General features: G+C 71.3%; 67 protein-coding genes and 1 riboswitch (2 of these 68 only partly in view). Of the genes, 10 read left to right on the top strand and 57 right to left on the bottom strand.

What is annotated here, in order from left to right; all coding sequences use genetic code 11:
* Positions 1–344: the 3' portion of a nitrite reductase small subunit NirD gene (gene nirD / locus FB455_RS16905; protein WP_013288584.1), read on the top strand. It extends 4 nt beyond the left edge of the window; only the last 344 of its 348 coding nucleotides appear in the window; its start codon lies off the left edge, out of view; its stop codon occupies positions 342–344.
* A complete protein-coding gene (locus tag FB455_RS16900) occupies positions 344–1,432 on the top strand; it encodes a uroporphyrinogen-III synthase (RefSeq protein WP_013288585.1) in 1,089 nt (362 codons plus the stop codon). Before nirD ends, FB455_RS16900 begins: the two co-directional genes overlap by 1 nt.
* A gap of 11 nt (positions 1,433–1,443) precedes the next feature.
* On the opposite strand, the gene FB455_RS16895 is transcribed toward FB455_RS16900, so the two are convergent.
* The 4 genes from FB455_RS16895 to FB455_RS16880 all read right to left on the bottom strand — a co-directional run bounded on the left by FB455_RS16895 (position 1,444) and on the right by FB455_RS16880 (position 5,927).
* Positions 1,444–2,061, bottom strand: coding sequence for a GTP-binding protein (locus FB455_RS16895; RefSeq protein WP_013288586.1), 618 nt, complete (start codon positions 2,059–2,061; stop codon positions 1,444–1,446).
* Positions 2,042–2,404, bottom strand: a complete 363-nt coding sequence (locus FB455_RS16890) for a DUF742 domain-containing protein (protein WP_013288587.1) — start codon at positions 2,402–2,404, stop codon at positions 2,042–2,044. The genes FB455_RS16895 and FB455_RS16890 overlap by 20 nt, the downstream gene beginning before the upstream one ends.
* Before the next feature lie 62 nt (positions 2,405–2,466).
* Complete coding sequence (locus FB455_RS16885; RefSeq protein ID WP_013288588.1) at positions 2,467–2,874, bottom strand: roadblock/LC7 domain-containing protein; 408 nt, start codon at positions 2,872–2,874, stop codon at positions 2,467–2,469.
* A complete protein-coding gene (locus FB455_RS16880) occupies positions 2,871–5,927 on the bottom strand; it encodes a nitrate- and nitrite sensing domain-containing protein (protein WP_145754005.1) in 3,057 nt (1,018 codons plus the stop codon). Before FB455_RS16880 ends, FB455_RS16885 begins: the two co-directional genes overlap by 4 nt.
* Before the next feature lie 447 nt (positions 5,928–6,374).
* Between FB455_RS16880 and FB455_RS16875 the strand changes: the two genes are divergently transcribed.
* Positions 6,375–7,556: an ABC transporter substrate-binding protein gene (locus tag FB455_RS16875; protein ID WP_145754003.1), complete on the top strand. Its 1,182-nt coding sequence runs from the start codon at positions 6,375–6,377 to the stop codon at positions 7,554–7,556.
* Positions 7,557–7,716: 160 nt separating this feature from the next.
* Here the strand turns inward: FB455_RS16875 and FB455_RS16870 are convergent, their stop codons facing one another.
* Together FB455_RS16870 and FB455_RS16865 are read right to left on the bottom strand one after the other, a co-directional pair.
* Positions 7,717–8,487 carry an ABC transporter permease gene (locus tag FB455_RS16870; RefSeq protein ID WP_244879790.1) on the bottom strand — a complete coding sequence of 257 codons (771 nt, stop codon included), beginning with the start codon at positions 8,485–8,487 and terminating at the stop codon, positions 7,717–7,719.
* Positions 8,488–8,650: 163 nt separating this feature from the next.
* Entirely contained in the window at positions 8,651–9,679 is a 1,029-nt protein-coding gene (locus tag FB455_RS16865) for an ABC transporter substrate-binding protein (protein WP_013288592.1), read from the bottom strand.
* Between the two features lie 285 nt (positions 9,680–9,964).
* Between FB455_RS16865 and FB455_RS16860 the strand changes: the two genes are divergently transcribed.
* From FB455_RS16860 to FB455_RS16845, 4 genes are all read left to right on the top strand, one after another.
* Positions 9,965–10,747, top strand: coding sequence for an ABC transporter ATP-binding protein (locus FB455_RS16860; RefSeq protein WP_013288593.1), 783 nt, complete (start codon positions 9,965–9,967; stop codon positions 10,745–10,747).
* Between the two features lie 2 nt (positions 10,748–10,749).
* Positions 10,750–11,700, top strand: a complete 951-nt coding sequence (locus FB455_RS16855) for an LLM class F420-dependent oxidoreductase (protein WP_013288594.1) — start codon at positions 10,750–10,752, stop codon at positions 11,698–11,700.
* Positions 11,697–12,005: a cupin domain-containing protein gene (locus FB455_RS16850; RefSeq protein ID WP_013288595.1), complete on the top strand. Its 309-nt coding sequence runs from the start codon at positions 11,697–11,699 to the stop codon at positions 12,003–12,005. Before FB455_RS16855 ends, FB455_RS16850 begins: the two co-directional genes overlap by 4 nt.
* A gap of 74 nt (positions 12,006–12,079) precedes the next feature.
* Complete coding sequence (locus FB455_RS16845) at positions 12,080–14,746, top strand: hypothetical protein (RefSeq protein WP_145754001.1); 2,667 nt, start codon at positions 12,080–12,082, stop codon at positions 14,744–14,746.
* Between the two features lie 46 nt (positions 14,747–14,792).
* On the opposite strand, the gene thiC is transcribed toward FB455_RS16845, so the two are convergent.
* The 7 genes from thiC to thiE form a co-directional block, all read right to left on the bottom strand.
* On the bottom strand, positions 14,793–16,385 hold the full coding sequence (gene thiC / locus FB455_RS16840) for a phosphomethylpyrimidine synthase ThiC (RefSeq protein ID WP_145753999.1): 1,593 nt from the start codon (positions 16,383–16,385) through the stop codon (positions 14,793–14,795).
* A gap of 17 nt (positions 16,386–16,402) precedes the next feature.
* Positions 16,403–17,191, bottom strand: coding sequence for a bifunctional hydroxymethylpyrimidine kinase/phosphomethylpyrimidine kinase (thiD, locus tag FB455_RS16835; protein WP_145753997.1), 789 nt, complete (start codon positions 17,189–17,191; stop codon positions 16,403–16,405).
* Positions 17,188–17,991, bottom strand: a complete 804-nt coding sequence (locus FB455_RS16830) for a thiamine phosphate synthase (RefSeq protein ID WP_145753995.1) — start codon at positions 17,989–17,991, stop codon at positions 17,188–17,190. The genes thiD and FB455_RS16830 overlap by 4 nt, the downstream gene beginning before the upstream one ends.
* Positions 17,992–18,029: 38 nt before the next feature.
* Positions 18,030–18,803: a thiazole synthase gene (locus tag FB455_RS16825; protein WP_145753993.1), complete on the bottom strand. Its 774-nt coding sequence runs from the start codon at positions 18,801–18,803 to the stop codon at positions 18,030–18,032.
* A gap of 4 nt (positions 18,804–18,807) precedes the next feature.
* Positions 18,808–19,008 (bottom strand): sulfur carrier protein ThiS, encoded by a 201-nt coding sequence (gene thiS, locus FB455_RS16820; protein ID WP_013288601.1) that lies wholly within the window; start codon positions 19,006–19,008, stop codon positions 18,808–18,810.
* Positions 18,999–20,129 (bottom strand): glycine oxidase ThiO, encoded by a 1,131-nt coding sequence (gene thiO, locus FB455_RS16815; RefSeq protein ID WP_186466412.1) that lies wholly within the window; start codon positions 20,127–20,129, stop codon positions 18,999–19,001. Before thiO ends, thiS begins: the two co-directional genes overlap by 10 nt.
* A complete protein-coding gene (thiE, locus tag FB455_RS16810; protein WP_145753991.1) occupies positions 20,123–20,749 on the bottom strand; it encodes a thiamine phosphate synthase in 627 nt (208 codons plus the stop codon). The genes thiO and thiE overlap by 7 nt, the downstream gene beginning before the upstream one ends.
* Positions 20,744–20,855: riboswitch (TPP riboswitch) on the bottom strand. (Overlaps the previous gene by 6 nt.)
* A gap of 118 nt (positions 20,856–20,973) precedes the next feature.
* Here thiE and FB455_RS34800 point away from each other — a divergent pair.
* Positions 20,974–21,456 (top strand): hypothetical protein, encoded by a 483-nt coding sequence (locus FB455_RS34800; protein WP_486481541.1) that lies wholly within the window; start codon positions 20,974–20,976, stop codon positions 21,454–21,456.
* Positions 21,453–21,884 carry an endonuclease domain-containing protein gene (locus FB455_RS34795; RefSeq protein WP_486481540.1) on the top strand — a complete coding sequence of 144 codons (432 nt, stop codon included), beginning with the start codon at positions 21,453–21,455 and terminating at the stop codon, positions 21,882–21,884. Before FB455_RS34800 ends, FB455_RS34795 begins: the two co-directional genes overlap by 4 nt.
* A 484-nt stretch (positions 21,885–22,368) precedes the next feature.
* Here the strand turns inward: FB455_RS34795 and FB455_RS16795 are convergent, their stop codons facing one another.
* From FB455_RS16795 to FB455_RS16780, 4 genes are read right to left on the bottom strand one after another with little or no spacing between them, the layout of a single operon-like run.
* Positions 22,369–23,331: an aldo/keto reductase gene (locus FB455_RS16795; protein WP_186466411.1), complete on the bottom strand. Its 963-nt coding sequence runs from the start codon at positions 23,329–23,331 to the stop codon at positions 22,369–22,371.
* Between the two features lie 21 nt (positions 23,332–23,352).
* Positions 23,353–24,159, bottom strand: a complete 807-nt coding sequence (locus tag FB455_RS16790) for a nucleotidyltransferase family protein (RefSeq protein ID WP_091330786.1) — start codon at positions 24,157–24,159, stop codon at positions 23,353–23,355.
* Positions 24,156–25,835: an ATP-binding cassette domain-containing protein gene (locus tag FB455_RS16785; RefSeq protein ID WP_145753988.1), complete on the bottom strand. Its 1,680-nt coding sequence runs from the start codon at positions 25,833–25,835 to the stop codon at positions 24,156–24,158. The genes FB455_RS16790 and FB455_RS16785 overlap by 4 nt, the downstream gene beginning before the upstream one ends.
* A gap of 41 nt (positions 25,836–25,876) precedes the next feature.
* Complete coding sequence (locus FB455_RS16780; protein WP_145753986.1) at positions 25,877–26,482, bottom strand: methyltransferase; 606 nt, start codon at positions 26,480–26,482, stop codon at positions 25,877–25,879.
* Between the two features lie 125 nt (positions 26,483–26,607).
* Here FB455_RS16780 and FB455_RS16775 point away from each other — a divergent pair, with 125 nt between their 5' ends.
* A complete protein-coding gene (locus tag FB455_RS16775; protein ID WP_278091020.1) occupies positions 26,608–27,813 on the top strand; it encodes a hypothetical protein in 1,206 nt (401 codons plus the stop codon).
* 7 nt (positions 27,814–27,820) lie between these two features.
* On the opposite strand, the gene truA is transcribed toward FB455_RS16775, so the two are convergent.
* The 40 genes from truA to FB455_RS16575 form a co-directional block, all read right to left on the bottom strand.
* Positions 27,821–28,654 (bottom strand): tRNA pseudouridine(38-40) synthase TruA, encoded by an 834-nt coding sequence (truA, locus tag FB455_RS16770; protein ID WP_013288610.1) that lies wholly within the window; start codon positions 28,652–28,654, stop codon positions 27,821–27,823.
* Between the two features lie 70 nt (positions 28,655–28,724).
* On the bottom strand, positions 28,725–29,285 hold the full coding sequence (gene rplQ / locus FB455_RS16765) for a 50S ribosomal protein L17 (protein WP_013288611.1): 561 nt from the start codon (positions 29,283–29,285) through the stop codon (positions 28,725–28,727).
* A 34-nt stretch (positions 29,286–29,319) separates the two neighbouring features.
* Entirely contained in the window at positions 29,320–30,342 is a 1,023-nt protein-coding gene (locus FB455_RS16760; RefSeq protein ID WP_007073009.1) for a DNA-directed RNA polymerase subunit alpha, read from the bottom strand.
* 95 nt (positions 30,343–30,437) lie between these two features.
* The gene (gene rpsD, locus FB455_RS16755) at positions 30,438–31,064 is read right to left on the bottom strand and encodes a 30S ribosomal protein S4 (protein ID WP_013288612.1); all 627 of its coding nucleotides are present in this window, start codon (positions 31,062–31,064) and stop codon (positions 30,438–30,440) included.
* Positions 31,065–31,078: 14 nt separating this feature from the next.
* Positions 31,079–31,486 carry a 30S ribosomal protein S11 gene (gene rpsK, locus FB455_RS16750; RefSeq protein ID WP_013288613.1) on the bottom strand — a complete coding sequence of 136 codons (408 nt, stop codon included), beginning with the start codon at positions 31,484–31,486 and terminating at the stop codon, positions 31,079–31,081.
* Between the two features lie 18 nt (positions 31,487–31,504).
* A complete protein-coding gene (gene rpsM / locus FB455_RS16745) occupies positions 31,505–31,885 on the bottom strand; it encodes a 30S ribosomal protein S13 (RefSeq protein WP_013473691.1) in 381 nt (126 codons plus the stop codon).
* Between the two features lie 211 nt (positions 31,886–32,096).
* A complete protein-coding gene (gene rpmJ / locus FB455_RS16740) occupies positions 32,097–32,210 on the bottom strand; it encodes a 50S ribosomal protein L36 (RefSeq protein WP_012184307.1) in 114 nt (37 codons plus the stop codon).
* A 92-nt stretch (positions 32,211–32,302) separates the two neighbouring features.
* On the bottom strand, positions 32,303–32,524 hold the full coding sequence (gene infA / locus FB455_RS16735) for a translation initiation factor IF-1 (RefSeq protein WP_007073013.1): 222 nt from the start codon (positions 32,522–32,524) through the stop codon (positions 32,303–32,305).
* Positions 32,525–32,756: 232 nt separating this feature from the next.
* Entirely contained in the window at positions 32,757–33,302 is a 546-nt protein-coding gene (locus FB455_RS16730) for a DUF1707 SHOCT-like domain-containing protein (protein WP_030269335.1), read from the bottom strand.
* A 72-nt stretch (positions 33,303–33,374) separates the two neighbouring features.
* Entirely contained in the window at positions 33,375–34,226 is an 852-nt protein-coding gene (gene map / locus FB455_RS16725) for a type I methionyl aminopeptidase (RefSeq protein ID WP_013288617.1), read from the bottom strand.
* A 97-nt stretch (positions 34,227–34,323) separates the two neighbouring features.
* Positions 34,324–34,977 carry an adenylate kinase gene (locus tag FB455_RS16720; protein WP_013288618.1) on the bottom strand — a complete coding sequence of 218 codons (654 nt, stop codon included), beginning with the start codon at positions 34,975–34,977 and terminating at the stop codon, positions 34,324–34,326.
* The gene (gene secY / locus FB455_RS16715) at positions 34,978–36,306 is read right to left on the bottom strand and encodes a preprotein translocase subunit SecY (RefSeq protein WP_013288619.1); all 1,329 of its coding nucleotides are present in this window, start codon (positions 36,304–36,306) and stop codon (positions 34,978–34,980) included. It lies immediately after the preceding gene.
* Positions 36,307–36,544: 238 nt separating this feature from the next.
* On the bottom strand, positions 36,545–36,988 hold the full coding sequence (gene rplO / locus FB455_RS16710) for a 50S ribosomal protein L15 (protein WP_013288620.1): 444 nt from the start codon (positions 36,986–36,988) through the stop codon (positions 36,545–36,547).
* Complete coding sequence (gene rpmD, locus FB455_RS16705) at positions 36,988–37,170, bottom strand: 50S ribosomal protein L30 (protein ID WP_013473693.1); 183 nt, start codon at positions 37,168–37,170, stop codon at positions 36,988–36,990. Before rpmD ends, rplO begins: the two co-directional genes overlap by 1 nt.
* Entirely contained in the window at positions 37,170–37,784 is a 615-nt protein-coding gene (rpsE, locus tag FB455_RS16700) for a 30S ribosomal protein S5 (protein WP_013288621.1), read from the bottom strand. Before rpsE ends, rpmD begins: the two co-directional genes overlap by 1 nt.
* 33 nt (positions 37,785–37,817) lie before the next feature.
* Positions 37,818–38,207: a 50S ribosomal protein L18 gene (rplR, locus tag FB455_RS16695; protein ID WP_013288622.1), complete on the bottom strand. Its 390-nt coding sequence runs from the start codon at positions 38,205–38,207 to the stop codon at positions 37,818–37,820.
* Complete coding sequence (gene rplF / locus FB455_RS16690; RefSeq protein WP_013288623.1) at positions 38,204–38,746, bottom strand: 50S ribosomal protein L6; 543 nt, start codon at positions 38,744–38,746, stop codon at positions 38,204–38,206. Before rplF ends, rplR begins: the two co-directional genes overlap by 4 nt.
* Before the next feature lie 16 nt (positions 38,747–38,762).
* Positions 38,763–39,170 (bottom strand): 30S ribosomal protein S8, encoded by a 408-nt coding sequence (rpsH, locus tag FB455_RS16685; RefSeq protein ID WP_013288624.1) that lies wholly within the window; start codon positions 39,168–39,170, stop codon positions 38,763–38,765.
* Positions 39,171–39,268: 98 nt separating this feature from the next.
* Complete coding sequence (locus FB455_RS16680) at positions 39,269–39,454, bottom strand: type Z 30S ribosomal protein S14 (RefSeq protein ID WP_007073023.1); 186 nt, start codon at positions 39,452–39,454, stop codon at positions 39,269–39,271.
* 1 nt (position 39,455) lies between these two features.
* Positions 39,456–40,025, bottom strand: coding sequence for a 50S ribosomal protein L5 (gene rplE / locus FB455_RS16675; protein ID WP_013288625.1), 570 nt, complete (start codon positions 40,023–40,025; stop codon positions 39,456–39,458).
* A complete protein-coding gene (gene rplX / locus FB455_RS16670) occupies positions 40,025–40,345 on the bottom strand; it encodes a 50S ribosomal protein L24 (protein ID WP_013288626.1) in 321 nt (106 codons plus the stop codon). The genes rplE and rplX overlap by 1 nt, the downstream gene beginning before the upstream one ends.
* Positions 40,342–40,710, bottom strand: coding sequence for a 50S ribosomal protein L14 (rplN, locus tag FB455_RS16665; protein ID WP_007465279.1), 369 nt, complete (start codon positions 40,708–40,710; stop codon positions 40,342–40,344). The genes rplX and rplN overlap by 4 nt, the downstream gene beginning before the upstream one ends.
* Before the next feature lie 98 nt (positions 40,711–40,808).
* Positions 40,809–41,084, bottom strand: a complete 276-nt coding sequence (rpsQ, locus tag FB455_RS16660; RefSeq protein ID WP_013288627.1) for a 30S ribosomal protein S17 — start codon at positions 41,082–41,084, stop codon at positions 40,809–40,811.
* Positions 41,081–41,317: a 50S ribosomal protein L29 gene (gene rpmC, locus FB455_RS16655; protein WP_013288628.1), complete on the bottom strand. Its 237-nt coding sequence runs from the start codon at positions 41,315–41,317 to the stop codon at positions 41,081–41,083. The genes rpsQ and rpmC overlap by 4 nt, the downstream gene beginning before the upstream one ends.
* Positions 41,317–41,742, bottom strand: coding sequence for a 50S ribosomal protein L16 (gene rplP, locus FB455_RS16650; protein ID WP_007465292.1), 426 nt, complete (start codon positions 41,740–41,742; stop codon positions 41,317–41,319). The genes rpmC and rplP overlap by 1 nt, the downstream gene beginning before the upstream one ends.
* Positions 41,743–41,745: 3 nt before the next feature.
* On the bottom strand, positions 41,746–42,633 hold the full coding sequence (gene rpsC / locus FB455_RS16645) for a 30S ribosomal protein S3 (RefSeq protein WP_013473694.1): 888 nt from the start codon (positions 42,631–42,633) through the stop codon (positions 41,746–41,748).
* Positions 42,633–43,082 (bottom strand): 50S ribosomal protein L22, encoded by a 450-nt coding sequence (gene rplV, locus FB455_RS16640; RefSeq protein ID WP_013288630.1) that lies wholly within the window; start codon positions 43,080–43,082, stop codon positions 42,633–42,635. Before rplV ends, rpsC begins: the two co-directional genes overlap by 1 nt.
* A 40-nt stretch (positions 43,083–43,122) precedes the next feature.
* Positions 43,123–43,404 carry a 30S ribosomal protein S19 gene (gene rpsS, locus FB455_RS16635; RefSeq protein WP_007073032.1) on the bottom strand — a complete coding sequence of 94 codons (282 nt, stop codon included), beginning with the start codon at positions 43,402–43,404 and terminating at the stop codon, positions 43,123–43,125.
* Positions 43,405–43,416: 12 nt separating this feature from the next.
* A complete protein-coding gene (gene rplB, locus FB455_RS16630; protein ID WP_013288631.1) occupies positions 43,417–44,256 on the bottom strand; it encodes a 50S ribosomal protein L2 in 840 nt (279 codons plus the stop codon).
* A gap of 12 nt (positions 44,257–44,268) precedes the next feature.
* Positions 44,269–44,571: a 50S ribosomal protein L23 gene (gene rplW, locus FB455_RS16625; protein WP_013288632.1), complete on the bottom strand. Its 303-nt coding sequence runs from the start codon at positions 44,569–44,571 to the stop codon at positions 44,269–44,271.
* The gene (gene rplD, locus FB455_RS16620; protein WP_013288633.1) at positions 44,568–45,233 is read right to left on the bottom strand and encodes a 50S ribosomal protein L4; all 666 of its coding nucleotides are present in this window, start codon (positions 45,231–45,233) and stop codon (positions 44,568–44,570) included. Before rplD ends, rplW begins: the two co-directional genes overlap by 4 nt.
* Positions 45,230–45,895, bottom strand: a complete 666-nt coding sequence (gene rplC, locus FB455_RS16615) for a 50S ribosomal protein L3 (RefSeq protein WP_013288634.1) — start codon at positions 45,893–45,895, stop codon at positions 45,230–45,232. Before rplC ends, rplD begins: the two co-directional genes overlap by 4 nt.
* A gap of 11 nt (positions 45,896–45,906) precedes the next feature.
* Positions 45,907–46,215, bottom strand: a complete 309-nt coding sequence (gene rpsJ / locus FB455_RS16610) for a 30S ribosomal protein S10 (protein WP_007073037.1) — start codon at positions 46,213–46,215, stop codon at positions 45,907–45,909.
* Between the two features lie 355 nt (positions 46,216–46,570).
* Entirely contained in the window at positions 46,571–47,764 is a 1,194-nt protein-coding gene (gene tuf, locus FB455_RS16605) for an elongation factor Tu (protein ID WP_013288635.1), read from the bottom strand.
* A 223-nt stretch (positions 47,765–47,987) separates the two neighbouring features.
* Complete coding sequence (gene fusA / locus FB455_RS16600; protein ID WP_013288636.1) at positions 47,988–50,084, bottom strand: elongation factor G; 2,097 nt, start codon at positions 50,082–50,084, stop codon at positions 47,988–47,990.
* Between the two features lie 75 nt (positions 50,085–50,159).
* On the bottom strand, positions 50,160–50,630 hold the full coding sequence (gene rpsG / locus FB455_RS16595; RefSeq protein ID WP_013288637.1) for a 30S ribosomal protein S7: 471 nt from the start codon (positions 50,628–50,630) through the stop codon (positions 50,160–50,162).
* A gap of 1 nt (position 50,631) precedes the next feature.
* On the bottom strand, positions 50,632–51,006 hold the full coding sequence (gene rpsL / locus FB455_RS16590; protein WP_007465318.1) for a 30S ribosomal protein S12: 375 nt from the start codon (positions 51,004–51,006) through the stop codon (positions 50,632–50,634).
* 500 nt (positions 51,007–51,506) lie between these two features.
* Positions 51,507–51,878 (bottom strand): hypothetical protein, encoded by a 372-nt coding sequence (locus tag FB455_RS34310; protein ID WP_174361820.1) that lies wholly within the window; start codon positions 51,876–51,878, stop codon positions 51,507–51,509.
* Positions 51,879–52,228: 350 nt separating this feature from the next.
* Complete coding sequence (locus FB455_RS16580) at positions 52,229–52,597, bottom strand: hypothetical protein (protein WP_041784065.1); 369 nt, start codon at positions 52,595–52,597, stop codon at positions 52,229–52,231.
* 114 nt (positions 52,598–52,711) lie between these two features.
* Positions 52,712–54,334, bottom strand: partial view of a DNA-directed RNA polymerase subunit beta' gene (locus FB455_RS16575; RefSeq protein WP_013288640.1) — the final stretch only. Its footprint extends 2,265 nt past the window's final position; the window shows 1,623 of its 3,888 coding nt (coding positions 2,266–3,888); its start codon lies off the right edge, out of view; it ends in the stop codon at positions 52,712–52,714.

Raw genomic sequence — 54,334 nt, 5'->3', positions numbered from 1 at the left:
GCCCCGTCGTCACGCTGGACTGGACCCCGGTCTGCCCGCTGGACCGGCTCGACCCCGACCGGGGCGTGGCCGCCCTCGTCGACGGCGTACAGGTGGCGGTCTTCCGTACCGCGAACGGGCTGTACGCGGTGGACAACCTCGACCCGGTCGGCGGCGCGTACGTCATGTCCCGGGGTCTGGTGGGCAGCCGGGGCGGCGTGCCCACGCTCGCCTCGCCGCTGCACAAGCAGGTCTACGACCTCACCACCGGGCGGTGCCTGGACCTACCGGGCGTGACGCTGCGCCGGCATCCGGTGCGCTGCCGGGACGGCCTGGTCGAGGTGCGGTTACGGCAGGAGGAATGATGCGGGACGAGCTGGCCGGCTTCACCATCGGGGTCACCGCCGACCGGCGGCGCGACGAACTGGCCGCGCTGCTCCAGCGGCGCGGTGCGCGGGTGGTGCTCGCCCCGGCGCTGCGGATCGTCCCGCTGGCCGACGACACCGACCTGCGTGAGGCCACCCGGGCCTGCCTGGAACACCCGCCGGACGTGCTGATGGCCAACACCGGCATCGGCATGCGGGGCTGGCTGGAGGCGGCCGAGGGCTGGGGGCTGGCCGAGCCGCTGCGCACCACGCTCGCCCGCGCGTACGTGGTGTCCCGCGGTCCGAAGGCGACCGGCGCGATCCGTGCCGCCGGGCTGCGCGAGCACTGGTCCCCGGATTCGGAGAGCTGCGACGAGGTGGTCGAGCACCTGGTTCGGCGCGGGGTGGCCGGCCAGGTCGTGGCGATGCAACTGCACGGCGAGCGGCAGCCCGAGTGCGCCGACGCGCTGGTGGCGGCAGGCGCCACGGTGATCGAGGTGCCGGTGTACCGGTGGGCGCCGCCGGCCGACCCGGCGCCGCTGCACCGGCTCATCGACCTGGTGGCCGGGCGTCTCGTCGACGCGGTCACGTTCACCTCGGCCCCGGCGGCCGAGGCGCTGCTGCGCGCGGCCGGGGACCGTACCGAGACGGTGCTGGAGGCGCTGCGCGGCGACGTGCTGGCCGGGTGCGTCGGCACCGTCACCGCCGAGCCGCTGGTGCGGCGCGGGGTGCCGGTGAGCGCGCCGAGCCGGGCCCGGCTGGGCGCCCTGGTCCGCACCATCGTCGAGGAGCTGCCCCGGCGCACGGTCTCGGTGAAGGCGGCCGGGCACGTGCTGACGCTGCGCGGGCACGCCGCGGTGGTCGACGGGGAGCTGCGCCAGCTGGCGCCGGCGCCGATGGCGGTGCTGCGGGCGCTCGCCGCGTCGCCGGGGAAGGTGCTCTCCCGCACCGCGCTGCTGCGGACGCTGCCACGCGGCGCCGACGAGCACGCGGTGGAGATGGCGGTCGCCCGCCTGCGGGCGGGGCTGACGGCGCCCCGCGTGGTGCAGACGGTGGTCAAGCGGGGGTACCGCCTGCGGGTCGACTGACCCGCAGGCGGTCAGCCCACCGAGGCCGGGTAGCCGTGCTCGGCCTGGAGGCGGAGCATCGCGTGCTCGACCACCGTGACCAGCACCTGCTTGACCGAGTCCCGCTGGCGGGCGTCGCACAGGACCATCGGCACGTCCGGGGAGATGGCGAGCGCCTCCCGGACCTCCTCCAGCTCGTAGTGCGGCGCGTCGCCGAAGCGGTTCAACGCCACGACGTACGGCAGCTTGCGGTTCTCGAAGTAGTCCAGCGGCGCGAACGCGTCGGTGATCCGGCGGGTGTCCACCAGCACCGCCGCGCCCACCGCGCCCCGGATGATCTCGTCCCACATGAACCAGAAGCGGGTCTGGCCCGGCGTGCCGAACAGGTAGAGGATCAGGTCCTCGGCCATGGTGATACGGCCGAAGTCCATGGCGACCGTGGTGGTCTCCTTGCCCGGCACCTTCGACGCGTCGTCGATGCCCACGCCGGCCGCCGTCATCAGCGCCTCGGTGGTCAGCGGCTGGATCTCGGAGATCGCTCCGACAAGTGTCGTCTTGCCCACGCCGAAGCCACCCGCGATCACGATCTTCGCGGAGATGATCTCCCGGCCGCGGTTCACCCCGTCGGGGTCATAGTTCGCGAAGTCCACTTAGCACCCTTCCAAGCAGGTTCATCCGCGCCGCGAAACCCGTCGCGGGAGCGGCAGTGTGTAGCGTCAGCAGGCCCTCGGCCACCATGTCGGCGACCAGCACCCGGGTGACGCCCAGCGGCATCCGGGTGTAAGCGGCGATTTCCGCAAGCGACTGCGCCCGGCCCTCACAGACCGAGGAGATGCGGTACTTGTCGTGCCCGGCGAAGCGCGCCTCGGCCGACTGCGTCGGCGTGCTCGACAGCACCGCTTCGAGCGCGATGTTCTGCAACGGCTCGGTGCGGCCCCGGGTGACCGCGTACGGCCGCACCAGCGCGCCACGTGGATCACGTCGCGGGTCCATCTCGCGATCACCTCCCCTCGTTCGGAGCCGCACCGGCTCCGGTCGTCAGCTCCCCGGTCCGATCAGGACCGGACCGCGTCTCTCGGCAGCGGGACCAGTGCCTGGCCGACCCGCTCGACCAGCAGCGCCATCTCGTAACCCACCTGGCCGACGTCGCAGCTGCGCGCCGCGAGGACGGCCATCGACGAACCGTCGCTGATGGACATCAGGAACAGGTAGCCGCTGTCCATCTCGATGACGGTCTGCAACACCCCGCCGGCGCTGAACATCCGCGCCGCGCCCTCGGTCAGGCTCACCACGCCGGAGGTGATCGCGGCGAGCTGGTCGGCCCGGTCACCGGGCAGGTCCCGGGAGGAGGCGAGCAGCAGCCCGTCCGCGGACACCGCCACCACGTGCGCGATACCCGCAACGCTGTCGGCGAAGTTGGTGAGAAGCCACCCCATGTCCTGCATGGCCGCCGGCCTGTTCATCGGTTCGTCTCCTTGGTCGAGGTGCTGTTCAGGTCGGCGCCGGCCGTACGGCCCCGCTGGACGCCACGGTGGTAGGCGGAGAGCAGACCGCGTACCTCGTCCGGCGTGCGCCGGCTGCGGTCCCGGCCGCTCTTCGGCTCTATCCCGCCGGGCACGAGCTGGGCCTGCGGCACCCGCTTGGGCAGGCCGGAGCGGGTGGTGCCGCCGGTGGTGGGCTCCGCGGCACGGCTGGCCCGGGACCAGCCCTCGTCGGCCGCCGTACGCCAGGCCTCCGGGTCGATCGGCGGCGCGGGCGCGGGCGCGGCGGCGGGTGGCGGCGGGGGCGGCGTCGCGGCCGCCGGCGGCGTGGACGGAACCTCCGGCGGGCTGTACGCGGACGGCGTGGTCGACGTGGTCAGCCCCGACGCCTGGGCCCCCGGGGTACGGGTGGGCAGCTTCGGACGCGCCGGCGCCGCTGGGGGCGCCACCGCCGGCTGTGCCGGCGCGGGCGGCTCGTCGAACGTGGGACGGGTGAAGATGGTGGTCTCGTCCTCTCCGTGCGAACGGAACCAGACCGCCTCCATCTCACGGAATATCGGCGCCTCGGCCCGCTGCTCGGGCCGGGCCACCACAGGCGTCGCCGGGGTGCTCTCCACCGCCGGCGCCGCCGCGAGCGGCTGGTAGGCCGGAGGCGCGGCCTGGGTCGCGGGTTGCGCGGTCTCGACACCCGGCGTCCGCTTGGGCAGGGGGTCGAGCGCGGGGTACGCCACCGTCGGTCCCCCGGCCGACCAGCCTGCTCCGGAGACCGGAGCCGGCGCGGTAGCGGGCGCCGCCGCCACCGGAGCGGGTGCCGCCACGGTGGGCAGCGCACCGGTCGCCCCACCCAGCTGTACGGCGGGCGTGGTGTCGCGCGTCTCGCCGGGCGTCTGCCACCGCGACGGCGGAGCGGTGGTCGCCCCGCGCCACTGGTCGGCGAGCGTCGCCGTGGCCGCACCCCGCCCGGCGCCGGCCAGCGCGTCGGCGGCGCCGACCTGGCTGAGCGGCGACTGTTCGACGGCGAGCGGCTGACGCGGCCGGGTCAGCGGGGCCTGGCCCCGGTTGGCCGGCAGCACCACTGTCGAGTTCGGCAGCGTGACCTGGGCGACTGTGCCGCCCTCGACGTTGCGGCGCAGCTCGACGCGGATCCCGTAGCGGGAGGCGAGCCGGCTCACCACGGCCAGACCCATCAGCCGGAACGCGGCCACGTCGACGGTCGGCGGCGCGGCCAGTCGCCGGTTGAGCGAGTCGAGCTGGTCGTCGCTGAGGCCCAGACCGCGGTCCTCGATCTGGATCAGCACGTAGTCGCGGATCCGGCGGCCGTCGGCCACCACCGTGGTGTTCGGCGGCGAGAACCGGGTGGCGTTGTCGAGCAGCTCGGCGACCAGCCGGACGACGTCGTTGACGGCGTGCGCGGCCACCGAGATGTCGGTGTCGACGGTGCCGAACTCGATCCGGTTGTAGAGCTCGACCTCGGACTGCGCGGCGCGCAGCACGTCGACCAGGAGCGCGTCGTCGCGACGCGGTACGGCCGAGTCGGCGCCGGCGAGCACCAGCAGGTTCTCGTCGTTGCGGCGCATCCGGGTGGCCAGGTGGTCCAGCTCGAACAGCTGCGCCAGCCGCTTCGGGTCCTCCTCGGAACGCTCGATCGCGTCCAGCTCACCGATCATCCGGTCGACCAGGCTCTGCGAGCGGCGGGCCAGGTTGAGGAACATCGCCGAGACGCTCGTCCGCAGCGCGGCCTGCTCGGCCGCGACCCGGACCGCCTCCCGGTGGACCACGTTGAAGGCCACAGCCACCTGACCGACCTCGTCGCGGTTGCTCAGCTTGATCGGATCCCGTACCTGCTGGACGATCTCGTCCACACCGCCGTCACCGATGGCGTTGACGTTCTGGAGCCGGCTCACCGCGTCCGGCAGGTCGTGGTTCGCCACGGCGAGCGCGCCCTCGCGCAGCCGGCGCAGCGAGTCGTTGAGCGAGCGGGCGAGCACCACGGCGAGCGTCACCGCGACCGCGAGCGTGAGCAGCACGAGCAGGCTCTCCACGATCGCCTGCCGGATCACGTCGGCGCGTGCCTCGTCGGCGTCGGCCAGCATGTCGTCCAGGAGCTGGATCTCGGCCCACCGCATCAGGTCGTCGACCGCGCCGATGGCGGCTGATGCCTCGTCGCGGGTGACCAGCGCCTGACGCCCGATGGACCGGGAGATGTCGCCCGCGACCCGGTCGGCGAGCTGGACGGCGTCACCGGAGACGGTGCGGTCCACCAGGGCCCGCTGGCTCGGCGTCGCGGACCGGGAGAAGGTGAGCAGCGCCTCCTGCTGACCCGTCAGCGTGGCCACGAAGGACGAGAACTGCTCCTCGTCGATCCTTCCGCCGTCGAGGGCGGTGAAGGCCACCGCCTGCTCCTCGGCCACCTCGGCCTTGGCGTGGGCGAACGCGGCCACCGCGCGGCGGGCGTCGGCCAGGCTGTCCGCGCCCGGCTGCTGGGCCAGGGCGTCGCTGTACGCGACCAGGTCGTCCAGCACGATGCCGTAGCGCAGGCTCGCCTCGGCCACCGGCATCTGCAGCCGGTCCAGCACCTCCTGGCGGGTGCCGTTCAACGTGGACAGATGGGCGTCGATCACCTTGAGCTGGTTGCTGATCGCGCCCGTCACGTCGCCGAGCTTGCCCCGCTCGTCCTGGTACGCCGCGATGCGCTCGTCGGTCTGACGCACCCGCAGGTTGTACGCGTCCGGCTTCTGGTTCGGGTCGGCCAGGAAGACCGCCGCCGCCATGCGCTCCTTGTGCAGGTCCTGGGTGAGCGCCGCGATGTCGACCGACACCGCGCTCAGCGACCGGACCTGGTCCGCCTCGTACGCGCCCTGGCCCACCGAGATGAGTCGGATAGTTGCCAGCGCGATGACAGCTGCGACCGGAACGACCAGGATGAGGGCGAGCTTGGAGCGGATCCGCGCGTCGCGCAGCCTGGGCAGGAGCCGGCGCCGGTTCCGCTGTTCGGCGTTGGGGCTCCCGGGCAGGGTCGTAGGTCCGGTGCTCACGACATCGCCTCCGTCGTTTCTTCCACGCGTGACCCGCTGACCCGTGCCTGGTGCAGCGGCCAGCGCCACGCGCGGCACGGCCGCGATTTCATCAGACGAGATCCTGTTTGGGAAGCCGCGGTGAGGCAGGAAACGGTCGCGGTCGACGCAACCCGTGATCCGATCACCTAATACCTTCTTTTCTCCGACCCCCTGATCAGGGGATGTCACTCCAGAGTGGTCACACGCATCTGTGCAGTAATTGTCAGTTAATGTTCCGTGTCCCCAGCATGTGGGATGGCTGTCCCGAAACAGCACTCGACGGCCCGGCTTGACCACAGGCCCCGGCATTGGCAAGGTTTTGCAGGCTTCGCGCACACCGTACGGCAAACCAATCCCGTTCCTCCACTGAGGACGGACGAGCGGCGGTGATCGGGCGTCGGCCCGCGCCGCACCTGGAGGACTGAGTTGAGCCCCATCCGCTCCGCGCGCATCGCGGCGCTCGCATCGGCCGTGCTGGCCACCACGCTCACCGGCTGCGGGATCGGCGGGGAACCGCAGGACACCAGCCCGATCGTGATCGCCGCCGACCTGGAACTCTCCGGCGCCTCGGCGCCGGTCGGCAAGGTCTACCAACGGGCTCTGGAACTGAAGGTCGAGCAGTTGAACGCCTCGGGCGCACTGGGCGGCCGGAAGATCGATCTGCGGGTCAAGGACAACCGCTCGGACGCCGCGGAATCCTTGCGGAACATCAATGATTTCAGCGGTGACTCACGGGTGAGCGCCGTCATCATGGGCGGTTGCAACGAATGCGCCGTCGGCGCGGCCCGCACGATCGGTGAGAAGCGCATTCCGACGATCGCACTCGCGTCGTCGAGCGCGGTCACCGAGCCGGTGGCCGAGCGCCGATATGTCTTCAAGCTCGCCCCGAACGCCACCGACAGCGCCGCCGCGCTCGCCGCGGAACTGGACCGGCGCGGCGTCCGCAAGGTGGCCTTGCTGCACAGCGCCGAGGGTTACGGCCAGGAAGGGCTCACCGCCCTGCGCCGCGAACTGAGCAAGACCACGGTCAAGCTGGTCGGCAACGAGTCGGTGCGCGCCACCGACACCGAGGTCGGCACGCAGATCAACGAGCTGATCGCCCGCAAGCCGCAGGCCCTGGTCCTGTGGACCACGCCGGAGCAGGCGACGCTCGCCGCCACCACCGCCCGGCAGAGCAAGTTCCGCGGCTCGCTGTTCTTCGACGCCACGGCCGCCGGCGACCTCTTCCTCGGCCCGTCGGCCCGCTCCACCGAGGAGGCCACGCTGATCTTCACCCAGACCATGGTGATCGACGACGTGATCGCCACCACCCCGGCGAAGGCCGCGCGCCGGCAGTGGTTCCAGGACTACACCGCCCGGTTCGGCGGCTACAACGGCTTCTCCTCGTTCGCGGCGGACGCGGTCCAGCTGATCGCCGACGCCGAGCAGCAGGCCGGCGGCGAGCCGGGCGAGGTCGACCGGGACGCGCTGCGTGACGTGCTGGAGACCTCGCAGCTCGACGGGCTGTCCGGGCCGATCCGGATGACGCCGGACAACCACTCCGGGTTGATGCCGCAGGCGTTGACGACGCTGGTGGCTCGTGGTGGTCGTTGGCGGCTGGCTGGTTAGTCACTGTTGGGGGCGTGGCCCCACCGCAACCGGCTCCGGGCGGTCAAGCTTGATCCCTGCGCCGGTTGCGGTGGGGCCACACCTGTCGTGGGCGGCCAGCACCCGCGGGTTGAGGTTTCCTTCCGGGTGTCCGGTCGACGCCGGGTCTTCGGGTCAGTGGCTAGCGGGCTGAGGTGGTGGCCCGCACCCAGGGCAGGGCCAGCCGCTCGACCAGGCTCAGGACGGCGTAGAGCACGATGCTCATCAGCGCCACCAGCACGATCGCAGCCCAGGCGGTCGCGGTGTCACCGACGCCGTTGTACTGGAGGATCTGGTAACCCAGACCCGGACGGTCGGAGTAGAACTCCCCGATCACCGCGCCGATCGCGGCCAGCGGCATGGCCACCTTGAGCCCCACGAAGATCTGCGGCAGCGCCGCCGGGAAGCGCACCTTGCGGAACGACTGCCACCACGAGGCGTTGAGCGACCGGCCCAGCTCCGCCAGGTCCGCCGGGGTGGTGGTCAGACCGGTGGCGGTGGAGAGCACGATCGGGAAGAAGCAGAGCAGGAACACCATGGTCAGGATGGGTTTCTGCCCCCAGCCCACCGCGACCACGAGCAGCGGCCCGAACGCGATCTTCGGGACCGCGTTCACCGCCACCAGCAGCGGCGCGAACATCCGCTCCACCCGGCGGGAGGCGGCCAGCGCCATCCCGATCAGCACCCCGGCCGCCGACGAGAGCAGGAAGCCGAACACTGTCATCCAGGTGGTGATGCCCAGCGCGGGCAGCAGCACCTCGGTGGTGCCGGCGAGGGACTTCCCCACCGCCTGCGGCGGGGGCAGCGCGGCCGGGTGCACCAGGCTCAGGCCCGAGGTGACCAGCCACCAGGCCGCCACCGCGATCACCAGTCCCAGCGCCGGCAATCCGACCGCCGCCGGGCGTACGGCCATCCCGCGCCGGACCGCCGGGCGCGGCGGCGCCTCCGGCCGGGCCTCGGTCGACTGTGTCAACGTGTCCTCCTCTCTGCGCCGGTCGGTGTGACCGGCACGGGAAGGGGGTGCGCCCCACCGGGGTGTCCGGCGGGTCGCACCCCCGTTGGCCCGAGCGGACCGGTCAGGCCTTCGGCGCGAGGTTGAAGTCGATGATCTGGTCGGGGGTCAGGTTCTGCTTCAGCGCACCGGCGCCCTGGAGCAGCGCGATGCTCTTGGCGACCCGGCCGCTGTCCAGCGTGCCGATCGCGGTGCCGGAGTTGCTCGACCGGACGTACGCGGCCATCAGCTGAAGCTCGGCGGACGCCGCAGCCGGGACGGCGGCCGGCACGTTCTTCTTCAGGATCTCGCCCGCCTCGTCCGGGTTGGCCAGCGAGTACTCCAGGCCCTTGAGCAGCGCGGCGGTGAACTTCTTCACCATCTCCGGCTTCTCCTTGGCGATCTTCGACGAGGTGATCAGCGCGTTGCCGTAGAGGTCCTGCATCACGTTGCTGTACGGCAGGACGACCGGCTTCTTCTTGGTCACCGTCTCCACCGTCGGCTGGCCGACGACGAACTGGCCGATGCCGTCCACCGAGCCCGAGCCGAGCATGCCGATCAGGCCCTGCGCCTCACCGTTGACCCAGGTCACCTTGCTGCCGTCGATGCCGGCGAGCCGGGCGTACGTCGGGAAGAGGTTGCGCACGACGGACGTCGGGGTGTCCGCGAGCTTCTTGCCTTCGAGGTCCTTCGGCGTGGCGATGTTCTTGCCCTCGACCGTGACGATGGCGGCCATGGTGCGCTGCTGGATCGCGGCCACCGCCACGAAGTCCTTCGCCTGGCCGTTGCCGAGCTGAAGGATGCCGCCGGTCAGGTCGATCGGGCCGAAGTCGGCCTGGCCGCCGGTGATGGTCTGGATCACGGAGCCGGTGCCCTGACCGGGCTTGATGTCGACGTCGAAACCGGCCTCCTTGAAGAAGCCCTTGTCCTTCGCCACCCAGGCGTAGGAGTCACGCCCGAAGTTGCCGAACGAGGTGAGGTACGTCACCTTCTCCAGCGCCGCGCCGTTGCCGCCGCCGCTCTCGGACTTCTCCGAGTCGCTGCTGCAGCCGCCCACCAGGGCGAGGGCGGTGGCCATAGCCGCGGCGGCGACCGTACGGGTCAGCCTTCTCATCAGTGCACCATGTCCTTTCCGACCAGGACTTCTTCGCCGGTCGGGTCGTGGGTCCGACGGGGTCGGCAGGTGGGTTCGGCCGACTGGACCGTCGTGAGGGGACTCTTCGCGCGCAACAGCGTACGAGAAGCCAGATGACCTGCCGCCGCCGTCCCGGTTGCGGAACGGAAACGAAGTTGCGTGACGGAAAGCGGACTGACGTCCACCCCGGACGGTGCTATAAGCACGGTCCGCTACGCTAGCCCGGCTCGCGTTTGGGACGACGTGGAAGGGAGCCGGCGGAAGATGATCCGACTGTCCGGGGTGTCCCGCACCTTCGACGGCCGTTCGGGGCGGGTGGAGGCGTTGCGCGGCATCGACCTCGACGTCGCCGAAGGCGAGTTCGTCGCCGTCCTCGGCCGCTCCGGCTGCGGCAAGTCCACGCTGCTGCGCATGATCGCCGGCCTGCTGCCGGTCACCGGCGGTGAGATCACCGTGGGCGGTACGCCGATCACGAAGCCTCGCCGCGACGTGGCGATGCTGTTCCAGCGTCCGGCGCTGCTGCCCTGGCGCTCGGTGCTGGACAACGTGCTGCTGCCGGTGGAGATCTTCGGCTGGCGCCGCGCCGAGCACCGCGACCGGGCCCGCCAGTTGCTGGAGATGGCCGGGCTGGGCGGCTTCGAGAAGCGCCTCCCGCACGAGCTGTCCGGCGGCATGCAGCAGCGCGTGTCGCTGTGCCGGTCGCTGATCGGCTCGCCCCGGGTGATGCTCATGGACGAGCCGTTCTCCGCGCTCGACGCGCTCACCCGCGAGGAACTCTCCGGCGAACTCCAGCGGGTGCACATGGAGACGAAGGCGACGATCGTCTTCGTCACCCACTCGATCGACGAGGCGGTGCTGCTCGCCGACCGGGTAGTCGTGCTCAGCCCGCGCCCCGGCCGCATCCGCGAGGTGGTCGAGGTGAACGTCCCCCGGCCGCGCACGCTGGGCCGCCACGAACACCTGGAAGACGTCGCGCGGATCAGTGCCGAGCTGCACGAACTGCTGATGGAGCGGGACGCCCCCGGCGTACCCGTGGGAGGCCGGTGACCATGCGGGTCTCGGTGTTCACCGAACCCCACCGCGGTGCGGACTACGACGACCAGCTCCGGTTCGCCCGGCTGGTCGAGGAGACCGGCTTCGAGGGCTTCTTCCGGGCCGACCACTACCGGGCCATGGGGGACGAGCCGGCGCTGCCCGGCCCCACCGACGCCTGGCTGACGCTCGCCGCGCTGGCCCGGGAGACCTCCCGGATCCGGCTCGGCACGCTCGTCACGTCCGCCACGTTCCGGCTCCCCGGGCCGCTCGCCGTCATGGTCGCCCAGGTCGACCGGATGAGCGGCGGCCGGGTCGAGCTGGGCATCGGCGCCGGATGGTACGAGCGCGAGCACACCGCGTACGGCATCCCGTTCCCGCCGGTCAGTGAGCGCTTCGACCGGCTCGCCGAGCAGTTGGAGATCGTCACCGGGCTGTGGCGCACCCCGTCCGACGAGACGTACAGCTTCACCGGTGAGCACTACCGGCTGGTCGACGCGCCCGCGCTGCCCAAGCCGGTGCAGCAGCCCGGCCCGCCGGTGATCGTCGGCGGCCGGGGACCGAAGCGCACCCCCGAGCTGGCCGCCCGCTACGCCGACGAGTTCAACATGCCGTTCAAGAGCGTGGCCGAGACCGCCGCCGCGTACGAGCGGGTGCGGGAGGCGTGCGACCGCGCCGGGCGGGACGCCTCCGGCCGCGCGCCCCTGACGCTCTCCGCCGGCATCGTGGTGGCGATCGGACGCACCGACGCCGAGGCGCAGCGCCGGGCCGCGCCGCTGCACGTCACGAGCGCGCTGCCGCCGGAGGACCCGGTGGTCGGCTCCCCCGCCCAGCTGGTCGACCGGATCGGCGAGTTCGCCGCGATCGGGGCCACCCGGGTGCACCTGCGCCTGATCGACTTCGACGATCTCGACCACGTGGAGCTCATCGCCGCCGAGGTGCTCCCCCGACTGGACGGACCACGATGACCGAACTCTCCGCCGACCTCGAACTCGGCCCGGTGGGCCAGGAGATCGTGTACGAGAACGACCGCGTACGCGTCTGGCACATCCGGCTGGAGCCGGGTGAGCGGCAGCCGCTGCACCGCCACGACCACCCGTACCTGGTGGTGGCGATCCAGGGCGCCAAGAACGTGGTGCAGACGATCGACGGCACCACCATCGACGCCGACGAGCCGACCGGCGGCGTGGTCTACCGCGACCCGGGCGCGGTGCACATGCTCACCAACGTCGGCGACACCACCTACCTCGCGCGCCTGGTCGAGCTGAAGTAGCCGCACCGGCAGGTTCGCCGCGCCGCGCGGCGGCAAGGTGGCGATCGGGGGCACCGGGCCGTAACGTGCCCGACATGGCCTTTCGGACGTGGGGCAGGCTGCTGCTCACGGCGCTCGGGGTGAGCGTGCTGGCCGGGGCCGGCCAGTTGGGGATCGCGTACGGCTTCGGAGTCGTACGCCTCGACGGCGCGTTCGTGGACGTCTCGGTCAACCGGTGGCCCGCCCAGCTCGTCTGGGTGGGCTGGTTCGCCGCTGTCGCCACGGTCGCCGGAGCCGTCCTCACCGAGCGCTTCGCCCGCCACGACGACAGTCCCGGCGGCACCACCGAACTGCTCTCCATCGCCGGCGTCAGCGCGCTGGGCGCGACGGTGGTCGCCCCGCTGTGCATGCAACCGGCCCGCGCGGCCGAGCTGGGCGGATCCGTCGACCCGGTCTGGGCCGCAGGTATCTGCGCCGCCCTCGGCGCGGTGGTCGGAGCGGGCGCCGCGATCGCCGTCCTGCTCAAGCCGCCGTTCGGCTGGGGCGTGGCGATCACCGCCGGGATCGTCTGGCTGATGGCGCTGCTCTCCGTCGCGCCCACGATCGTGTCCAGCCGGCCGCTGGCCACGGTACGGCTCGGCGTCCTCGAACCCTCCTGGCTGGATCCGGAGGCGGCGCAACGCCTGTCCATGCTGCTGCTGCCGGTGCTCACGCTGCTGGCCGGCGGGGCGGTCGGCGTGCTCGCCCGCCGGGCCGGATGGCCGCCGCTGGTGGGCGGCGCGGCCGGGGCGGCCGGCCCGGTGCTCGTCGCGTTCGCCTACCTGACCGCCGGTCCCGGCTCGGCGACCGACCGCTACCAGGTCGCGCCCTACTACGGCGCGCTGATCGCCGTGATCGCCGGTGCGCTCGGCTCGACCGCCACCACAGTGCTGCCCCGGCCGGTCACCGCCACCGGTGACCCCGACGCCGTCGAGGCCACCGACATCCTCGCGCCGCTGCCGCACTCGTCCACTCCGGGCGCCCCGGCCGCCCCGCCCGCGCCTCCGGTGACGAGCGGCGCCGCCGCGCCGGCGCACTGGAACTGGCCGGAGCCCGGCGGCTCGGCCACGGCGACGGCTCCGGCCGGTACCGATCTTCCCGCCGCCGGCCGGCCGGCCCTCGCGGATCTGCCCGCCGTCGATCAGCCGGCCGTTGCGGAACGGCCGGCGGGTGAGCGCCCGGCCGTCGCCGACACGGGCCACGGCCAGCCCATGCCGGGTCTGCTGCCCCCGGGGCGCCGGACCTCGGCCATCGACGTCCTCGCCGCGGGCCGCCCCGACCCGGTCCCGGTCGCGGGTCCAGGCACGGACATGGGCACGGTTCCGGGCACGGACATGGGCACCGCCCACGCGGGCGGCACCGGCGAGGCGGTCACCACGGACCGCGCAGGAACCGCCGACCGGGCCGTTGCCGGTGCCGAACCTGCCGATGCAACGTCCGGGCAGGCGACCGGCATCCCGGCGGACAGCGAGGCCGCCTCGGGCACCGGCTCGGCAGCCGGCACGGACGATGCCGCACCGGAACCGCCCCAGGAAGCGGCGGCGACCACGCCACGGGTGACCCGGCCGCGCCGTACCCGCGCCAGCCGGTCCAGCGGCACCACCGACGGATCGACGGCACCCGCCGACGCCACAGCACCCCGCCCAGCGGATGCCGCCTCCCCGAGCGCCGGTGCGGGCACCACCTCGGAAGCCACGTCATCGGCCACCGGCGGCACCGCCGAGGGCCACGTTCCCGGCCCGCGTACTGACAGTGGCGCGCTCGCCGGACCGGTCACGGCCGACGCGGACAGCGACACCCCCGCCGCGCCACCGGCCGAGGCCACCGGAGACACCGGCGCCACGGGCCGCTCCACCCGCTCCCGGCGCCCCCGCGCCCCGAAGGCCGGACCGCGTGCCACCGGCCCGGCCTCCCCCGGCTCCGGCCCGGCCGACGTCGCGCCGACGACGCCGATCGAGCAGGCCGACGCCAGGTCGACGATGCCGAGCAGCCCGGCCGACGCCCCGCTGACGACGCCGAGCAGCCCGGCTCCCCGCACCGATGCCCCCACGGGGGATGTCGCACCGACCGGGCGTCCCGGACGCAATTTCTTCTTCGACGACCCGGCGCCGACCCCGTCGTCCCGGCCCCGGTTCCCGATGTTCGAGGACGTCACCGGAGCGCCCGGCGAGGTACGCCCGGCCTGGCCGATCACCCCGGCGGCCCGCCCGCACCGCGCCACCACCGAACCGGACGCACCGGCCCGAGACGACGCGGAGGCGTCCGCCCCGGCCGAGCCGGCGCCGCGCCCCCGCCACCGTGGCCTGCCCGAGCCGGGCGCGAGCACCGGATGGGACGCGCTCGCCACGAACGCCCGCCCGGCGGGGCCGCTCGTCCGGCCGGAGGCGGGGAGACCTGTCGCCCGGCCCGAGGCGGCGACCGTCGCACCGGGCGAGGCGGGTGCCGCGCTGCCCGAGGCCGCCGCCGCGGAGACGGAGGCGGACTCCCGGCGCGGGCGGCACGCCGAACCGGACGACGCCGACGCGTCCGGCGGGAAGCCGAAGACCCGGCGCGGCCTGTTCCGGCGCAACCGGGCCAAGGGCGACCCGGAGCCGGCCGACCGTACGGCCGAGCCGGGTGCCGAGGCCGACGACGAGTACGTGGACTGGGTCGCCGGTCTCGCCTCGGACGACAACGCCGACGACGCCCGCTCGCTGCGTACCGGGCGGCACCACCGCGAGTGAACGGCGGCCCGGGGCGGGCCGGAAGCGACCCGCCCCGGGGCCTCGCTCACGCCAGCGGCAGGTAGACCCGTGACCCGGAGGCGACGAACTCCTCCGACTTGCCGCGCATGCCCCGCGCCGCGTAGTCCTTCAACTCCTGCGTGATCTTCATGGAGCAGAACTTCGGCCCGCACATCGAGCAGAAGTGCGCGGTCTTGGCGGGCTCGGCGGGCAGCGTCGCGTCGTGGTACGCCCGCGCGGTCTCCGGGTCCAGCGCCAGGTTGAACTGGTCCTCCCAGCGGAACTCGAACCGGGCCTTGGACAGCGCGTCGTCCCACGCCTGCGCGCCGGGGTGCCCCTTGGCCAGGTCGGCCGCGTGCGCGGCGATCTTGTACGCGATCACGCCCGCCTTCACGTCGTCGCGGTCGGGCAGCCCGAGGTGCTCCTTCGGGGTGACGTAGCAGAGCATCGCGGTGCCGAACATGCCGATCATCGCCGCGCCGATCGCGGAGGTGATGTGGTCGTACGCGGGCGCGACGTCGGTGGTCAGCGGGCCGAGCGTGTAGAACGGCGCCTCGTGGCACCACTCCTGCTGGAGGTCCACGTTCTCCTTGATCTTGTGCATCGGCACATGCCCGGGGCCTTCGATCATCACCTGGACGTCGTACTCCCAGGCGACCTTCGTCAGCTCACCGAGCGTGCGCAGCTCGGCGAACTGCGCCTCGTCGTTGGCGTCCGCGATGGAACCGGGGCGCAGGCCGTCACCGAGGGAGAACGTGACGTCGTACTTCGCGAGCAGCGAACACAGCTCCCGGAAGTTCGTGTAGAGGAAGTTCTCCTCGTGGTGCGCCAGGCACCAGGCCGCCATGATCGAGCCACCCCGCGACACGATGCCGGTGACCCGGTCCACCGCCAGCGGCACGTACGGCAGCAGTACCCCGGCGTGCACGGTCATGTAGTCGACGCCCTGCTCCGCCTGCTCGATGACGGTCTCGCGGAACACCTCCCAGCTCAGCTTCACCGGGTCGCCGCCGACCTTCTCCAGCGCCTGGTAGATCGGCACCGTGCCGATCGGCACCGGCGCGTTCCGCACGATCGCCTCGCGGGTCTCGTGGATGCGCTTGCCGGTGGACAGGTCCATCAGGGTGTCCGCGCCCCACCGGGTGGCCCAGGTCAGCTTCTCCACCTCCTCGGCCACCGACGAGGTGACAGCCGAGGTGCCGATGTTGGCGTTGACCTTCACCAGGAACGCCTTGCCGATGATGGCCGGCTCGCACTCGGGGTGGTTGACGTTGAGCGGCAGCACGGCTCGCCCGGCCGCGATCTCGTCCCGTACGAACTCCGGCGCCACCGACTCCCGGACCGCCACGAACTCCATCTCCGGCGTGACGATTCCGGCCCGTGCGTACGCGAGCTGCGTCGGCCGCTTCCCCTCCACACCCGCCAGCGGCGTGCCGGCGCCGCGTACCGGGGCCACGTCGCCGCGCTCGGCGATCCACTGACCACGCAGCGCGGGCAGCCCCACCTCCGGGTCGGAGCCGGGACCGGAGGTGTCGTAGAGCCGTACCGGCGGGTTGTCCCCGGTCAGCGTCACCTCGGCGAACGGCACCCGGACGTCCGGGCGTGACCCTTCCACGTACACCTTGCGACGTGCCTGCATGACAGCCTCCCTGTCGCTCATGCGGACCAGCCGAAGTGGTCCAGCGGGCCGCGTCCCGCGCCCAGCTCCCAGGTCCGCGCGCCGGTCAGCGCGCGGGTGACGTACTCCTTGGCGGCCGCCACCGCGACCGGCACCGCGTCGCCTGCGGCGAGCCGGACCGCGACGGCGGCCGAGAACGAACAGCCGGTGCCGTGGTTGTGCCGGGTGTCCACCCGGGGCGCGCGCAGCAGGCGGGTCGTCCCGCCGCCGGCGAGCACGTCCACCGACTCGCCGTCGGCGTCCACGTCGCCGCCGGTCACCACCACGAACGCCGGGCCGCGCGCCGCCAGCGCCTCCGCCGCCGCGACCATCTCCTCGACGGTGCCCACCGGGCCTCCGGTGAGGGCCGCGGCCTCCGCGCAGTTCGGTGTCGCCACCTCCGCGTACGGCAGCAGCCGCTCGACCGCCTCCACCACGCCGAGCCGGTGCCCGCTCGTGGCGACCAGTACCGGGTCGACGACCAGGTGCGGCAGCCGCCCGGCCCGGGCCGCCTCGGCCACCGCGTCGGCGACCGCGGGGGTGCCGAGCATGCCGGTCTTCACGGCGCGCACGTCGAAGTCGCCGAGGACGCTGTCCATCTGGTCGCGCACTGTCTGCGGCGGCAGGGGCAGGACGGCGTCCACGCCCCGGGTGCTCTGCGCGGTGACGGCGGTGAGCAGTGTGGTGCCGTACGCACCGAGCGCGGCGAACGTCTTGAGGTCGGCCTGGATGCCCGCTCCTGCTCCGGAGTCGGAGCCGGCGATGCTGAGAACTGTTTTCGGCGTCACTGGTTCTCTTCTCCAGTGGTTGCTGTGACGACTGCGGCCGACAGTGGTTGCGGTCGGGGCTGCGGCCGACCGTGCCCACTCCGGGCGGTCAGGCTTGATCCCTCCGTGGGCACGGTCGGCCGCAGCCCTGTCGCGTGCGGGCCTTGGTCGGATCGCGCGGGGTGGGTGCGCGCCACACGGGTGGCCGCCTCCTCGAAAGCTCTGCCCAGCGTGGTGGCGGTTTCTCGCGGCTCCTGGGCGCGCATGATGGCTCCCAGGACTGCTACTCCTGTTGCGCCTGCCTCTACGCATGCGGTGACCTGGGCTGTGGTTTCGATGCCGCCCAGTGCCAGCACGGGCACCTTGCTTGCCGCGATCAGCTCGCGCAACCCGGTCGGCCGTAACGCCGGGCCGTAGCCGGGTTTGGTCCTTGTCTCGTAGACCGGGGACAGCGTGGCGTAGTGCTCGGTGGTGAGCCGGGCCAGCTCGGCGGTGTCGTGACAGGACCGGCCGACCAGTCCGACTGCGGGCGGCGGGTACGGGCCGGCGGCGGGCAGGTGCACCGCGTCCCCGTCGAGCGGATCGGGTCCGGCCACGACGAGCGTGCCGCCTGCCTCGGCGAGGATCGCGCGCAGCTCGACGGCGAGCGCGAGGCGTTCGGCGCGGGGCAGGTCCTTCTCCCGCAGCACCACCCAGCGCACTCCCCCGCCGACGGCCCCCGCGACCACGTCGACGAGAGCCCTCTTGGCGACCCGCCGATCGGTGAGCAGCACGACCCCGGTCGGGCCGGTGTAGATCCTGGTACGCGGCCGCCCCTCCACGGGCGCCTCCGTACCAGGATCCGCAACTCGTAGAGCGGTCACAGGTCGGGCCGTCCCTCGTGGGGGGTGGACGGCAAGGCGTGGAAGCGGCGGGTGATGCGGCCCGCGCCGTACGCCAGGTGCCCGGCCTCGACCGCGTACCGCATGGCCGTGGCCATCGCCACCGGGTCGGCGGCCCGGGTCACGGCACTTGCCAGCAGCACCGCGTCGCAGCCCAGCTCCATCGCCAGGGCCGCGTCGGAGGCGGTGCCGATGCCCGCGTCCAGCACCACCGGCACGTCCACAGCAGCCCGGATCAGCCGGATGTGGTGCGGGTTGCCGATGCCCAGCCCGGAGCCGATCGGCGACCCGGCCGGCATCACCGCCGCGCAGCCCACGTCGGCCAGCCGCCGGGCCAGCACGGGATCGTCCGAGGTGTACGGCAGCACTGTGAACCCGTCGGCCACCAGTTCCTCGGCGGCGCGCAGCAGCTCCACCCCGTCGGGCAGGAGCGTGCGCTCGTCGCCGATCACCTCCAGCTTCACCCAGTCCGTGTCGAACGCCTCCCGGGCCAGGTGCGCCGTCTTCACCGCCTCCACGGCGGTGCGGCAGCCGGCCGTGTTCGGCAGCAGCCGTACGCCGCACCGCTCCACCAGGTCGAGCAGGCCGCCCGAGCCGCCGGGCGTGGTGTCCACCCGGCGCAGCGCCAACGTCACCAGCTCGGTGCCGGAGGCGCGGATCGCCTGCTCCAGCACGTGCAGGTTGGCCGCGCCGCCGGTGCCGAGGATGAGCCGCGAGCCGAACGCGACCCCGCCGATCTCCAGTGTGGACATCCGTTCACCCGCCCTGGGTGGCGCTGAGTACCTCGACCCGGTCGCCGTCGCGCAGCACGCTCGCCGACCAGCCGCCGCGTGGCACCACCTCGCCGTTGACCGCTACGGCGAGCCCGCGCTCCCGGTCGGTGACGGTGCGGACCACCTCGGCGACGGTGACGCCCTCGGGCAGCGTCCGGCCGGTGCCGTTGACGATCAGTTCCACGTGCGCTCCTTCCCGAAGCGGTCCGGGGTGAAGGGGGCGAGCGCGGGATCCGGCTCGCCGGTGACGATCAGCTCGGTGACCAGGTCGGCGGTGACCGGGGTGAGCACGATGCCGTGCCTGTGGTGCCCGGTCGCCGCGAGCACGCCCGACTGCCCGGGGAGCGGCCCGATGATCGGCGCGTTGTCGGGCGTACCGGGGCGCAGCCCGGCGACGGCCTCCACCAGCTCGTACTCGACGAGTTCCGGCACCAGCTCGGCGGCGGCGCGCAGCAGTGTCAGCACGCCACCGGCGGTGACCTCGGTGTCCGCGCGCTCCTCCACAGTCGCCCCGACCACGACCTCACCGCTGTCCCGGGGCACCAGGTAGACCGGCTCGCTGTCCGCGTACCCCCGGATCACGTGCCGGAAGCCCGGCGGACCGCCACCCGGCGCGCGCAGCCGCAGCACCTGGCCCTTGACCGGCCGGACCGGCAGGCCGGTCAGGCTCGCCGCGCCGCAGCCGGCCGCGACCACAGTGACCCGGGCGTCCACCTCGGACAGCGCGCCGACGCGGGCCGGGCGCAGCTCCACGCCGACGCGTTCCGCAGCAGTGCGCAACGCGGCGACCAGCCGTCGCGGATCCACTTGGTGGTCGCCGGGGGCCACCGCGCCGCCGCGCACGCGCGGTGCCAGCGCCGGCTCGCGGTCGCGCAGCTCCGAGGGCCGCAGCGGCGTGATCGGCAGTCCCAGACCCCGTTGGTACGACCACAGCCGCCCCGCCTCGGCCAGGTCGTCGGCGGTGAGCCCGACGACGAGCGTGCCCTCGGTGCGGTACCCGAGGTCGACGCCGCTCGCCCCGGCCAGTTCGGCCGCGAAACCGGGCCAGCGGGCGGCGGACCCGACGAGAAGCGCTGTGAGTTCGTGCTCACCGAAGTACGCCTCCGCGACCGGCGACAGCATCCCGGCGGCCACCGACGAGGCGCCCGACCCGGGCCGGTCGTCGTGCACCACCACGCGCAGTCCGCGCTGCGCGCACCGCCACGCGATCGCGAGTCCCACCGGCCCGGCGCCCACCACCGCCACGTCGGTAAGGAAGGGCCCCCTGTTAACGCCTCCGGTAGAGGAAGGGCCCCCTCTTAACACGTCAGCGCCCGCAGCAGCTCGGCGGTGGCGTGCGCCGGATCGGCAGCCAGGCTGAGCGCGCCGACCACCGCCACCCCGTACGCCCCGGCGGCCCGCAGCGCCGGCACGCTCGCGGCCGTCACCCCACCGATCGCGATCACCGGGACGCTGACCGCCTCGGCGACCGCGCGTATCCCCTCGGGGCCGATCGGGTCCGGCAGGCCGGACTTGGTGGTGGTGACGTGGCACGGGCCCACGCCCAGGTAGCTCGCGCCCGCATCCACGGCCGTACGGGCGCTCACCGGCTCCCGGGCGGTCGCGCCGAGCACCGCGTCCGGGCCGAGCACGCGGCGCGCGGCTGCGACCGGCAGATCGTCCGCGCCGACGTGGCCCCCGGCGGCGTCCACCGCGAGCGCCACGTGCAGCCGGTCGTTGACCAGGCACTGTGCCCCGTACGGCCGGCACGCCTCGGTCACCCGGCACGCCAGCTCGTACGCCTCCCGGTCGGTGGCGTCGTCCTCCACGCGCACCTGCACGACGAGTTCGGCGCCCGCCACGGGCAGGGCGGCACGCAGCACGGCGAGCGGGTCACGCCCCGGCCGGGTGTCGGTGATGAGATGCAGTCGTCCCAGGGACAGCACGGCAACGCTCCTCCCTGCGCCGGCATTACCCGGATCAGGTTCGACGGTCGGGGGCTCCCAGCCCCCCTCTCAGCCCGGTCCGCACCGGGCTCCCGTGGGTCACTTGCGGCCTACCGTACGACGCCTCCCGCCCGTACGGAACCCCGGGTGAGGTTTTTCCCAGGAACCGTTCACATGCCGTACCGGGGCAACAGGTGACCGTCTCGTCACGACACGCTGCCGGGATGTCCGTTCCCGCCCGTGTCCCGCGCCGCCTGGCGATCCTGCCGTTCCGGGGCAGCCGTGCCGTCTCCGAAGGACTGCTCACCTGGACGATGCTGCGCGGGCCGACCTGGATCCGCCTGCTGCCGGACGTGTACGTGCACCGGGACGGACACCGCGCCGACGACCACCGGATGTGGTGCGAGGCGGTGGCGTTGCGCCTGCCGCCGGATGCCGCACTGGCGGGACGCAGCGCCGCCTGGTTGTTCGGCACGGACGTGCTCAGCCGCGACGCGCCGGTCACCGTGCTGCTGCCGAGCCCGGCCCGCATGCGTCCTCATCCACGGCTGCTGGTGACCCGGTCGCCCCTGCCCGAGTCGGACCGCACCCGGTTCGCGGGGCTGCCGGTCACGACCCCGCTGCGTACCGCGTTCGACCTGGGGCGCCAGGTCCCCGCGCCGAGGCGCTGGTCGCCGTCGACGCGCTGCTGCGTCGCCGGGTCGTGAAGCTGCCCGTCCTGCGGGCCTACGCCGCCGACCGGCCGGGTTGGCCGGGCGCTCCGCTGCTGCGCGAGGTACTGGCGATGGCCGAGCCGTTGAGCGAGTCCCCGATGGAGACGCGGCTGCGGCTGCTCCTCCTCGACGCCGGTCTCGGCCCGCTGACCGCCCAGCACGAGGTGCGCGCCGGCGGACGCTTCGTGGCCCGGGTGGACCTGGCCTGGCCGGCTCTCCGCCTCGCGGTCGAGTACGACGGCGACCACCACCGGGAACGGGCTCACTTCCGGCGGGACGTGGCGCGCCTGAACGCGCTCCGCGCGGCCGGGTGGGTCGTGCTCCGGTTCACCGTCGACGACGTGCTACGCCGGCCCGACGCCACTGTCGCCCTGGTGCGCCAGGCCCTGGCAGAACGTCGCGCCGCCGCGGCAAACCACTGATCCGCACCCGCAGCCCCCCGCACCCCGGCTCGCAGCCCACAGCCCGCAGCCCCACAGCCGCAGCCCCACAGCCCCACAGCCCCACAGCCCCACAGCCCCACAGCCCCACAGCCCCACAGCCCCGAGTCTCGCCCCGCCGCGCCCCCGGCCGCCACCCGCCACCTGGCCGGGCCGGGCCGGGACGCCCAAGACACCACGGGCGTCAGGAGGCCGCCCACAGACACTTATGGCGTTCCACTCGCGACTGAATCTGGCGACGAGTGGAACGCCGTGGGTGTCTGTGGGCCCTCTTGACACCCATACCGTTCCACTCATCGTGAGCGCTGCCCCTGAGTGGAACGCCACGGGTGCCTCCGCGCGCGGGCGGGCGGGCGGGCGGGCCACGGTGGGCGCACGCCGCGCGGGGCAAGCCCCGACGCTCGCACGCCGACGAGCGAGCGCACCCCCGACGCGCGAGCGGGCGCGTATGTACCGGCAGGGACGGTCAGAGGATGGCGTCCAAGGCGGTCAGGTCCTCGTCGGACGGCTGCCACGTCCCGGCTTCGGCATTGGCCTTCACCTGGTCGGGAGTGGTGGCGCCGGCGATCACCGACGTCACGGCGGGACGGGCCGCCAGGCCGCCGATCGCCACCTGGAGCATGCTGATGCCGCGCTCGGCCGCGTACGCCTCGATCGCCTCGATGACGTCCCAGCGCGCGGCGGCCAGCCGCTCGGCGTACCGGCCGCCACCGGCCAGGCGGCTGCCCGCCGGGGGCGCCTCGCCGCGCTTGTACTTGCCGGTGAGCAGCCCGTTGGCGAGCGGGAAGAACGGCAGCATGCCGAGGCCGAACCGCTCGCAGGCGGGGATCACCTCGTCCTCCACCCCGCGCTCCACCAGCGAGTAGTGGTTCTGCGCGGAGATGAACCGGGTACGCCCCTGCGACGACGCGGTCCAGTCGGCGTCGGCGATCTGCCACCCGGCGAAGTTGGAGTTGCCGAGGTAGCGCACCTTGCCGGCGGTCACCAGGTCGTCCAGCGCGGCGAGCGTCTCGTCGATCGGGGTGCCCGGGTCGGGCTCGTGCATCTGGTACAGGTCGATGTGGTCGGTGCCGAGCCGGCGCAGCGACGCCTCGACCGCGCGGGCGATGTAGCGGCGGGCGCCCCGGGCGCCGTGGTCCGGCCCGTTCGCGCCGTTCATGTCCATGCCGAACTTGGTGGCCACCACCACGTCGTCGCGGCGGCCCTTGAGCGCCTGGCCGAGCAGTTCCTCGGAGGCGCCCTGCGGCTCGCCGTAGATGTCGGCGGTGTCGAAGAAGTTGATCCCGGCGTCGAGCGCGGCGTCCACCACCGCCCGGGTGCCGTCGAGGTCGAGTTTGCGGCCGAAGTTGTTGCAGCCGATACCGACCACTGACACCACGAGCCCGGAGTCGCCCAGCCGGCGATAGGTCATCTCACTCACGAGATCCACCCTATGCCCGCTGCCCGGATGTCATCCGGGCAGCGGCAGCACCTGGTCGGCCAGCGTCCGGGCGGCACCGATCGTCGCCGCCAGTTCCTCAGGGGTACGCCCCACCGCGCCCAGCAGCGCCTGCGCCCGCTCGGCGAAGTCCGGCGGCGCACCGGGCAGGCGTCCGGCGGAGACGATCATGCCCTTCTCGTTGACCAGCCACCGCCCGGCCCGGCCGTGCAGCGCGTGGACCAGCACGCCGACCACCCGGAACAGGCAGCCCGCCACGTAGCCGGCGTCACCCCCTGCGGCGCCCTTCGCGGCGCCGTCGAGCAGCAGCCCGGTCTCCCAGCCACCGGCGACCAGCGCGGCGCCGAGCGCGGGCGGGTAGTCGACGGTCTCGGCCCGCAGCGCGGTCAGCTCACCGGTCGGGTCGCCGAGCACCCGCCCGAGCGCCACCTCCCCGGCGTACGCGTGCGAGTAGAAACCGAGCGGATGCCCGGCCTGCGCCTCGACCGTGTAGCGGCCGGCCCGGCAGTCCGCCCAGACCCGGTGCACCCGGTCCAGGTCGCGGTAGATCCAGTCCACCGCCACCCCGCCGACGCGCAGCCAGCCGCCCCCGTCGACCCACGGCCCCCAGCCGCCCGGGGCGGTGAGGTCCACCGGCCCGTCGGCGATCGAGGCGGCCACCGCGCGCAGCCCGGCCAGGTCCGGCGCGCCCCGGTAGTAGAGGCCCACGTCCCAGTCGGAGTCGGGCCGGTGGTCGCCGCGGGCCCGGCTGCCGCCGAGCGCCACCGCGACCACGCCGTCCACCGCGCACAGCCGGTCGGCCAGGTCCCTGTCGATCACCTCACGTCCCAGACCGGCTCCGGCGTCTCCACCACGTCGCCGTCGCCCCGGAACAGCACGAACCGGTCGAAGGTACGGGTGAACCACCTGTCGTGTGTCACCGCGACCACAGTCCCCTCGAACGCGGTCAGCCCGGCCTCCAGCGCCTCGGCCGAGGCCAGGTCGAGGTTGTCGGTGGGCTCGTCGAGCAGCAGCAGCGTCGCCCCGGACAGCTCCAGCAACAGCACCAGGAACCGCGCCTGCTGCCCGCCGGAGAGCGTGCCGAACCGCTGGTCGCCCTGGCCGGCCAGCTCGTACCGGGACAGCGCCGCCATCGCGGCGTGCCGGTCCATGCCGGCCCGGTGGTCGTCGCCGCGCCACAACACCTCGACGAGCGTCTTGCCCATCAGCTCCGGCCGGTCGTGGGTCTGCGAGAAGTGCCCGGGCCGGACCCGTGCGCCGAGCCGGACCACGCCGCCGTGGGCGACAGGTGCGAGCGCGGCGGCGCCGTCCACAGGCGTGTTGCCCGGCTCCGGGTCGGTGCCGCCCCGGGCCAGCAGCCGCAGGAAGTGTGACTTGCCGGTACCGTTCGCGCCGAGCACCGCGACCCGGTCGCCGTACCAGAGTTCCAGGTCGAACGGGTACGTCAGGCCGTCCAGCTCCAACTGCTCGGCGATCACCGCGCGCTTGCCGGTCCGCCCGCCGGTCAGGCGCATCCGGATGTCCTGGTCCTTCGGGGGTACGGGCGGCGGCCCGGCCTCCTCGAACTTGCGCAACCGGGTCTGCGCGGCCTGGTAGCGGGAGGCCATACCGTCGTTGTACGCGGCCTTCTGCTTGTACATCAGCATCAGCTCGCGCAGCTTCTGGTGCTCCTCGTCCCAGCGCTTGCGCAGCTCGTCGAGGCGGGCGTGCCGGGCCACCCGTGCCTCGTGCCAGCTCGCAAAGCCGCCCGGGTGCACCCAGGCGCTGCCGCCCTCCACCGCGACGACCCGGTCGGCGGTCTGCGCCAGCAGTTCCCGGTCGTGCGAGACGTAGAGCACGGACTTGCCCGACTCGCGCAGGCGCGCCTCCAGCCAGCGTTTGCCGGGTACGTCGAGGAAGTTGTCCGGCTCGTCGAGCAGCAGCACCTCGTCGGGGCCGCGTAGCAGCAGCTCCAGCGCGAAGCGCTTCTGCTGGCCGCCGGACAGCGTGCGGACCGGCCGTTCCCGGGCGCTGTCCCAGGGCAGGTCGAGCACGATGGTGGCGACGGTGTCGAAGAGGACCTCGGCGTCGTACCCGCCGGTCTCGCCCCACGCGGCGAGCGCCTCGGCGTACGCGAGCTGGGTCTTGGCGGCGGCGGAGCTGTACTTGCCGCGGACCTCGGCCGCCCGCATGGCCGCCTCGGTCTCGGCGAGCCGCCGCCCGGCGTCGCGCAGCGCCGGCGGCGCCAGCGACAGGGCGAGGTCGGCGAGCGTGGAGTCGTCGCCGATCATGCCGATGAACTGCCGCATCACGCCCAGCCCACCGGAGCGGGCGACAGCGCCGGTCTTCACCGGCAGGTCACCGGCGACCATCCGCAGCAGCGTGGTCTTGCCGGCGCCGTTCGGGCCGACCAGCGCCACCTTGGCACCCTCACCGACCCGGAACGACACGTCGCTGAACAGCTCACGCCCGTCCGGGAGGATGTGCCCTACTCCTGCCACGTCCACGTATCCCACGCGGGCATCCTGCCCGAGCCGGGTCGGTGGACGACACCGGATTACCGGGTGACCCGCAGCACCCGGTAGCCCTTCTGGCTGGCGTGCCGCTCGACCGACCAGCCCTGCTCGACCAGCCAGCGGTGCAGCGAGTCGCCGCCGAGGTGCCGGGCGACGACCAGCCAGGCCACGCCGTCCGGGGCGAGGCGGGGCAGCCAGCGCAGCAGCAGGCCGTGCAGTTCCGGCTTGCCGATGTGGATCGGCGGGTTGGACCAGATCTGGGCGAAGGTGACGTCGTCCGGCAGTTCGTCGGGCGCGACGGCGCGTACCCGGTCGGCGGCACCGACCCTTGCCGCGTTGGCGGTGGTGAGGGCGCGGGCGCGCTCGTTGACGTCCACGGCCCAGACGGTGGCCTTCGGCGCGACAGTGGCCAGGACGCAGGTGATCGGGCCGAAGCCGCAGCCGATGTCGAGCAGCACACCGGTGACGTCGGCGGATGGCAGGTCGGCCTTGCGCAGCAGTACGGCGGTGCCCGGGTCGAGCCGGTCGGCGGAGAAGACGCCGCCGGCCGAGGCGAGCGTGTAGTCGCGCCCGGCGACTGTGAACTCGACCTCGCGGGGGCGGGCCGGGGTCGAGGGCTCAGCTGTGAAGTAGTGGTCGCCGGTCACGCCCGCATTCTCGCACCGGGCCGCAGGGGTTCCGGCGACGGTGTCACGGGCGGGGTCGCACGCCACTCCGCCAGAATTTCCCGATATTACCCCTGAAAGGGACAATCAGTCCTACTCTATGCCACATGGTGTACCGGTACGAGTCCGATGAGGACGCCTTCCTGGAGTACCCGAAGCCCGGGTCGGCCCCGAACGGGCCCGCAGCCACGCCTCCGCCCGCGGGTCCGTCACGTTCCCGCTTCCCCACGCCGTCGCTGCCCCCGCCGCCGCGCCCGCAAGCGGCGCCGCCGCCGACCGGCGCGGCCGAGCAGGCCGATCCCGGCGGGCAGGCGGTGGCGGACGACGCTCGCGCACCCGCTCCGGCGCCCCCGGCCCCGGCGCCGACACCGGGACGGCCCGCCCCACCACGGGAGCCCTCCCCGGTGCCGCACCCCGCGCCGCCCATGCCGGCACCCGTACCGGCGGCGGCGAACCGGCCGACGGTGCCGATCCCGGCCAGCCCCACCGCCCGCGCCGCCGACGTCTCCGAACTGCCCCGGACCCGGCGCGCCGAACGCCGCGGCGGCGGCCGGTTCTGGCAGACGCTCGTCGGCGGCGCCGCCGTACTGCTCCTGCTCTCGCTCACCGGGCTCGCCGTCGCGGCCCTGCTCGACGAACGCACCACCACGCCGCCGGCGGGCCAGCCGACCCCGCAGCCGACCGAGTCGAGCACGCCGTCCGGCGGCACCGACCTGGACTCCCGGGACACCGACCAGGCGTCGCTCACCGCCAAGGAGGTCTTCCCGACCAAGGACCTGGTGGTCACCGACGGGAAACCGGCCTACCGGGTGCTGAAGACCCAGGCCAGCACGAAGTGCCAGGTCGCGGCCACCGGCGAGATCGCCGACCTGCTGGTCCGGCTCGGCTGCAACCAGGTGGTGCGGGGCACGCTCCGCTCCCCCGACGGCGACCACCTGATCACCGCCGGTCTGTTCAACCTCACCGACGTGGCCACCGCCCAGCGGGTACGCGACCGCATCCGGCCGCTGCTCGACGCGCGCCAGGGACGGTTCCGTGGCATGGCGGCGGGCGACGACACCGACGCGGTGGAGAAGGCCGCGGCCCGGGTCGCCTGGCAGGTACGCGGACACTACGTCGCCTTCTGCCTGGTCACCCGCGCCGACGGGGAACGCATCCCGAGCGACGACGCGACCGCCCGCGAGATCATGTACGACCTGGTCGAACTGCACCTCAACCGGGGTGTGCTGGACCGTCGCGCGGCGGCCGGCACGGCCGGGCAGCCCGACGCCGACTCGGCCGAGGACAGCGCCGGTCAGCGGGGCACGGACTGAGCCTGGCTCAGCCCTCGGCCACCGGCACCCGCAACCGGCGGGTCTCCTCGGCGCGGCGGGCGTACTCGGCCGGGTCGCCCGGGTAGCCCACAGCGACCAGGGCGAGGCCGTGCGCGGGCGCCACAGTCACCTCGCTGGAGCGCTCGCGGCGGGTCAGCAGGCCGGCCGGCCACTGGACCGGCCGCCGCCCGTCGCCCGCCACCAGCATCGCCCCGACCAGGCTGCGCACCATGTTCTGGCAGAACGCGTCGGCCTGCACTGTGGCGACCAGGATCCCGTCCGGGTCGCGCCGCCAGTCCAGCCGGGTCACCTCGCGCAGCGTGGTGGCGTTCTCCTTGCGCCGGCAGTACGCGGCGAAGTCGTGCTCGCCCACCAGCCCGGCAGCGGCGGCGTTCAGGGCCGCCAGGTCCAGCGGCTTCGGCCAGGCCAGGGTGTCCCCGCGGCGCAGCGGCTCGGCGCCCCACGGGGCATCGGTGACCCGGTACTCGTAGCGCCGGAACGTGGCCGAGAACCGGGCGTCGAAGTCGGCGGGCACCTCGGTCATCGCGCGTACCCGGACGTCCGGGGGCAGGAGCCGGGCCAGCCGGCGCAACAACCGGCCCTCGTGCTCCCGCCACACGGGAGTCGGCAGGTCGAGGTGGCAGACCTGCCCGGTGGCGTGCACCCCGGCGTCGGTACGCCCGGCGACTGTCAGGCCGGTCGCCGTGCCCGCGCCGAGCACCAGGTCCAGCGTCTGCATGAGCACGCCGGCCACTGTGCGCCGGGCCGGCTGGGGCGCCCAGCCGGAGAAGTCGGTGCCGTCGTACGAGACGTCCAGCCGCAGCCGGGTCCGCTCGTCCACCTCGTACCTCCTGTCGACGGCGACGGGCCCGGCACCCCCGAGGGGATGCCGGGCCCGGTCGAGCCTGATGTCAGGCCTTGTCGTTCTCGGTGGCCTCGTCGCTGTCCTCACGGGCGGCGGCGGTGTCACCCGACGCGGAGACCGGCGCCTCGGCGTCCTGGTCACCGGCGCTGGAGCGCGGGGTCTCCTCGGCCGGGGCCAGGGCCTCGACCTTGTCCTGCTGGGCGGCCTTGCGGGCGGCGGTCTTCTTGTTCGCCTTCGGCTCGGCGACCTGAAGCTCCTCCACCAGCTCGATGATCGCCATCGGAGCGGCGTCACCCTTGCGCGGACCGGTCTTCACGATCCGGGTGTAGCCACCGTTGCGGTTGGCGTACCGGGGCGCGATCTGGTCGAACAGGGCGTAGACCACGTCCTTGTCCTTGACGACGCCCAGCACGCGGCGGCGCGAGGCGAGGTCGCCGCGCTTGGCCTTGGTGATGAGCTGCTCGGCCAGCGGACGCAGCCGCCGGGCCTTCGTCTCGGTGGTCTGGATCTTGCCGTGCTGGAACAGCGCGGTGGCCAGGTTGGCCAGCATCAGCCGCTCGTGCGCGGGGCTGCCGCCGAGGCGGGGGCCCTTGGTGGGCGTGGGCATGCTTGGTGCTCCTCAGGTGTGGCGGCAGCGCGGACTAGAGCTGCTCGGTCTCGCGGTAGTCGTCGGTGTCGTAGTCCGCCTCGCCGAAGGCGTCCACGACGTGCGCCGGGTCGAAGTTCGGAGCCGAGTCCTTCAGCCCCAGGCCCATCCCGGCGAGCTTCATCTTGACCTCGTCGATCGACTTCTGACCGAAGTTGCGGATGTCGAGGAGGTCGGCCTCGGTACGCCCGATGAGCTCACCAACGGAGTTGATGCCCTCGCGCTTGAGGCAGTTGTAGGAGCGGACGGTGAGGTCCAGCTCCTCGATCGGCAGGGCCAGGTCCGCCGCCAGCTGGGCGTCCTGCGGGGACGGCCCGATGTCGATGCCCTCGGCGGTCTCGTCCAGCTCCCGGGCCAGCCCGAACAGCTCCACCAGCGTCGAACCGGCCGAGGCCAGCGCGGTACGCGGGCCCATCGACGGCTTGGTCTCGACGTCGATGATGAGCCGGTCGAAGTCGGTCCGCTGCTCGACACGGGTCGCCTCGACCCGGTACGTCACCTTGAGCACCGGCGAGTAGATCGAGTCGACCGGGATCCGGCCGATCTCGGCGCCCGCCTGCTTGTTCTGCGCCGCGGTGACGTAGCCGCGACCCCGCTCGACGGTCAGCTCCATGTCGAGCCGGCCCTTGCCGTTGAGGGTGGCGAGCTTCAGGTCCGGGTTGTGCACCGAGACACCGGCCGGGGGCTGGATGTCACCGGCGGTCACGTCGCCCGGGCCCTGCTTGCGCAGGTACATGCTGACCGGCTCGTCGTGCTCGGAGCTGACGCACAGCTCCTTGATGTTCATGACGAGCTCGACCACGTCCTCCTTGACGCCGGGGATCGTGGTGAACTCGTGCAGCACACCGTCGATCTTGATCGAGGTGACCGCCGCACCCGGGATCGAGGACAGCAGCGTACGCCGCAGCGAGTTGCCCAGCGTGTAGCCGAAGCCGGGCTCCAGCGGCTCGATGGTGAACCGGGAGCGGGTCTCGTTGATCGACTCTTCGGAGAGAGACGGTCGCTGGCTGATGAGCATCTTTTCTCTTCTCTTCCGGGGCGCCCGCTATTTGACGCCCACGACACAACTGTTCCGGTGGCCCGCCCCGGAGGACGGGCCACCGCAACGAGCCCTTACTTGGAGTAGAGCTCGACGATCAGCTGCTCCTGGACCTGGGTGTCGATCACCTGGCGGGCCGGGAGCGAGTGCACGAGGATCTTCATCTGGCTCGGGATCGCCTCCAGCCACGCCGGAACGGTCCGCGAGCCGGCCTCACCCTGCGCCACGAGGAACGGGGTAAGCTCCTTGCTCTTGGCACGCACCTCGATGATGTCGTGCTCCTTGACGCGGTACGACGGGATGTCGACCTTCTTGCCGTTCACCGTGAAGTGGCCGTGCTTGACCAGCTGACGGGCCATGTCCCGGGACTTGGCGTAGCCGGCCCGGTAGACCACGTTGTCCAGCCGCGACTCAAGGATCTGCAGCAGGACCTCGCCGGTCTTGGCCTCCTTGCTCACGGCCTCTTCGTAGTAGCCGCGGAACTGCTTCTCCAGCACGCCGTAGACACGACGGGCCTTCTGCTTCTCACGGAGCTGGAGCAGGTACTCCGTCTCCTTCGTGCGGCCGCGGCCGTGCTGCCCGGGCGGGAACGGCCGGGACTCGAACGGGCACTTCGGACCATCGCACTTGCTGCCCTTGAGGAACAGCTTCATCTTCTCCCGCCGGCAACGGCGGCAGTCAGCACCGGTGTAACGAGCCATCTCTCTCTAACCTCTCAGACCCGGCGACGCTTCGGCGGACGGCACCCGTTGTGCGGCTGCGGCGTGACGTCGGAGATCTGCCCGACCTCGAGGCCGACTGCCTGCAGCGAACGGATGGCGGTCTCCCGGCCGGAGCCGGGGCCCTTGACGAACACGTCGACCTTGCGCATGCCGTGCTCCATCGCGCGACGCGCGGCGGCCTCGGCGGCGAGCTGCGCGGCGAACGGAGTCGACTTGCGGGAGCCCTTGAAGCCCACCTGGCCGGAGGAGGCCCAGGAGATGACCGCACCGGTCGGGTCCGTGATGGACACGATGGTGTTGTTGAAGGTGCTCTTGATGTGCGCCTGCCCGTGGGCGACGTTCTTGCGTTCCTTGCGCCGGACCTTCTTGACGGCGGCTCCGGCACGAGCCTTCGGTGGCATAAGTCTGTGCGCTCCTAGTTACTTCTTGCCGGGCTTCTTCTTGCCGGCCACGGTCCGCTTCGGGCCCTTCCGGGTCCGCGCGTTGGTCCTGGTGCGCTGGCCACGCACGGGCAGACCGCGGCGGTGCCGGATACCGGCGTAGCAGCCGATCTCGACCTTGCGGCGGATGTCAGCGGCGACCTCGCGGCGCAGGTCGCCTTCAACCTTGTAGTTGCCCTCGATGTGGTTCCGGAGCTCGACGAGCTCCTCGTCCGTGAGGTCCCGAACGCGCTTGTCCGGCGAGATGCCGGTCGCGGCGAGCGTCTCCAGGGCGCGGGTGCGACCGACCCCGAAGATGTAGGTGAGCGCGATCTCCATCCGCTTCTCGCGGGGGAGATCCACGCCGACTAGACGTGCCATGTGCGGGCGTACTCCTCGTGATGTTGTGGCGGAGGTGTGGACCCGTCCCACCCCGCTACCGGCCGTCCCTGTCCTTCCGGCGTCAAGAACGCCGGCGACCGGGATCGGTCGCTGCCCGAGCGGGCCCCGGCCTCCGACCGGGGGTCAACCACGAGGGGGTACGCGCTGCGCACCCGACCGCGGCTGAGACGAGCTGGTGATGTGTGGGGCGTCAGCCCTGGCGCTGCTTGTGGCGCGGGTCGGTGCAGATGACCATGACCCGGCCGTGCCGGCGGATCACCCGGCACTTGTTGCAGATCCTCTTGACGCTCGGCTTGACCTTCACGGTTGCCTTACTTCCCATCTGGCCCGGACCCACGACACAGCGCGACCCGGACGTCGAAGACGGACACGGAAACGTCCCGGCCGCCGTCAGGCTTACTTGTAGCGGTAGACGATGCGCCCGCGGGTCAGGTCGTACGGCGAGAGTTCGACGACGACCCGGTCCTCCGGCAGGATGCGGATGTAGTGCTGCCGCATCTTGCCGCTGATGTGAGCCAGCACCTTGTGACCGTTCGCGAGCTCCACCCGGAACATGGCGTTCGGCAGGGGCTCGATGACCCGACCCTCGATCTCGATGGCTCCGTCTTTTTTCGGCATGTCCTCCGCTGTCCTGACGTCGGTTACTCCGGACGGCCCACAACGTCTTACACGGGTGAACTGACCAAGATCAGGAAACCCGCGCCAGCCGCGGCTCCGACTCCCACCGAAGCGCAGGGTGGGCATGGCGGAGTGGACGCTGTGCGCCGATCAGAAAGTGTACGCCGACCCGTACGTGCTCGCCAAACCGACCGGCGCGACAGTCACCCGGACGGCTCGGATATGACGCAGGTCACGTCTCCGGAAGCTCGCGCTTCGCCCGCCGGCGGGCTTCCCGCTCGACCTGCTTGCGCCGCCGGCGTTCGGCGTCCTTCTCCGGCGCTCCGGTGGCCAGCCCCTGCGCGGTCTGGTAGAGCAACACGGCGCCCCACGGGCCGAGCACCCAGAGCGGCCAGTAGTCGTCGAACTCGAACTCGCCCTCAGCCAGCTGGGAGACGAACCAGATCGCGGTGAGGATCAGGGCCACCTTGAGCCACGGCCCCCAGACCCCCAGCAGCCAGGCGCTGCGCGCCCCGCTCACGGCCTCCGTGCCCGGGACCGCGACCCCGCCCTCCCCGGCCGCACGAGGCGCCGGCAGGGGGCGCCCGGCCGGGCCGGCGCCGGGCAGGTCGGTCAGCAGCTCGTCCAGCTCGCCGTAGGTCTTCGACCCGTACGCCCGGCGCAGCCGGTCGTCGTACTCGTGCAGGTCGAGCCGGCCCTCGTTCAACGCCGCCCGGAGTCGCTCCGCGGTGGCCTCACGGTCCGCGTCGGCCGCCCGCATGCGGTTGCGCTCCTCCATGGGAGCAAGCATGTCACCCGATCGCCAGCCCGGCACGACGTGGCCGGTCATCCGGCGCGGCCGGGGCCCCGATCAGGCCGGGGAGTCCACCGACGTCTGCCGCTTGGTCACCAGGTCGCCCAGGCGGGCCCGTCCGCCGTCCTCGGCGGTCAGCACCCACACGCCGTCGTCCAGCAGCGCCATCGAGTGCTCGACGTGCACCGCCATCGACCCGTCCCGGGTCACCACGGTCCAGCCGTCGGACAGCTCGACGGTACGCGGCGAGCCCATCGTGATCATCGGCTCGATCGCGAGCGCCAGGCCCGGCACCAGGCGCGGCCCCTTACCGGGACGCCCGTGGTTGAGCACGTGCGGGTCCTGGTGCATCTCGGTGCCGATGCCGTGGCCGCCGTAGCCGTCGACGATGCCGTACCGGCCGCCCTTGCGGACCGCCGTCTCGACCGCGTGGGAGATGTCGGTGAGCCGGCCCTTGCCGGAGGCCGCACCGCGCGCCGCGGCGGCGATCCCGGCCCACATGGCGTCCTCGGCCACCGCCGTCATCCTCAGCAGCGCCGGGTCGACCTCGCCGACCGGCACCGTGACCGCCGCGTCGCCGTGCCAGCCGTCCAGCACCGCGCCACAGTCGATCGAGATCAGGTCGCCCTCGCGCAGCACCTGCTCGGCCGACGGGATGGCGTGCACCACCTGCCGGTTGACCGAGGAGCAGATCGACGCCGGGAAGCCGTGGTAGCCCTTGAACGACGGCACGGCGCCCGCCTCGCGGATGGTCGACTCGGCGATCGCGTCCAGGTCGGCCGTCGACACGCCCGGCGCCACCGCCTCCCGCATCCGGCGCAGGGCACGGGCGACGACCAGACCGGCGGCCCGCATCAGCTCGATCTGCTCGGGGGTCTTCAGCTGGATGTCCAGCTGGGGACGGCGCATGGTGGTGGTTACCTTTCGTCACGCGTACGCGGAGCAGCGGGGCACGTCGCACGTACCCCGCTGTTCGCACTCTATCCGCCGGGTGGCGGGTGGGACCTCAGCCGCCGTACGAGCGCAGCGCGTCGATGGCGCGGACGGTGACGTCCTCCACCGGGCCGGTCGCGTCGATGCCGACCAGCTTGCCCTGGGCGCCGTAGTAGTCCACGAGCGGCGCGGTCTTCTCGGCGTACTCCCGCAGCCGGGCGGCGATGGTCTCCGGCTTGTCGTCGTCGCGCTGGAACAGCTCGGCGCCGCAGCGGTCGCAGACGCCCTCCCGGCTCGGCGAGTCGAATTCGACGTGCCAGATCTTGCCGCAGCCGCGGCAGGTGCGCCGGCCGGACAGCCGCCGGATCACCTCGTCGTCGTCGACGACCAGCTCCAGCACCAGGTCCAGCGCGGTGCCGAGGTCGGCGAGGAGCTTGTCCAGCGCGGCGGCCTGCGGAGTGGTCCGCGGGAAGCCGTCGAGCAGGAAGCCCTCGCTCGCGTCCGGCTCGGCGAGCCGGTCCCGCACCATGTTGATGGTGACCTCGTCCGGAACCAGCTTGCCGGCGTCCATGTACCGCTTGGCCTCGACGCCCAGCGGCGTGCCCTGGGAGACGTTCGCCCGGAAGATGTCACCGGTCGAGATCTTCGGCACCGAGAGGTGCGCGGCGACGAACTCCGCCTGTGTGCCCTTGCCCGCGCCCGGCGGGCCAACCAGAACGAGTCTCATCTACCGCAGGAACCCTTCGTAGTTCCGCTGCATGAGTTGGCTCTCGATCTGCTTCACGGTCTCCAGACCGACGCCGACCATGATGAGCACAGCGGTGCCGCCGAACGGGAAGTTCTGGAACTGCTGGTTGTCGAGCCAGATGAAGAAGAAGTTCGGCAGGATCGCGACGATGCCCAGGTAGAGCGCGCCCGGCAGGGTGATCCGGCTGAGGATGAAGTCGAGGTACTCGGCGGTCGGCTTGCCGGGGCGGATGCCCGGCACGAAGCCGCCGTACTTCTTCATGTTGTCCGCGACCTCGGTCGGGTTGAACGTGATCGACACGTAGAAGTACGTGAAGAAGATGATCAGCAGGAAGTAGATCGCGATGTGCTCCGGCGCGCTCGCCTTCACGATGTGGTTCTGGATCCACGCCTGGACCTTGCCCGGGTCGTTCTGATCGAAGAACTGGAGCGCGAGCTGCGGCAGGTAGAGCAGCGACGAGGCGAAGATGACCGGGATGACGCCCGCCTGGTTCACCTTCAGCGGGATGTAGGTCGACGTGCCGCCGTACATCCGCCGGCCGATCATGCGCTTGGCGTACTGCACCGGGATGCGGCGCTGCGCCTGCTCGATGAACGTGACAGCGGTGATGACCACCAGCACCAGGGCGATGACGAGGAGGAACATCCCCCAGCCCTTGGTGGTCTTGATCTTCCAGCCCTCGCTGGGGAGGCGGGCCGCGATCGAGGTGAAGATCAGCACGGACATGCCGTTGCCGACGCCCCGGTCGGTGATCAGCTCACCGAGCCACATCACCACGCCGGTGCCGGCGGTCATGGTCATGACCAGGATGCTCAGGGTCAGCCAGTTCGGGATGCCGGTGCCCTCGGGCACGATCGGGAACTGGTCGCACTGGTTGTTGAACAGCTGCCCGGAGCGGGCCAGCGCCACGAACGCCGAGGCCTGGAGGACACCCAGGCCCAGCGTCAGGTAGCGGGTGTACTGCGTGATCTTGGCCTGCCCGGCCTGGCCCTCCTTGCGGAGCTGCTCCAGACGCGGGATCACCACCGTCAGCAGCTGAAGGATGATCGACGCGGTGATGTAGGGCATGATGCCCAGCGCGAAGACCGAGAGCTGGAGCAGCGCGCCACCGGAGAAGAGATCCAGCAGGTTCAGCACACCCGTGCTGCCACCCTGGATCGTGTCGAGGCACTTCTGCACGTTGCCGTACGAGACGCCCGGGCTGGGCAGCGTGGCGCCCAGCCGGTAGACCGCGATGATGCCTACTGTGAACAGCAGCTTCTTGCGCAGGTCAGGCGTACGGAACGCACTGAGAAAGGCGGACAGCAACTTCTTCCTCCTGCGCGACGCGGGCCGCCGGTGACGAGTCCCTGGCGGGGCGGGGTGTGGTGCCGGACGGAGTGTCCGGAATCCATGGCTGGGAACGGACTCTAACAGCCCGGTCCCGGTCCGGGCAGATGCGCCCGGCTACATAAACCGAATCCGATGTTACCCGGCGCACACGTGGCCGGTAGACCATGGCGCCCGCCCAGTCGCGAACAACTGAGCGGGCGCCATGAACATCGTCTTACAGCTCGGTGACCGAGCCACCGGCGGCGGTGATCTTCTCCTTGGCCGACGCGCTGAACGCGTGCGCCGACACCTGGAGGGACACGCCGCCGAGGTCGCCGGTGCCGAGCACCTTGACCGGGTGACCCTTGCGGACCGCGCCGGCCTCGACCAGCTCGACCGGGCCGACCTGGCCGCCGTTCGGGAACAGCTCGGCCAGCCGGTCCAGGTTGACCACCTGGAACACGACCTTGAACTTGTTCTTGAAGCCCTTCATCTTCGGCAGGCGCATGTGGATGGGCATCTGCCCACCCTCGAACGCCGCCGAGATGTTCTTGCGGGCCTTGGAACCCTTGGTACCGCGACCGGCCGTCTTGCCCTTCGAGCCCTCACCGCGACCCACACGGGTCTTGTCGGTCTTGGCGCCGGGAGCCGGACGCAGGTGGTGCACCTTGATCGTCATTACTCGACCTCCTCGACCTTCACGAGGTGGTTGACCGTGAAGATCATGCCGCGGATCTCCGGCCGGTCCTCCTTGACCACCACGTCGTTGATCCGCTTGAGACCGAGGGAACGCAGCGAGTCACGCTGGTTCTTCTTGGTCCCGATCTCGGACCGGACCTGGGTGACCTTCAGGCGTGCCATCAGGACGCCACCCCCGCCCGCGACGCCAGCATGGCGGCCGGCGCGACGTCCTCGACCGGCAGACCACGACGGGCCGCGACCTGCTCCGGGGACTCGAGCCCCTTCAGGGCCGCCACCGTGGCGTGCACGATGTTGATCGGGTTGGACGAGCCGAGGCTCTTGGAGAGCACGTCGTGGATGCCCGCGCACTCCAGCACGGCACGCACCGGGCCACCGGCGATGACGCCCGTACCGGCGGAGGCCGGCTTGAGCAGCACCACACCGGCGGCGTCCTCGCCCGTGACCGGGTGCGGGATCGACTGACCGATCCGCGGCACCTTGAAGAAGTGCTTCTTGGCCTCCTCGACACCCTTGGCGATCGCCGCGGGCACCTCCTTGGCCTTTCCGTAGCCCACACCGACGGTGCCGTCGCCGTCGCCCACGATCACCAGGGCGGTGAAGCTGAAGCGACGACCACCCTTCACGACCTTGGCGACGCGGTTGATCGCGACGACCCGCTCGAGGTGCGGGGTCTTCTCGACGGGCGCGTTTCCGCGGCCGCCCTCACGGCGGTTGTCGCGGCGACCACCCTCGTTGCCACCGGACCCGCCGCCACGGCGCTGTTGACCTGGCATCAGCAGCCTTCCTTCTCTCTCGTGACGGGGTTTCTAGAACTCGAGCCCGGCTTCGCGGGCGGCGTCGGCAAGCGCGGCGACACGCCCCGCGTACCGGTTGCCACCGCGGTCGAAGACGACCTTCGAGACGCCGGCGGCCTTGGCGCGCTCGGCGAGCAGGGCGCCGACCTTGCCGGCCAGGGCGCTCTTGTCGCCCTCGGCGCCGCGCAGCGAGGCGTCCATGGTCGAGGCCGACGCCAGGGTGTGACCCTTGGTGTCGTCCACGACCTGGGCCACCACGTGGCGCAGGGAGCGGGTGACGACCAGGCGGGGACGCTCGGCGGTGCCGCTGACGTTCTTGCGGACCCGGAAGTGCCGACGCGCACGCCCGACGGCACGCTTGGCGGCGACGCCGCGGCGGCGCTTGAGCAGCGTGGCGCTCACTTCTTACCTGCCTTTCCAGCCTTGCGGCGGATGACCTCGCCCTGGTACTTCACGCCCTTGCCCTTGTAGGGCTCCGGCGGACGGATCTTCCGGATGTTGGCGGCGACCTCGCCGACCTGCTGCTTGTCGATGCCGGCCACGTGGAACAGCGTCGGCTTCTCGACCGTGAAGGTGATGCCCTCCGGCGCCGGAACCAGGACCGGGTGCGAGAACCCGAGCGCGAACTCCAGGTCCTTGCCCTTGGCGGTCACGCGGTAACCGGTACCGGCGATCTCCAGGCTCTTGCGGTAGCCCTCGGTGACACCGACGATCATGTTGGCCACCAGCGTACGGCTCAGGCCGTGCAGCTCCTTGGCCTTGCGCTCGTCGTTGGGCCGGTTGACGTGCAGCTCGCCGTCCTCGCCCCGCTCCGCCGTGATCGGCTCGGCCAGCACGTGGCTCAGCTCGCCCTTGGGGCCCTTGACCTTGACGGTCCGGCCGTCGATCGTGATGTCGACGCCGGCAGGCACCGGGATCGACTTACGTCCAATACGCGACATTTCTACCTGTCTCCCGTTACCAGACGAAGGCGAGGACTTCCCCGCCAACGCTCCGCTTGCGGGCCTGCCGGTCGGTGAGCAGCCCCTGGGACGTCGAAATGATCGCCACGCCCAGCCCGCCGAGCACCCGCGGGAGCCCGTCCGACTTGGCGTACACCCGGAGACCGGGCTTGGACACGCGCTTGATGCCGGCCAGGCTCCGCTCGCGGTTCTGGCCGTACTTCAGCTCGACGACCAGTCGCTTGCCGACGGCGCCCTCCTCGGGCTCCTCGACCGACCAGGTGGCGATGTAACCCTCGGCCTTGAGGACCTCGGCGATGTTCGCCTTGATCTTCGAGTAGGGCATCGTCACCCGGTCGTGGTACGCCTGGTTGGCGTTACGCAGACGCGTGAGCATGTCTGCGATCGGGTCGGTCATCGTCATGAAAACTCGTCAACCTTTCTCGCCGGGGTTCCCCGGGCCAGGCCCGGGGCCTACGGCGAAGAGACAGTTCAGCTGACGCGCCGGAGCGCGCCGGGCTATTACCAGGAAGCCTTGGACACGCCGGGCAGCTCACCGCGGTGGGCCATCTCCCGGATGCACACCCGGCAGAGACCGAACTTGCGGTAGACCGCCTTCGGACGCCCGCACCGCTGGCAGCGGGTGTACGCGCGAACCGAGAACTTCGGCTTCGCGGCCGCCTTGAGGATCAGCGCCTTCTTGGCCATCTCAGTTCTCCTTGAACGGGAAGCCCAGGAGCTTGAGCAGCGCCCGGCCCTCGTCGTCGGTCGTGGCGGTCGTGACCACCGTGATGTCCATGCCCCGCTGGCGATCGATCTTGTCCTGGTCGATCTCGTGGAACACCGACTGCTCGGTCAGGCCGAACGTGTAGTTGCCGTGCCCGTCGAGCTTGCGCCCGTCCAGGCCGCGGAAGTCACGGATACGCGGCAGCGCGATGGAGAGCAGCCGGTCCAGGAACTCCCACATCCGGTCGCCGCGCAGGGTGACCTTCGCGCCGATCGGCATGCCCTCGCGGAGCTTGAACTGCGCGATGGACTTGGTGGCCCGCCGGACCTGCGGCTTCTGGCCGGTGATGGTGGCCAGGTCGCGGACGGCCCCGTCGATCAGCTTGGCGTCGCGAGCAGCCTCGCCGACACCCATGTTGACGACGATCTTGACCAGCCGCGGAACCTGCATCGGGTTGGCGAACTCGAACTGCTTCTGCAGCTCGCCCACGATCTCGTTGCGGTACCGCTCCTTGAGGCGCGGCAGGGTCTTGGTTTCGGTAGCCGTGGTCATCAGAGGTCCTTACCGGTGCTACGCGCGATGCGGACCTTCTGGCCGTTGTCGTCGATCCGGTAGCCGACGCGGGTCGGCTTGCCGTCGGAGTCCAGGACCATCACGTTCGAGACGTGGATCGGGGCCTCCTGGGTGACGATGCCACCGGTCTTGGCGCCACGCTGGGTGGTGCTGATGCGGGTGTGCTTCTTGACCCGGTTCACGCCCTCGACCAGGACCTTGTCCTGCCTCGGGTAGGCCGCGATGACCTTGCCCTTGGCACCCTTGTCCTTGCCGGCGATGACGACGACCGTGTCGCCCTTCTTGACCTTCACGGTCACAACACCTCCGGCGCGAGAGAGATGATCTTCATGAACCGCTTGTCCCGCAGCTCCCGGCCCACCGGGCCGAAGATGCGGGTACCGCGCGGGTCCCCACCGTCCTTGATGATGACGGCGGCGTTCTCGTCGAAGCGGATGTACGACCCGTCCGGCCGCCGCCTCTCCTTGGCGGTCCGAACGACGACGGCCTTGACGACGTCGCCCTTCTTCACACCGGCACCGGGGATCGCGTCCTTGACGGTCGCCACGATGACGTCGCCGATGCTCGCGTAGCGCCGACCGGAGCCGCCGAGCACCCGGATGCACAGGATCTCCCGGGCACCCGTGTTGTCGGCGACGCGCAGTCGCGACTCCTGCTGAATCACGTCTATCTCCTATGTCTGCCGGTTCTCCGGCCGCTCGGGGCGGCCGGAGCCTGGCGGAACCTGCGCCCGACCGAGACCCGGCCGAGCTCGAGCCTTCGCTACTTGGCCTTCTCGAGGATCTCCACGAGCCGCCAGCGCTTGGTGGCGGACAGCGGCCGGGTCTCCATGATCAGGACCCGGTCGCCGATGCCGGCCGAGTTCTGCTCGTCGTGCACCTTCAGCTTGCTCGTACGGCGCATGATCTTGCCGTACAGCGCGTGCTTGACGCGGTCCTCGACCTCGACCACGACGGTCTTGTCCATCTTGTCGCTGACCACGAGGCCCTCGCGGACCTTGCGGCGGGACCGCGCGGGGGCGGTGGTGTTCTCACTCATGATGCAGTCACCTCAGTCGGCGCGGCCGAGAGACCCAGCTCACGCTCACGCATGATCGTGTAGATCCGGGCGATCTCCCGACGGATGACCTGCAGCCGCCGGTTGTTGTCCAGCTGCCCGGTTGCGGCCTGCACGCGGAGGTTGAACAGCTCCGCCTTCGCCTCGCGCAACTTCGTGACCAGCTCCTCCTCGGAGAGCTCACGCAGCTCGGAGGGCTTGACGCCCGCTGCCATCAGGATTCACCCACTTCGCGCGTAACAATGCGGCACTTCATCGGGAGCTTGTGGATCGCGCGACGCATCGCCTCTCGCGCGATCTGCTCGTTGGGGAAGGACATCTCGAAGAGAACCCGCCCCGGCTTCACGTTGGCGACCCACCACTCGGGCGAACCCTTACCGGAACCCATCCGGGTCTCGGCCGGCTTCTTGGTGAGGGCCTGGTCCGGGAAGATCGTGATCCAGACCTTGCCGCCACGCTTGATGTGGCGGGTCATCGCGATACGCGCCGACTCGATCTGGCGGTTGGTCACGTACGCCGGCTCGAGAGCCTGGATCCCGAACTCGCCGAACACCACCCGGTTACCACCCTTGGACGCGCCACTGCGGTCCGGGTGGTGCGGCTTGCGGAAGCCCTTCGGGGGCTTGCGCGGCATCAGCATCTGTCAGCCCTCCTGCTGCGTTTCTGCCGGCTGGTTACCGACCGGAGCCGAGGCGGCTGCGGCGACAGCGCTGCTGTCGACCGGCTCACCGGCCGGCGTCTCCGCCTGCTGCGCGATGGTGGTCGCGGCAGCCCGGCCGGCCTCGGTGCCACCGGCGGTCGTACCGGACGAGCCCGAGCGGCCACGGCGCGGCCGGTCCGGCCGGTCGCCACGGTCACGGCGCGGGCCGCGCGACGGGGCGGCCTCGGCCGGGGCCTCACGGCCCGGGACGGCGTCGCCCTTGTAGATCCAGACCTTCACGCCGATCCGGCCGAAGGTGGTACGGGCCTCGAAGAAGCCGTACTCGATGTTGGCCCGCAGCGTGTGCAGCGGAACCCGGCCCTCGCGGTAGAACTCGGTCCGGCTCATCTCGGCGCCGCCGAGACGGCCCGAGACCTGAACCCGGATGCCCTTGCAGGCGGGGTTCTTCATCGCGGACTGCATCGCCTTGCGCATGGCCCGACGGAAGCTGACCCGGCTGGAGAGCTGCTCGGCGACGCCCTGGGCGACCAGCTGCGCGTCCGACTCGGGGTTCTTGACCTCGATGATGTTCAGCTGGACCTGCTTGCCGGTGAGCTTCTCCAGCTCGCCGCGGATCCGGTCGGCCTCCGCACCCTTACGGCCGATGACGATGCCCGGCCGGGCGGTGTGGATGTCGACGCGGACCCGGTCACGGGTGCGCTCGATGTCGACCTTGGAGATGCCGGCGCGCTCGAGGCCCTTGGACATCATGCGGCGGATCTTGACGTCCTCGCCGATGTAGTCCTTGTAGAGCTTGTCCGCGAACCAGCGGGACTTCCAGTCGGTCGAGATGCCGAGCCGGAACCCGGTCGGGTGAACCTTCTGACCCATTACTCGGCACCCTCCGTCGTGCTCTGCTCCTCAGCGGCCGGCTTGGCCGGAGCGGCCTTCTTCGCCGACTTCTTCGGCGTGGCCGCCGCAACCGCCTCGACCGCCACGGTGATGTGGCAGGTGCGCTTCCGGATCCGGTACGCCCGGCCCTGCGCACGCGGCCGGAACCGCTTCATGGTCGGGCCCTCGTCGACGAACGCCTCGCTGACGAGCAGCGCGTCGGGGTCCAGCCGCTCGTTGTTCTCCGCGTTGGCGATCGCGCTCGCGAGCACCTTGTACACCTGCTCGCTCGCAGCCTGCGGCGCGAACTGCAGCACCGTGAGCGCCTCCTTCGCGGGCAGGCCGCGGACGAGGTTGACCACCCGGCGCGCCTTCATCGGCGAGATGCGCACGTGCCGCGCAACCGCCCGCGCGCCCGGAAGCACCGGAGCGTCGCCCTTTCCTGGCATCGCTGTAACCCCTTGTTCCTCTATCCGTATGCCCGCGGCGTCAGCGCCGGCGGCTCTTCCGGTCGTCCTTCTCGTGACCCTTGAACGTGCGGGTCAGCGCGAACTCGCCGAGCTTGTGCCCGACCATGGCCTCGGTCACGAAGACCGGGACGTGCTTGCGTCCGTCGTGCACGGCGATCGTGTGACCCAGCATCTCCGGGATGATCGTCGAGCGCCGCGACCAGGTCTTGATCACGTTCTTCGAGCCCTTGTCGTTCTGCGTCTCCACCTTCTTGAGCAGGTGGTCGTCGACGAACGGGCCCTTCTTCAGGCTGCGAGGCATGTCTTATCTCCCTCAGCCGCGCTTACGCGTGGCGTAGCGGCGGCGGACGATCAGCCGGTCGCTCGGCTGGCCCTTACGACGGGTGCGGCCCTCGGGCTTACCCTGCGGGTTGACCGGGTGGCGACCACCGGAGGTCTTACCCTCACCACCACCGTGCGGGTGGTCGACCGGGTTCATCGCGACACCACGGACGGTCGGGCGCTTGCCCTTCCACCGCATACGGCCGGCCTTACCCCAGTTGATGTTCGACTGGTCGGCGTTGCCGATCTCGCCGATGCTGGCGCGGCAGCGCACGTCCACGCGCCGGATCTCACCGGACGGCATACGCAGGGTCGCGTACGCGCCCTCACGGCCGAGCAGCTGGATGCCGACGCCGGCCGAGCGGGCCAGCTTGGCGCCGCCACCCGGACGCAGCTCCACGTTGTGGATGGTGGTACCGACCGGGATGTTGCGCAGCGGCAGGTTGTTGCCCGGCTTGATGTCGGCGCCCGGACCGGACTCGACACGGTCGCCCTGCTTCAGGTCCTTCGGCGCGATGATGTAACGCTTCTCGCCGTCGGCGTAGTGCAGCAGCGCGATGCGCGCGGTGCGGTTCGGGTCGTACTCGATGTGAGCGACCTTCGCCGGCACGCCGTCCTTGTCGACCCGCTTGAAGTCGATCAGACGGTACTGGCGCTTGTGGCCGCCACCGTGGTGCCGCGTGGTGATCCGGCCGTGGGCGTTGCGTCCGCCCTTCTTCGGCAGCGGAGCCAGCAGCGACTTCTCGGGCGTCGACCGGGTGATCTCGGCGAAGTCGGCAACGCTCGAGCCACGCCGGCCCGGCGTCGTCGGCTTGTACTTACGGATAGCCATTGTCTACACCCCTCAGCTGACCGGGCCGCCGAAGGCCTCGATACGGTCACCGTCAGCCAGCTTCACCATCGCGCGCTTGGTGTCCTTGCGCTTGCCGAACCCGGTACGGGTCCGCTTGCGCTTGCCCTCGCGGTTGAGCGTGTTGACCGTCAGGACGCGGACGTTGAAGATCTGCTGGATAGCGATCTTGATCTCGGTCTTGTTGGCGTCCGGGTGCACCAGGAAGGTGTACCAGTTGCGGTTCAGCTCGCTGTAGCTCTTCTCCGAGACGACCGGCGCGACGATGACGTCACGCGGATCGGCGATCGTGCTCACTTGCCATCCTCCTCGGTGGTCTCGGCGGGAACGCCCAGGAACTCGTCCAGGGCCTCCTTGGTGAAGACCACGTCGTCGGCCACCAGCACGTCGTAGGTGTTGAGCTGGCCGGCCTCGATCAGGTGCACCCGGCTGTCCCGCGCGTTGCGCAGGTTCCGCAGCGACACCCAGTTCAGCTCGTCGGTGCTGCTCAGCACGACCAGGACCCGACGGGCCTGGGTCAGCTTGGTCAGCGTGGCCAGGGCCGCCTTGGTGGACGGCTTCTCGCCGGAGACGAACGCCTCGACGACGTGCACCTGGCCGGCGCGGGCCCGGTCGGAGAGGGCGCCACGCAGGGCGGCGGCCTTCATCTTCTTCGGGGTGCGCTGGCTGTAGTCGCGCGGCACCGGGCCGTGGACCACGCCACCGCCGGCGAACTGCGGCGCGCGGGTCGAGCCCTGGCGGGCACGACCGGTGCCCTTCTGCTTGTACGGCTTCTTGCCTCCACCGGAGACCTCGCCGCGGGTCTTCGTCTTGTGCGTACCCTGGCGGGCCGCCGCAAGCTGGGCCACCACGACCTGGTGCATCAGGGCGATGTTGGCCTGCGCGTCGAAGATGTCGGCCGGCAGCTCGACGGAGCCGCTCTTGGCGCCTTCGACGTTGATGACGTCAACGGTGGTCACTTGGCCGCACCGCCCTTCTTCACCTTCGCCTTGGCCGCGGTGCGGACCAGGACCAGCGCGCCCTTCGGGCCGGGGATGGCACCGCGGACGAGCAGGAGGTTGTTCTCGGTGTCGACCGCCTGGACGGTCAGGTTCTGGACGGTGTAGCGCACGCCACCCATCCGGCCCGCCATCCGGGTGCCCTTGAAGACGCGACCCGGGGTCGCGCAGGCGCCGATCGAGCCGGGCGAGCGGTGCTTGCGCTCGACACCGTGGCTGGCACGCAGACCGTGGAAGCCGTGCCGCTTCATCGGGCCGGCGTAGCCCTTGCCCTTGGTCTTGCCGGTCACGTCGATCACGACGCCGGCCGGGAACTCCTCGACCGTGACCTCCTGGCCCGGCGCGTAGTCCGCGGCGTCGGAGGTGCGCAGCTCGACGATGTGCCGGCGCGGCGCGACGTCCGCCTTGGCGTAGTGCCCGGCGATCGGCTTCTTGACCTTGCGCGGGTCGATGACCCCGTACGCCAGCTGGACCGCGGAGTAGCCGTCCTTGTCGGCGCTACGAACCTGGCTCACGACGCACGGGCCGGCCTGAACCACGGTCACGGGCACAACCTTGTTGTTGTCCCAGACCTGGGTCATGCCGAGCTTGGCGCCCAGGATCCCCTTGACTTGCCTGTCCATTTGTCCGGTCCCTACAGCTTGATCTCGATGTCGACGCCAGCCGGCAGGTCGAGGCGCATGAGCGAGTCGACCGTCTTCGGGGTCGGGTCGATGATGTCGATCAGACGCTTGTGCGTACGCATCTCGAAGTGCTCGCGCGAGTCCTTGTACTTGTGCGGCGAGCGGATGACGCAGAAACGGTTGATCTCCGTGGGCAGCGGCACCGGGCCAGCGACCTGCGCCCCGGTACGCGTCACCGTCTCGACGATCTTCCGAGCCGAGGAGTCGACGACCTCGTGGTCATAGGCCTTGAGCCGGATGCGGATCTTCTGTCCCGCCATGGTGGCTTCTGTTCCTTCTCTCGATGCCGCTGTGTTGCGGGCGCCTGTACCGGCTGGCACAGGCCCACTTCCGCCGACCCCCGCGGTCGGGCGTGTCGCGCCCGTGGGCCAGGCTCCGCCCCGGGACTCCGGAGCGATTCTCTGACCACGCGGTGGGTCATGGCGCCGATCGCGGTGACCGCGACCTGGACGCCGCGCGAGGGTGGTTGACCGCCGATGGCGGCCAACCACCCTACGCGAGACAGTCTGACTCCCGGAGGTCCAGCGTCAACCGGACGCAGGTGACCGACTGTCGTTACGCAACCTGACTAGTATGCCGCACGACCGGCGGCAACGCTAATCGGGGTTACCCAGCTCACTTGATGATCTTGGTGACGCGACCCGCGCCGACCGTACGACCACCCTCGCGGATCGCGAACTTCAGGTTCTCCTCCATGGCGATGGGCTGGATCAGCTTCACCGTCATCGAGGTGTTGTCGCCCGGCATGACCATCTCGGTGCCCTCGGGCAGCGTGACGACGCCGGTGACGTCCGTGGTCCGGAAGTAGAACTGCGGGCGGTAGTTCTGGAAGAACGGGGTGTGCCGGCCGCCCTCCTCCTTGGAGAGGATGTAGACCGTCGCCTCGAACTCCGTGTGCGGGGTCGTGGTGCCCGGCTTGATGACGACCATGCCGCGCTCGACGTCCTCGCGCTTGATGCCGCGCAGCAGCAGACCGACGTTCTCACCCGCACGGGCCTCGTCGAGCAGCTTGCGGAACATCTCGATGCCGGTGCAGGTGGTCTTCATCGACTTCTCACGGATGCCGACGATCTCCACCTCCTCGTTCGGCTTGAGGATGCCGCGCTCGGCGCGACCGGTGACCACGGTGCCGCGACCGGTGATGGTGAAGACGTCCTCGATGGGCATGAGGAACGGCTTCTCGGTCTCGCGCTCCGGCTGCGGGATCGCGGTGTCCACGGCGTTCATCAGGTCCAGGAGCTTCCCGGTCCACTCCGGGTCACCCTCCAGGGCCTTCAGCGCCGAGACCCGGACGACCGGCAGGTCGTCACCCGGGTACTCCTGCGAGGAGAGCAGCTCACGGACCTCGAGCTCGACGAGCTCCAGGAGCTCCTCGTCGTCGACCATGTCGCTCTTGTTGAGCGCCACGACGATGTACGGCACACCGACCTGACGGGCCAGCAGCACGTGCTCGCGGGTCTGCGGCATCGGGCCGTCGGTCGCCGCCACCACCAGGATCGCGCCGTCCATCTGCGCGGCACCGGTGATCATGTTCTTGATGTAGTCGGCGTGACCGGGGCAGTCGACGTGCGCGTAGTGACGCGCCTCGGTCTGGTACTCGACGTGCGCGATGGAGATCGTGATGCCGCGGGCCTTCTCCTCCGGCGCCTTGTCGATCTCGTCGAACGGCGTGTACGGGTTCAGGTCCGGGTACTGGTCGTGCAGGACCTTGGTGATGGCCGCCGTCAGCGTCGTCTTACCGTGGTCGATGTGACCAATGGTGCCGATGTTGACGTGCGGCTTAGTCCGCTCGAACTTCGCCTTCGCCACTGGTGTCCTCCTGTGGACTTTCTTGGTTCGTTCGCCCCGGCGCGCCGTTCGGCGCTTAGGACTCTGTCGACAGCCTTTCCGGCCGGAAGGCCGGAGAGCTTTTGTGGGTTCTGCGGCGATGAAGCCTACAGGCCCGGTCTCACGCAATCCGATCGAGGTGGCCGCGGGCGGGAGAACCCTCCCGCGACCGCCCTCGTGTCATCGGGTCAGCCGAGGGTGAGCGTCACTCACCCGTCGCCTTGGCGATGATCTCCTTGGCCACCGAGTTCGGAACCTCGGCGTAGGAGTCGAACTGCATGCTGTAGCTAGCCCGGCCCTGGGTCTTCGACCGCAGGTCGCCGACGTAGCCGAACATCTCCGACAGCGGCACCAGAGCCCGGACGACGCGAGCGCCGCTGCGCTCCTCCATCGCCTGGATGATGCCACGCCGGGAGTTGAGGTCGCCGATGACGTCACCCATGTTCTCCTCAGGAGTGGTGACCTCAACGGCCATCATCGGCTCGAGGAGAGCGGGGTCGGCCTTGCGGGCCGCCTCCTTCATCGCCATCGAGCCGGCGATCTTGAACGCCATCTCCGACGAGTCGACCTCGTGGTACTGGCCGTCCACCAGGGTGAGCTTGACGCCCACCAGGGGGAAGCCGGCGAGGATGCCGTACTGCATGGCGTCCTGCGCGCCCGCGTCCACCGAGGGGATGAACTCCCGGGGGATGCGGCCACCGGTCACCGCGTTGGCGAACTCGTACGTCGGGGCGTCGTTGCCCAGCGGCAGCGGCTCCACGCTGATGATCACGCGGGCGTACTGGCCGGAACCACCGGTCTGCTTCTTGTGGGTGTACTCGACCTTCTCCACCTTGCGGCGGATGGTCTCGCGGTACGCCACCTGCGGCTTACCGATGTTCGCCTCGACGTTGAACTCGCGGCGCATCCGGTCGACCAGGATGTCCAGGTGCAGCTCGCCCATGCCGGAGATGACCGTCTGACCGGTCTGGTCGTCCAGCTTGACGCGGAAGGTCGGGTCCTCCTCGGCCAGCCGCTGGATGGCGGTGCTGAGCTTCTCCTGGTCGGCCTTGGTCTTCGGCTCGATGGCCACCTCGATGACCGGCTCCGGGAAGGTCATCGACTCCAGGATGACCGGGTTCGCCGGGTCGCACAGGGTGTCACCGGTGGTGGTCTGCTTCAGACCCTGCACCGCGATGATGTCGCCGGCCTGGGCGGAGCTGCGCTCCTCCCGCTTGTTGGCGTGCATCTGGTAGATCTTGCCGATCCGCTCCTTGCGGTCCTTGGTGGAGTTGATCACCTGAGAACCGGACTCGAGCGTGCCGGAGTAGATCCGGACGTACGTCAGCTTGCCGAGGTGCTTGTCGGTCTGGATCTTGAAGGCCAGCCCGGAGAACGGCTCGGAGACCGAGGGCTTCCGCTGCAGCGGGGTCTCGCCGTCGGTGGCCGTACCCTCGATCGCCGGGATGTCCAGCGGCGAGGGCAGGTACGCGACGACCGCGTCCAGCATCGGCTGGATGCCCTTGTTCTTGAAGGCGGTACCGGTGAGGACCGGGTTGGCCTTGCCGGCGATGGTGGACCGGCGGATGGCGGCCTTGATCTCGTCGACCGAGATCTCCTCGCCCTCGAGGTACTTCTCCATCACCGAGTCGTCGACGTCGGCGAGGGTCTCCATCAGCTTCTCGCGCCACTCGGCAGCCGAGTCGGCGAGGTCGGCCGGGATCTCCTCGACCGCGTAGTCCTCACCCTTCTGGGTCTCGCCGCGCCAGGTCAGCGCACGCATCTCGACCAGGTCGACCACGCCGATGAAGTCGGACTCGGCGCCGATCGGGATCTGGAGGACCAGCGGGGTGGCGTTGAGCCGGTCGATCATCATCTGCACGCAGCGGAAGAAGTCGGCACCGGTCCGGTCGAGCTTGTTGACGAAGCACATCCGGGGGACGTTGTACTTGTCCGCCTGCCGCCAGACGTTCTCCGTCTGGGGCTCCACGCCGGCCACGCCGTCGTAGACCGCGACCGCACCGTCCAGAACACGCAGCGACCGCTCGACCTCGACCGTGAAGTCGACGTGGCCGGGCGTGTCGATGATCTGGATCGTGTGGCCCTTCCACTCGCACTTGGTGGCGGCGGAAGTGATGGTGATACCGCGCTCCTGCTCCTGCTCCATCCAGTCCATGACGGCGGCGCCCTCGTGGACCTCACCGATCTTGTACGTGATGCCGGTGTAGAACAGGATTCGCTCGGTGGTAGTGGTCTTACCGGCATCGATGTGGGCCATGATGCCGATGTTGCGTACGTTGGCGAGCGCGTCTGCGGCGGCCACTTCAATCCCTACTTATCGTCGTCTCGACACAACTGGTGGCGGTTCCGGCGCCGGTGGGCGCCGGAACCTCAGGTGTTACCAGCGGTAGTGCGCGAAGGCCTTGTTCGACTCGGCCATCTTGTGCGTGTCCTCACGCCGCTTGACGGCGGCGCCGAGGCCGTTGCTCGCGTCCAGCAGCTCGTTCATCAGCCGCTCGACCATGGTCTTCTCGCGCCGCGCCCGGGAGTAGGTCACCAGCCAGCGCAGACCGAGCGTGGTCGCGCGGGACGGCCGGACCTCGACCGGAACCTGGTAGGTGGCGCCACCGACACGGCGGCTGCGCACCTCGAGGGTCGGCTTGACGTTGTCCATCGCGCGCTTGAGCGTGACGACGGGGTCGGTGCCGGACTTCTCGCGGCAGCCCTCCAGGGCGGCGTACACGATGCGCTCGGCGAGCTGACGCTTGCCGCGCAGCAGGATCTTGTTCACCAGCTGGGTGACCAGGGGCGAGTTGTACACCGGGTCAGCGACCAGCGGCTTCCGCGGAGCGGGTCCCTTACGCGGCATGTCAGCTCTTCTCCTTCTTCGCGCCGTAGCGGCTGCGAGCCTGCTTGCGGTTGCGGACACCCTGGGTGTCCAGCGAACCGCGCACGATCTTGTACCGCACGCCCGGGAGGTCCTTCACACGACCGCCGCGCACGAGCACGATCGAGTGCTCCTGGAGGTTGTGGCCGACGCCCGGGATGTAGGCGGTCACCTCGATCTGGCTGCTGAGCTTGACACGAGCGACCTTGCGCAGCGCCGAGTTCGGCTTCTTCGGGGTGGTGGTGTACACACGGGTGCACACGCCGCGCCGCTGGGGAGACCCCTTGAGCGCCGGGGTCTTGGTCTTGGTCGTCTTGGCCTGACGGCCCTTTCGGACCAACTGCTGAATGGTGGGCACCGGGTTTCTCCGCTCCCTTCGGCCGCTGCGAGGCGACCGCGCCGTCTGCTCCAGCCGTCCGGATGGGCGGCTCTCCTACATTTCAACCAGGGCCGCCTGACGGCTCCCCAGCACCCGCGGTCGGGCGTGTCGCCCGAGTCACGGTTCCGGTGCCGGCCGCTCACGCGTCGTACCGGATCTTCTGGTCTTGGTGGTGCGACCGCGCGATCACCGGCTGACCGGTTCCAGCGCACGCACGCATTGCCCGGGCGGGCCCGGGCACAAGGGGAAAGAGTACCTACCACAGCCGCGCCGGTCAAAACGGATGGGTCGGGAAGGACCGCTGTGCGGTCCGCCGCCCGGTCTCCGGGTCGCCGATGCGCCGGTGATGGGCACCTACAGTGACAAGTGTACCGGCTCGTCCGCCGCGCGACCCGGCGGCCCCGACACCGCCCGGCCTTCGGACACCCGGACATACCGCTCAACCCAGGTCACCGGCCGCAGGCGTCGCAGACGCGGCGTCACGTGATCTGCACCACCAGAGCCAGCGCGAGCCCGACCAGGCCGAACAGCACCCCCGCCGCCCCGCAGGAGATCCCCGCCACGGCCAGGCCGGCGCCGGTGAAACGGACCGACGGCGGCGGCGCCGGCCGCCGGATCTGCCGCCGGGCGAGCAGCCCGGCCACCACCGCGCCGACGCCGATCAGCCCGCCGAGCACTGTGAACGCGCCGGCCGCCCAGGCGCCGCCGACGTCGCGGCCGGCCAGACCGAAGCACAACACCAGCAGCGACACCCCGATCGCGGCGATGCCTGCGACGAGCGACCCGATCGCCAGGCCGGAGGTGACGGGCGGCACGTCGAGGTGGACCACGCCGAACGGCGTACCCGGCACCGCGTCGACCCGCTTCGGCGGCCGCGGCGTCTCGGCCGGCGGCGGCGGAAGCGCCGGCCCGCCGTGCGGACCCCAGCCGCCGTGGCCGGGCACGCTCGCCGGCGCCGGCCACCCGCCGCCGTGCGCCGGCGGACTCCCCGGGTACGCCCCGTACGGCCCCGGCTGGTGCGCCGGCGCGGACGCGGAACCCGGCGGGTACGGCCCGGGGCGCGGCTGGTCGCCTCCCGGCGGAGCCGGTTCCGTCACGGGGTCCTCCTGTCCACACGCGCCCGCCGCGCGGCGGACACCGGCCAGGCTACCGCCGCCGATCATTGCGGGGTGGGCGGGCGCGGGCCCGCTCCCCCACCGGGTCAGTCGAAGTTCGGCGCGAAGTCGTGGCCGAACGAGGCGTCCGCGGCCCGGACCACGCCGATCACCACCGCCGCGACCACCGCGGCGGCGGTCAGCACCAGACCGGTCCGCGCCATCTGCTCGCCGCGCCGCAGCCAGTCCGCGCCGGTGAGATAGCCACCCGAGGCGTACGCCTCCCGGCGCGCCTGCCGGGCGAGCACGAGCGCGATCGTGGCCGGCACCGCGCCGCCGAGGAACAGACCGGTGAGCACGCCGATCAGCCCGAGCGCGAAGACGGCGCGGGCCTTGGTGGAGCGGACCGGCTCCGGGTCGTACGGATGGCGGTACGCCTGCGGCACGACGGGCGCCTGCCCGGGCACGGTCGTCATGCCTCCATCATGCCCCGACCCGGCCGTCCGTCCCGGCGGAAGGCAGCCGGTCCCGGCACTCCGGACGCGACGAGGCCCCCGGCGGACGCCGGGGGCCTCGTCGTTTCCTACTGCTTAGCGGTACGACCCGAAGTCGAAGTCGTCCAGCGGAACCGCCTGGCCGCTGGCCGGCCCGAAGCCGTAGTCGGTCTCCGGGTAGCCGGTCATCGAGTAGACCTTGGCCTTCGCCTCCTCGGTCGGCTCGACCCGGACGTTGCGGTACTTGCTGATGCCCGTACCGGCCGGGATGAGCTTACCGATGATCACGTTCTCCTTGAGGCCGATCAGCGAGTCGCTGCGGGCGTGGATCGCCGCGTCCGTCAGCACCCGGGTGGTCTCCTGGAAGGAGGCCGCCGACAGCCAGGAGTCAGTGGCCAGCGAGGCCTTGGTGATACCCATCAGCACCGGGCGACCGGCGGCGGGCTCGCCACCCTCGCCGACGAGCCGGCGGTTCTCCGACTCGAACAGCGCCCGGTCGACCAGCACGCCCGGCAGGAACTCGGTCGAGCCGGAGTCGATCACAGTCACCCGCTTGAGCATCTGGCGGATGATGATCTCGATGTGCTTGTCGTGGATGAGCACACCCTGCGAGCGGTAGACCTCCTGGACCTCCTGGGTCAGGTGGACCTGGACCGCGCGCGGGCCGAGGATGCGCAGCAGCTCGTGCGGGTCGATGGTGCCCTCGGTGAGCTTCTCGCCGACCTCGACGTGGTCGCCGTCGTGCGCCCGGAGCCGGACCCGCTTCGAGATCTTGTCGTACACGATCTCGTCGCTGCCGTCGTCCGGGATGACCACGATCTTGCGGGACCGCTCGCCGTCCTCGATCCGGATGCGACCCGGGGTGTCGGCGATGGGCGCCTTACCCTTCGGCACCCGGGCCTCGAAGATCTCCTGGACACGGGGCAGACCCTGGGTGATGTCCTCACCCGCGACACCACCGGTGTGGAAGGTACGCATCGTCAGCTGCGTACCCGGCTCACCGATCGACTGGGCGGCGATGATGCCGACCGCCTCACCGACGTCCACGGTCTTGCCGGTCGGCAGCGAGCGGCCGTAGCACGCACCGCAGACGCCCAGCTTCGACTCGCAGGTGAGCACGCTGCGCACCCGCACCGTCTCGGTCCCGGCGGCGACGATCGCGTCCACCAGGATCGAGTTGATGTCCTGGCCGCGGTGGGCCACCACGGTGCCGTCCGGCCCCTTGATGTCGTCGGCGAGCGTCCGGGCGTGCACGCTGGTCTCGGCGTGCTCGTGCACGACCAGCTTGCCGTCGATACGCTCACCGACCTGCATCGGGATGGCGCGGTCGGTGCCGCAGTCCTCCTCGCGGATGATGACGTCCTGCGAGACGTCCACCAGACGCCGGGTCAGGTAACCCGAGTCGGCGGTACGCAGGGCGGTGTCCGCGAGACCCTTGCGGGCACCGTGCGTGGAGATGAAGTACTCCAGCACGGACAGACCCTCCCGGTAGCTGGCCTTGATCGGCCGCGGGATGATCTCGCCCTTCGGGTTGGCCACCAGACCACGGATCGCCGCGATCTGCCGGAGCTGGAGCAGGTTACCGCGGGCACCCGAGTTGATCATCTTCCACAGCGGGTTCTCCTGCGGCAGCGCGGTGTCCATCTCCTTGGCGACCTCGTTGGTCGCCTTGGTCCAGATCTCGATGAGCTCGCCGCGGCGCTCCTCGGCGGTCATCAG

It is taken from the genome of Micromonospora sp. CNZ296 (genome assembly GCF_007827635.1).
Note: the sequence above shows the minus strand (reverse complement) of the source record. Positions and strands in the feature narration are given on the sequence as shown.

What these genes read in the sequence shown, in the direction of transcription:
- FB455_RS16900 (WP_013288585.1), top strand. Translation starts at nt 344, where the DNA reads ATGCGGGACGAGCTGGCCGGCTTCACCATCGGGGTCACCGCCGACCGG.
- FB455_RS16890 (WP_013288587.1), bottom strand. Translation starts at nt 2,404, where the DNA reads ATGGACCCGCGACGTGATCCACGTGGCGCGCTGGTGCGGCCGTACGCG.
- FB455_RS16885 (WP_013288588.1), bottom strand. Translation starts at nt 2,874, where the DNA reads ATGAACAGGCCGGCGGCCATGCAGGACATGGGGTGGCTTCTCACCAAC.
- FB455_RS16870 (WP_244879790.1), bottom strand. Translation starts at nt 8,487, where the DNA reads ATGGCCGTACGCCCGGCGGCGGTCGGATTGCCGGCGCTGGGACTGGTG.
- FB455_RS16865 (WP_013288592.1), bottom strand. Translation starts at nt 9,679, where the DNA reads ATGAGAAGGCTGACCCGTACGGTCGCCGCCGCGGCTATGGCCACCGCC.
- FB455_RS16860 (WP_013288593.1), top strand. Translation starts at nt 9,965, where the DNA reads ATGATCCGACTGTCCGGGGTGTCCCGCACCTTCGACGGCCGTTCGGGG.
- FB455_RS16855 (WP_013288594.1), top strand. Translation starts at nt 10,750, where the DNA reads ATGCGGGTCTCGGTGTTCACCGAACCCCACCGCGGTGCGGACTACGAC.
- FB455_RS16850 (WP_013288595.1), top strand. Translation starts at nt 11,697, where the DNA reads ATGACCGAACTCTCCGCCGACCTCGAACTCGGCCCGGTGGGCCAGGAG.
- FB455_RS16845 (WP_145754001.1), top strand. Translation starts at nt 12,080, where the DNA reads ATGGCCTTTCGGACGTGGGGCAGGCTGCTGCTCACGGCGCTCGGGGTG.
- thiC (WP_145753999.1), bottom strand. Translation starts at nt 16,385, where the DNA reads ATGCAGGCACGTCGCAAGGTGTACGTGGAAGGGTCACGCCCGGACGTC.
- FB455_RS16825 (WP_145753993.1), bottom strand. Translation starts at nt 18,803, where the DNA reads ATGTCCACACTGGAGATCGGCGGGGTCGCGTTCGGCTCGCGGCTCATC.
- FB455_RS34800 (WP_486481541.1), top strand. Translation starts at nt 20,974, where the DNA reads ATGTCCGTTCCCGCCCGTGTCCCGCGCCGCCTGGCGATCCTGCCGTTC.
- FB455_RS16775 (WP_278091020.1), top strand. Translation starts at nt 26,608, where the DNA reads ATGGTGTACCGGTACGAGTCCGATGAGGACGCCTTCCTGGAGTACCCG.
- rplQ (WP_013288611.1), bottom strand. Translation starts at nt 29,285, where the DNA reads ATGCCCACGCCCACCAAGGGCCCCCGCCTCGGCGGCAGCCCCGCGCAC.
- FB455_RS16760 (WP_007073009.1), bottom strand. Translation starts at nt 30,342, where the DNA reads ATGCTCATCAGCCAGCGACCGTCTCTCTCCGAAGAGTCGATCAACGAG.
- rpsD (WP_013288612.1), bottom strand. Translation starts at nt 31,064, where the DNA reads ATGGCTCGTTACACCGGTGCTGACTGCCGCCGTTGCCGGCGGGAGAAG.
- rpsK (WP_013288613.1), bottom strand. Translation starts at nt 31,486, where the DNA reads ATGCCACCGAAGGCTCGTGCCGGAGCCGCCGTCAAGAAGGTCCGGCGC.
- rpsM (WP_013473691.1), bottom strand. Translation starts at nt 31,885, where the DNA reads ATGGCACGTCTAGTCGGCGTGGATCTCCCCCGCGAGAAGCGGATGGAG.
- infA (WP_007073013.1), bottom strand. Translation starts at nt 32,524, where the DNA reads ATGCCGAAAAAAGACGGAGCCATCGAGATCGAGGGTCGGGTCATCGAG.
- FB455_RS16730 (WP_030269335.1), bottom strand. Translation starts at nt 33,302, where the DNA reads ATGGAGGAGCGCAACCGCATGCGGGCGGCCGACGCGGACCGTGAGGCC.
- map (WP_013288617.1), bottom strand. Translation starts at nt 34,226, where the DNA reads ATGCGCCGTCCCCAGCTGGACATCCAGCTGAAGACCCCCGAGCAGATC.
- FB455_RS16720 (WP_013288618.1), bottom strand. Translation starts at nt 34,977, where the DNA reads ATGAGACTCGTTCTGGTTGGCCCGCCGGGCGCGGGCAAGGGCACACAG.
- rplO (WP_013288620.1), bottom strand. Translation starts at nt 36,988, where the DNA reads ATGACGATCAAGGTGCACCACCTGCGTCCGGCTCCCGGCGCCAAGACC.
- rpmD (WP_013473693.1), bottom strand. Translation starts at nt 37,170, where the DNA reads ATGGCACGCCTGAAGGTCACCCAGGTCCGGTCCGAGATCGGGACCAAG.
- rpsE (WP_013288621.1), bottom strand. Translation starts at nt 37,784, where the DNA reads ATGCCAGGTCAACAGCGCCGTGGCGGCGGGTCCGGTGGCAACGAGGGT.
- rplF (WP_013288623.1), bottom strand. Translation starts at nt 38,746, where the DNA reads ATGTCGCGTATTGGACGTAAGTCGATCCCGGTGCCTGCCGGCGTCGAC.
- rpsH (WP_013288624.1), bottom strand. Translation starts at nt 39,170, where the DNA reads ATGACGATGACCGACCCGATCGCAGACATGCTCACGCGTCTGCGTAAC.
- FB455_RS16680 (WP_007073023.1), bottom strand. Translation starts at nt 39,454, where the DNA reads ATGGCCAAGAAGGCGCTGATCCTCAAGGCGGCCGCGAAGCCGAAGTTC.
- rplE (WP_013288625.1), bottom strand. Translation starts at nt 40,025, where the DNA reads ATGACCACGGCTACCGAAACCAAGACCCTGCCGCGCCTCAAGGAGCGG.
- rpsQ (WP_013288627.1), bottom strand. Translation starts at nt 41,084, where the DNA reads ATGAGTGAGAACACCACCGCCCCCGCGCGGTCCCGCCGCAAGGTCCGC.
- rpmC (WP_013288628.1), bottom strand. Translation starts at nt 41,317, where the DNA reads ATGGCAGCGGGCGTCAAGCCCTCCGAGCTGCGTGAGCTCTCCGAGGAG.
- rplP (WP_007465292.1), bottom strand. Translation starts at nt 41,742, where the DNA reads ATGCTGATGCCGCGCAAGCCCCCGAAGGGCTTCCGCAAGCCGCACCAC.
- rpsC (WP_013473694.1), bottom strand. Translation starts at nt 42,633, where the DNA reads ATGGGTCAGAAGGTTCACCCGACCGGGTTCCGGCTCGGCATCTCGACC.
- rplV (WP_013288630.1), bottom strand. Translation starts at nt 43,082, where the DNA reads ATGCCAGGAAAGGGCGACGCTCCGGTGCTTCCGGGCGCGCGGGCGGTT.
- rpsS (WP_007073032.1), bottom strand. Translation starts at nt 43,404, where the DNA reads ATGCCTCGCAGCCTGAAGAAGGGCCCGTTCGTCGACGACCACCTGCTC.
- rplB (WP_013288631.1), bottom strand. Translation starts at nt 44,256, where the DNA reads ATGGCTATCCGTAAGTACAAGCCGACGACGCCGGGCCGGCGTGGCTCG.
- rplC (WP_013288634.1), bottom strand. Translation starts at nt 45,895, where the DNA reads ATGGACAGGCAAGTCAAGGGGATCCTGGGCGCCAAGCTCGGCATGACC.
- rpsJ (WP_007073037.1), bottom strand. Translation starts at nt 46,215, where the DNA reads ATGGCGGGACAGAAGATCCGCATCCGGCTCAAGGCCTATGACCACGAG.
- rpsG (WP_013288637.1), bottom strand. Translation starts at nt 50,630, where the DNA reads ATGCCGCGTAAGGGACCCGCTCCGCGGAAGCCGCTGGTCGCTGACCCG.
- FB455_RS16580 (WP_041784065.1), bottom strand. Translation starts at nt 52,597, where the DNA reads ATGACGACCGTGCCCGGGCAGGCGCCCGTCGTGCCGCAGGCGTACCGC.